At 66.0% G+C, this 57,671-nt stretch carries 39 protein-coding genes and 1 pseudogene (1 of these 40 running past the window's edge); 18 read left to right on the top strand and 22 right to left on the bottom strand.

The genetic code is table 11. The annotated features are described in order from the left end of the window. The first annotated feature begins 444 nt into the window (after nt 1-444). A complete protein-coding gene (locus LR961_RS00005) occupies nt 445-1,620 on the top strand; it encodes a benzoate/H(+) symporter BenE family transporter (protein WP_232146280.1) in 1,176 nt (391 codons plus the stop codon). Nucleotides 1,621-1,686: 66 nt separating this feature from the next. Here LR961_RS00005 and LR961_RS00010 read toward each other — a convergent pair whose 3' ends face one another. Together LR961_RS00010 and LR961_RS00015 are read right to left on the bottom strand one after the other, a co-directional pair. After that, a complete protein-coding gene (locus LR961_RS00010) occupies nt 1,687-3,828 on the bottom strand; it encodes a lytic murein transglycosylase (RefSeq protein WP_232149122.1) in 2,142 nt (713 codons plus the stop codon). Nucleotides 3,829-4,046: 218 nt separating this feature from the next. Continuing rightward, entirely contained in the window at nt 4,047-4,439 is a 393-nt protein-coding gene (locus tag LR961_RS00015; protein WP_232146283.1) for a YchJ family metal-binding protein, read from the bottom strand. Nucleotides 4,440-4,520: 81 nt separating this feature from the next. On the opposite strand from LR961_RS00015, the gene LR961_RS00020 reads away from it, so the two are divergent. The 3 genes from LR961_RS00020 to LR961_RS00030 all read left to right on the top strand — a co-directional run bounded on the left by LR961_RS00020 (nt 4,521) and on the right by LR961_RS00030 (nt 10,123). Beyond that, on the top strand, nt 4,521-5,300 hold the full coding sequence (locus tag LR961_RS00020; protein ID WP_232146285.1) for a TSUP family transporter: 780 nt from the start codon (nt 4,521-4,523) through the stop codon (nt 5,298-5,300). 105 nt (nt 5,301-5,405) lie between these two features. After that, nucleotides 5,406-7,067, top strand: a complete 1,662-nt coding sequence (locus LR961_RS00025; protein WP_232146287.1) for an EAL domain-containing protein — start codon at nt 5,406-5,408, stop codon at nt 7,065-7,067. Nucleotides 7,068-7,246: 179 nt separating this feature from the next. Next, nucleotides 7,247-10,123 carry a TonB-dependent receptor gene (locus LR961_RS00030; protein ID WP_232146289.1) on the top strand — a complete coding sequence of 959 codons (2,877 nt, stop codon included), beginning with the start codon at nt 7,247-7,249 and terminating at the stop codon, nt 10,121-10,123. Nucleotides 10,124-10,532: 409 nt separating this feature from the next. Here LR961_RS00030 and LR961_RS00035 read toward each other — a convergent pair whose 3' ends face one another. From LR961_RS00035 to folE, 5 genes and pseudogenes are all read right to left on the bottom strand, one after another. Continuing rightward, nucleotides 10,533-10,910, bottom strand: coding sequence for an MAPEG family protein (locus tag LR961_RS00035; protein ID WP_232146291.1), 378 nt, complete (start codon nt 10,908-10,910; stop codon nt 10,533-10,535). 407 nt (nt 10,911-11,317) lie between these two features. Continuing rightward, a pseudogene (locus LR961_RS00040) lies at nt 11,318-14,683 on the bottom strand (SbcC/MukB-like Walker B domain-containing protein); the annotation flags it as partial. Nucleotides 14,684-14,753: 70 nt separating this feature from the next. Further along, on the bottom strand, nt 14,754-15,473 hold the full coding sequence (locus LR961_RS00045) for a DUF4194 domain-containing protein (RefSeq protein ID WP_232146294.1): 720 nt from the start codon (nt 15,471-15,473) through the stop codon (nt 14,754-14,756). Then, nucleotides 15,460-16,929: a DUF3375 domain-containing protein gene (locus tag LR961_RS00050; protein ID WP_232146297.1), complete on the bottom strand. Its 1,470-nt coding sequence runs from the start codon at nt 16,927-16,929 to the stop codon at nt 15,460-15,462. The genes LR961_RS00045 and LR961_RS00050 overlap by 14 nt, the downstream gene beginning before the upstream one ends. A 23-nt stretch (nt 16,930-16,952) precedes the next feature. Further along, entirely contained in the window at nt 16,953-17,552 is a 600-nt protein-coding gene (gene folE, locus LR961_RS00055) for a GTP cyclohydrolase I FolE (RefSeq protein ID WP_232146298.1), read from the bottom strand. A 487-nt stretch (nt 17,553-18,039) separates the two neighbouring features. Here folE and LR961_RS00060 point away from each other — a divergent pair, with 487 nt between their 5' ends. Further along, the gene (locus LR961_RS00060; RefSeq protein ID WP_232146300.1) at nt 18,040-20,457 is read left to right on the top strand and encodes a membrane-bound PQQ-dependent dehydrogenase, glucose/quinate/shikimate family; all 2,418 of its coding nucleotides are present in this window, start codon (nt 18,040-18,042) and stop codon (nt 20,455-20,457) included. 231 nt (nt 20,458-20,688) lie between these two features. Here the strand turns inward: LR961_RS00060 and LR961_RS00065 are convergent, their stop codons facing one another. From LR961_RS00065 to recC, 4 genes are all read right to left on the bottom strand, one after another. After that, nucleotides 20,689-21,216 (bottom strand): DUF3828 domain-containing protein, encoded by a 528-nt coding sequence (locus tag LR961_RS00065; RefSeq protein WP_232146302.1) that lies wholly within the window; start codon nt 21,214-21,216, stop codon nt 20,689-20,691. A gap of 110 nt (nt 21,217-21,326) precedes the next feature. Next, nucleotides 21,327-23,315: an exodeoxyribonuclease V subunit alpha gene (gene recD / locus LR961_RS00070; RefSeq protein ID WP_232146311.1), complete on the bottom strand. Its 1,989-nt coding sequence runs from the start codon at nt 23,313-23,315 to the stop codon at nt 21,327-21,329. Beyond that, nucleotides 23,312-26,959: an exodeoxyribonuclease V subunit beta gene (recB, locus tag LR961_RS00075; RefSeq protein WP_232146313.1), complete on the bottom strand. Its 3,648-nt coding sequence runs from the start codon at nt 26,957-26,959 to the stop codon at nt 23,312-23,314. Before recB ends, recD begins: the two co-directional genes overlap by 4 nt. Further along, complete coding sequence (recC, locus tag LR961_RS00080) at nt 26,956-30,309, bottom strand: exodeoxyribonuclease V subunit gamma (RefSeq protein ID WP_232146323.1); 3,354 nt, start codon at nt 30,307-30,309, stop codon at nt 26,956-26,958. The genes recB and recC overlap by 4 nt, the downstream gene beginning before the upstream one ends. 486 nt (nt 30,310-30,795) lie before the next feature. On the opposite strand from recC, the gene LR961_RS00085 reads away from it, so the two are divergent. The 6 genes from LR961_RS00085 to LR961_RS00110 all read left to right on the top strand — a co-directional run bounded on the left by LR961_RS00085 (nt 30,796) and on the right by LR961_RS00110 (nt 35,120). After that, nucleotides 30,796-31,593, top strand: a complete 798-nt coding sequence (locus tag LR961_RS00085) for an ABC transporter ATP-binding protein (RefSeq protein WP_232146325.1) — start codon at nt 30,796-30,798, stop codon at nt 31,591-31,593. Nucleotides 31,594-31,771: 178 nt separating this feature from the next. Further along, nucleotides 31,772-32,521 (top strand): MlaE family lipid ABC transporter permease subunit, encoded by a 750-nt coding sequence (locus LR961_RS00090; protein ID WP_057635999.1) that lies wholly within the window; start codon nt 31,772-31,774, stop codon nt 32,519-32,521. Nucleotides 32,522-32,617: 96 nt separating this feature from the next. Then, nucleotides 32,618-33,139: an outer membrane lipid asymmetry maintenance protein MlaD gene (gene mlaD, locus LR961_RS00095; RefSeq protein ID WP_232146327.1), complete on the top strand. Its 522-nt coding sequence runs from the start codon at nt 32,618-32,620 to the stop codon at nt 33,137-33,139. Continuing rightward, complete coding sequence (locus LR961_RS00100; RefSeq protein ID WP_232146329.1) at nt 33,136-33,807, top strand: ABC transporter substrate-binding protein; 672 nt, start codon at nt 33,136-33,138, stop codon at nt 33,805-33,807. Before mlaD ends, LR961_RS00100 begins: the two co-directional genes overlap by 4 nt. Continuing rightward, nucleotides 33,797-34,105, top strand: coding sequence for an STAS domain-containing protein (locus tag LR961_RS00105; RefSeq protein ID WP_232146331.1), 309 nt, complete (start codon nt 33,797-33,799; stop codon nt 34,103-34,105). The genes LR961_RS00100 and LR961_RS00105 overlap by 11 nt, the downstream gene beginning before the upstream one ends. A 1-nt stretch (nt 34,106) precedes the next feature. Continuing rightward, on the top strand, nt 34,107-35,120 hold the full coding sequence (locus tag LR961_RS00110; RefSeq protein WP_232146333.1) for an MlaA family lipoprotein: 1,014 nt from the start codon (nt 34,107-34,109) through the stop codon (nt 35,118-35,120). A gap of 239 nt (nt 35,121-35,359) precedes the next feature. Here LR961_RS00110 and LR961_RS00115 read toward each other — a convergent pair whose 3' ends face one another. Next, a complete protein-coding gene (locus LR961_RS00115) occupies nt 35,360-35,905 on the bottom strand; it encodes a glutathione peroxidase (RefSeq protein WP_232146335.1) in 546 nt (181 codons plus the stop codon). 145 nt (nt 35,906-36,050) lie between these two features. Next, a complete protein-coding gene (gene rmuC, locus LR961_RS00120) occupies nt 36,051-37,592 on the bottom strand; it encodes a DNA recombination protein RmuC (protein ID WP_232146337.1) in 1,542 nt (513 codons plus the stop codon). Nucleotides 37,593-37,671: 79 nt separating this feature from the next. Between rmuC and LR961_RS00125 the strand changes: the two genes are divergently transcribed. The 4 genes from LR961_RS00125 to LR961_RS00140 all read left to right on the top strand — a co-directional run bounded on the left by LR961_RS00125 (nt 37,672) and on the right by LR961_RS00140 (nt 41,167). Further along, entirely contained in the window at nt 37,672-38,229 is a 558-nt protein-coding gene (locus tag LR961_RS00125; protein WP_232146339.1) for a nucleoside 2-deoxyribosyltransferase domain-containing protein, read from the top strand. 3 nt (nt 38,230-38,232) lie between these two features. Beyond that, on the top strand, nt 38,233-38,853 hold the full coding sequence (gene leuE / locus LR961_RS00130; protein WP_232146341.1) for a leucine efflux protein LeuE: 621 nt from the start codon (nt 38,233-38,235) through the stop codon (nt 38,851-38,853). 368 nt (nt 38,854-39,221) lie between these two features. Next, nucleotides 39,222-39,581, top strand: a complete 360-nt coding sequence (locus tag LR961_RS00135; protein ID WP_232146342.1) for a DUF488 family protein — start codon at nt 39,222-39,224, stop codon at nt 39,579-39,581. A gap of 152 nt (nt 39,582-39,733) precedes the next feature. Then, nucleotides 39,734-41,167 carry an amino acid permease gene (locus tag LR961_RS00140; RefSeq protein WP_232146344.1) on the top strand — a complete coding sequence of 478 codons (1,434 nt, stop codon included), beginning with the start codon at nt 39,734-39,736 and terminating at the stop codon, nt 41,165-41,167. Between the two features lie 251 nt (nt 41,168-41,418). On the opposite strand, the gene LR961_RS00145 is transcribed toward LR961_RS00140, so the two are convergent. Next, the gene (locus LR961_RS00145) at nt 41,419-42,660 is read right to left on the bottom strand and encodes a dipeptidase (protein WP_232146346.1); all 1,242 of its coding nucleotides are present in this window, start codon (nt 42,658-42,660) and stop codon (nt 41,419-41,421) included. 188 nt (nt 42,661-42,848) lie between these two features. Then, nucleotides 42,849-44,018, bottom strand: a complete 1,170-nt coding sequence (locus tag LR961_RS00150; protein ID WP_232146348.1) for a class I SAM-dependent rRNA methyltransferase — start codon at nt 44,016-44,018, stop codon at nt 42,849-42,851. Between the two features lie 281 nt (nt 44,019-44,299). On the opposite strand from LR961_RS00150, the gene LR961_RS00155 reads away from it, so the two are divergent. Both LR961_RS00155 and LR961_RS00160 read left to right on the top strand, forming a co-directional pair. Next, the gene (locus LR961_RS00155) at nt 44,300-45,256 is read left to right on the top strand and encodes a TerC family protein (RefSeq protein ID WP_232149123.1); all 957 of its coding nucleotides are present in this window, start codon (nt 44,300-44,302) and stop codon (nt 45,254-45,256) included. 97 nt (nt 45,257-45,353) lie between these two features. Beyond that, the gene (locus tag LR961_RS00160) at nt 45,354-46,127 is read left to right on the top strand and encodes a rhomboid family intramembrane serine protease (protein ID WP_232146350.1); all 774 of its coding nucleotides are present in this window, start codon (nt 45,354-45,356) and stop codon (nt 46,125-46,127) included. A gap of 216 nt (nt 46,128-46,343) precedes the next feature. On the opposite strand, the gene LR961_RS00165 is transcribed toward LR961_RS00160, so the two are convergent. From LR961_RS00165 to rpmH, 7 genes are all read right to left on the bottom strand, one after another. After that, complete coding sequence (locus tag LR961_RS00165; protein WP_232149124.1) at nt 46,344-47,378, bottom strand: glycerophosphodiester phosphodiesterase family protein; 1,035 nt, start codon at nt 47,376-47,378, stop codon at nt 46,344-46,346. Between the two features lie 298 nt (nt 47,379-47,676). Continuing rightward, complete coding sequence (locus tag LR961_RS00170) at nt 47,677-49,284, bottom strand: ATP-binding cassette domain-containing protein (protein WP_232146358.1); 1,608 nt, start codon at nt 49,282-49,284, stop codon at nt 47,677-47,679. Between the two features lie 386 nt (nt 49,285-49,670). Beyond that, nucleotides 49,671-51,020 (bottom strand): tRNA uridine-5-carboxymethylaminomethyl(34) synthesis GTPase MnmE, encoded by a 1,350-nt coding sequence (mnmE, locus tag LR961_RS00175; protein ID WP_232146360.1) that lies wholly within the window; start codon nt 51,018-51,020, stop codon nt 49,671-49,673. A gap of 3 nt (nt 51,021-51,023) precedes the next feature. After that, nucleotides 51,024-53,699 (bottom strand): tetratricopeptide repeat protein, encoded by a 2,676-nt coding sequence (locus LR961_RS00180; RefSeq protein ID WP_232146362.1) that lies wholly within the window; start codon nt 53,697-53,699, stop codon nt 51,024-51,026. Between the two features lie 81 nt (nt 53,700-53,780). After that, on the bottom strand, nt 53,781-55,496 hold the full coding sequence (gene yidC, locus LR961_RS00185; RefSeq protein WP_232146365.1) for a membrane protein insertase YidC: 1,716 nt from the start codon (nt 55,494-55,496) through the stop codon (nt 53,781-53,783). Then, a complete protein-coding gene (gene rnpA, locus LR961_RS00190) occupies nt 55,496-55,957 on the bottom strand; it encodes a ribonuclease P protein component (RefSeq protein ID WP_232146367.1) in 462 nt (153 codons plus the stop codon). The genes yidC and rnpA overlap by 1 nt, the downstream gene beginning before the upstream one ends. Before the next feature lie 38 nt (nt 55,958-55,995). Further along, nucleotides 55,996-56,136 carry a 50S ribosomal protein L34 gene (gene rpmH, locus LR961_RS00195; RefSeq protein ID WP_006404565.1) on the bottom strand — a complete coding sequence of 47 codons (141 nt, stop codon included), beginning with the start codon at nt 56,134-56,136 and terminating at the stop codon, nt 55,996-55,998. A 253-nt stretch (nt 56,137-56,389) separates the two neighbouring features. Here rpmH and dnaA point away from each other — a divergent pair, with 253 nt between their 5' ends. Beyond that, on the top strand, nt 56,390-57,671 hold the 5' portion of the coding sequence (gene dnaA / locus LR961_RS00200) for a chromosomal replication initiator protein DnaA (RefSeq protein WP_232146369.1). The gene runs 47 nt beyond the window's last position; the window shows 1,282 of its 1,329 coding nt (coding positions 1-1,282); it begins with the start codon at nt 56,390-56,392; its stop codon lies off the right edge, out of view.

Genomic DNA, 57,671 nt, shown 5'->3' on the forward strand with positions numbered 1-57,671 from the left:
GGCCCGAAGGCCTTTCGTTGAAGCGAGCCGCCTACTGTAGCAGGCTTTTCGTTTCCGTCAACACCTCATTTCGAGGCGGTTGACGCTGCTTCGTGGCGGTGGTCACCGAAGTGGCCGGCGCGTTGAAGCGAGGGAGCGAATTCTAGACATCTTTGTGAAAAGCGCAATCACTTTGTGTGCTTCTGCAGCAGATTTCTTGCTGAAGCCAGATTCGGCAAGGTCATGGGGTGGTTTGAGGCGGAATTGGATCCCTGTGTGCCTTCCATTGGGCGGGGGCACGTGTTGATGGGCCTGTTGTGGGTGCTGCTTCGTCCTACATAGATGCTGTCTTGATGCTGCGATTTCGTTCTGCCCTCAACCCAACCCCTCTCCCGTTCCACGGGAGGGGGGCTTCAGAAGCGCTCTGTCGGCCACAATGCGGGTTGATCCGGGGTTGTGCGACTGATGACTGACTCTTCTGCGCGTTCGTTCTTCAAGGACCTTTCGCTGCCGGCGGTGATCGCCGGCTTCATCACGGTGCTGGTGGGCTTTGCCAGTTCGGCGGTGATCGTGTTCCAGGCGGCGCAATCCGTTGGCGCCGATCAGGCCGAGATTGCGTCGTGGATGTGGGCGCTGGGCATCGGCATGGGCGTGACCTGCATCGGCCTGTCGCTGCGCTACCGGATGCCGGTGGTGACGGCATGGTCCACGCCCGGTGCGGCGATGCTGGTGGTGGCCGCAACCACCCTGCCCTTGTCCGACGCCATTGGTGCGTTCGTGCTGGCGGCGGTGTTGGCGGCGATCGCCGGGTTCTCCGGGATATTCGAGAAGGCGATGCGACGCATCCCGGTGTCGCTGGCCTCGGGCATGCTCGCCGGTGTGCTGCTGCGCTTTGGCCTGGATGTCTTTGTGTCGGTGGGGACGCAGCCATTGTTGGTACTGGCGATGTTCGCCACTTATCTATGTGGCCGCCGCCTGCTGCCGCGTTATGCGGTGATCGCGACCTTGGTGGTCGGCGTGGCGATTGCCGGCGGCAAGGGGCTGATGCACATGGACCAGGTGCAGCTGCAGCTGGCTCGACCGGTGTTCACGCTGCCGACGTTGTCGTGGGCGGCGGTGTTCGGCATTGCCCTGCCCCTTTTCATCGTGACCATGGCCTCGCAGAACGTACCGGGCGTGGCGGTGCTGAAGGCCTCCGGTTACGACGCGCCGGTGTCGCCGGTGGTGGGCTGGATCGGTGCGGTCAATGCGGTGCTGGCACCGTTTGGCGGCTATGCCTTGAACCTGGCGGCGATCACCGCGGCAATCTGCATGGGCCGCGATGTGCATGAGGATCCGGCCCGGCGTTACACGGCAGCGGTGAGTGCCGGTGCGTTCTATATCGTGGTCGGCCTGTTCGGCGCGACGGTGGCGGCGGTGTTTGCCGCGTTTCCCAAGGAGCTGGTGGCGGCGCTGGCCGGCATCGCGCTGCTGGGCACGATCGGCAACAGCCTGGCCGTGGCGATGCGCGAAGAAGTGGAGCGGGAGCCGGCGCTGGTGACGTTTCTGGTGACTGCGTCCGGGTTGTCGATGGCCGGCATTGGCTCGGCGTTCTGGGGGTTGGTCGCCGGGGTGGTGACGCTGGTGGTGTTGCGGCGGTGAGGTCACTGAAGTCTGCCGCCCTCACCCCAACCCCTCTCCCGTAAACGGGAGAGGGGCTTAGAACAATCAGAGCGGCTTTACTTCGAAGGTTTGTTTGAGGGTGTGGCGGCCGCGGGGAGCCAGTTCGATCACGTCCGGGCCGACGTTGCCGGCTTCCACACATACGTAGTTGCGCCAACCGGTGCCGATGTCGTCCATCTTCGCAGCCGCCGCTTCGCCGGCATTCCAGACCACGGCGGTGCGGCTGCCGGTGGTGGTGATGTCGATGGCGCGCTTGAAGCCGGGATCGCGCAGGACGTAATGACCACCGGCCTGGGTGTAAATGCGATCGCTGCGGCCCGGATCACGGGGATCACGCAGGTTCCAGTCGCCCTGCTGGACATGGGCGTTCCCGTTGTCGAGCTTGTCCAGGTAGGTCAAGCCATCCAGGCCGGTGACGTCCACCTTCAAGGCATCGCTGACGTTGAAGTAGTTGTGCAGCGCCTGGGTGAAGCTGACCGGCTGGCTGCCGGTGTTCTCGGTAATCAGCTCCTGCTCCAAGGTGCGGCCGATACGCAGCACCATCTGCAGGCGCAGGGTGAGGCTGTCCAGCGGCGGCGGTGCGAGGGTCAGCACCAGCGTGCCGTCGGCTTCCCTGCGTGCGTCGCGCAGCTCCCATGAGACGGTGCGGACGAACCCGTGTGATGGCACGTCGTTGCTCTGGCCCTGGCGCGAGAAGTACGGCCAGCACACCGGGCTGCCACCACGGATGGGCGTTGGCGGTTGCTTGGCGCTGGGCGAAAGCCACATCACGTCCTGCCCGCCCTTGGGTACGAACGACAGCAGTTGGCCACCGAACACGCTGATGGCGGCGGTGGAGAACGGGGTTTCCACCTTCCAGGCGGTGAAGCCGTTGAAATCGCCTGTGCTCAGGCCCTGCACATCCTTCATTGAAACGTTGCTCCGTAGGATCGGTGATTGGACGAGTTGCGTGTGATTGGCCGGCAGGCTGAACGCCGTGGGCGAGGCCGGCTTGGCATCGCGCAGTGCCTGCAGGATGCGGGTGCCGGCGCGGCCATCGGCGTCCTTCCAGCCCAGCCGCTGCTGTTCGACCTGGATGGCGCGGCGGGTGGCGTTGCCGACCATGCCGTCTGCCGTGCCGATGGGGTGGCCGCGCGCGAGCAGCAATGTCTGCAACTGGCGGCGCTCGTCGCGGCCCAGGCCGGGGTCGTCCGTTGGCCACGCCGCGCTGAGGCCGCTGCCGCCGCGCAGGCGATCGGCCAGGGTGGCGATGGCCAGCGCGTAGCTCTCGGCGGCGTTGTAGGAATAGATGGCGTCGTAATTGCGGAACACGAGCAATGCCGGCCCCTTGGCGCCGGCCGGCAGCAGCAGCGCGGCGTTGGCATCGTCGGCGATGGCCTGCGCCCGCAGCGGTGCGCCATCGACCAGGGTGATGCCCAGCGCGCGCCAGTCGGCCAGCGGCTTGCGCTTGGTGCGGCCGGCAAGCGCGGCGTTGAAGCCCGCCGGAATGCGGACTTCCACGCCCCACGGCTGCCCCGTGCGCCAGCCGGACTGCTTGAGGTAATTGGCGGTGGAGGCCAGTGCGTCGGGAATGCTGGCAACCAGGTCACGGCGGCCATCGGCGTCGCCATCCACCGCGATGCGCGCGTAGGTGGACGGCATGAACTGGGTATGGCCGAAGGCGCCGGCCCACGAGCCGGTCAGCCCGGCCGGGTTGAGGTCGCCGCTGTTGATCAGCTTGAGCAGGGCCAGCAGTTCACCCTTGAAGAACGGTTGGCGGCGGCCATTGCACGACAGCGTGGCCAGTGACTGCAGCAACGGACGCTTGCCGAACACGCGGCCGTAATCGCTCTCCACGCCCCACACCGCCACGACGGTTGCCGGGTCAACACCGTATTGGGCGGAGATCTGTTCGAGCAGCGCGCGGTGCTGGGCAAGGCGGCTGCGGCCGTCGTTGACGCGCTGGCTGTCGACCAGTGCGGCCAGGTAATCCCAGATGGGCGTGGTGAATTCCGGTTGGGCGTTGAGCAGCGGCAGCACGCTCAGGTCGGGTGTGACATCGGCGAACAGCTGGTCAAAGCGCTCGGCGGGGATGCCCTGGGCGGTTGCGCTGCTCCGCAAGGCGCTGCCGCAGCTGCCGAAGTCGCTGGTGGCTGCCGCCGCAGACGTGGCCAGGGTGAGTGCGGCCAATGCCGAGGCTGCGCGCATCAAGAGGGGTGCTTTCATCCGCCAGGCTCCTTGCGTGGGGCTTGATGATACGCGTTGGGCCGCGGGGAGCCGGGAAGATCGGGAGCGGCGGATGCTGCGTTGTTTCTCTATCTTCGCCCTGGTGTTTTGCTGGATTGCAGGCGCTGAAAAGCTACCCCTCCCCAACCCTCCCCTTGGCTTTGCCAAAGGGAGGGGGAACTTGCGGCAGGCTTTGGGGGTTACACGGCGTCGATGTAGTACCAGCGGCCGTCGATACGCTGGAAGCGGCTGTGCTCGGCCATCTTCACCGCGCTACCGCCACCGATGCGGTAGCGGGCGATGAACTCCACTTCGGCAGTGTCTTCGCCGGTCACGACGTGGCGTTTCACGCTCAACCCCAGCCAATGGGTGCGCTGGCCTGGCGCCTCTTCCAGGGAGAGCGATTCGGGGCGGGTGTCCGGGTGCCAGCTGGCACGCAGGTAGTCGGCGTCCTTGACCACGTAGGCGCTGTAGCGCGAACGCATCAGGGATTCGGCATCGGGGGCGGCTTCGCCGGCGTGGTAGCGGCCACAACAGCGGCCGTAGGCGAGCTCGCGCCCGCATGGGCATGGAGAAGTGGGGGTGATCTGCATGCGCGTATTTTCCCACGTTGTCGCACCCTGCCCAGACCCGGCAAGGCGCGTATGCTGTCGCGCCCCGCGCCTGGAATCCCCATGCTGGAACTGCTGCCACCCGAACTGCCCTGGCTGGTGGTGATCGCGTTCGTCGCGGGGCTGGTGGATGCGGCGGTCGGCGGCGGTGGCCTGATCCAGCTGCCGGGGTTGTTCACCACGCTGCCGCAGCACACGCCGGCCGCACTATTGGGCACCAACAAGTTCAGCTCGATGTTCGGTACCGCCGCGTCGGCGTGGCGCTATGCGCGTTCGGTGCGATTCCCTTGGCGGCCGGTGCTGCTGGCCTCGGCGGCGGCATTCGTCTGCTCCTTCCTGGGCGCCACCGCGGTGTCGTTGATGTCCAAGGAAGCGGTGCGGCCACTGGTGCTGACGCTGCTGATCGTGATGTTGGGTTACACGCTGGCCAAGAAGGATTTCGGCGCACTGCACCGGCCGCGGGAAATCGGCCGACGCGAGCTGAGCATCGCGCTGGCGATGGGCGGGGTGATCGGTTTCTATGACGGCTTCTTCGGGCCGGGCACCGGCAGCTTCCTGATCTTCCTGTTCGTGCGCTTCTTCGGCCTGGATTTCCTGCGCGCCTCGGCCGCATCCAAGGTGGTGAACCTGGCCACCAACCTCGCCGCGCTGTCGTTCTTCGTGCCCAGCGGCAATGTGCTGCTGGCCTTCGCAGTGCCGATGGCAGTGGCCAACGTGACCGGTGCGGTGGTCGGCACGCGGATGGCGTTGCGCGGTGGGACGCCTTTGATCCGCAAACTTTTCCTGGCGCTGGTGGTGGTGCTGATTGCACGCATGGCCTGGGACACGCTGGCAGCGGGCTAATCCACAAAAGGGCACAGTTGCTGCGAACAGTTGCGCACGCAGCGTTATTTCTTGACGCAAATCACACATCTGCGCACATTTTTGCCATCCAACGGATGGCACGCCATGAAACAGCGTCACCGGATCGCAGCGCTCTTCATGCTGGCCGGCTTATTGCTGGCCAGCCTGCCCGTGTTCTATGCCATGCAGCAGGCGCGCAAGCAGGCCGTGTGGGAGAAATACCAGGCGCTGGACGAGATTGCCTTCGGTCTGGACCGCCGGGTGCGCAGCGCGGCAGTGATGCTGCCGGTCATGCATGAAAAGGCACGGGGCAGCGGCAATCCACCGTGCAGCCCAGCCGGCGTCCTGCACCTGCAGAACATCGCCGCCACGACGCAGATATCCATCGCCGCCTTGTATGTGGAAGAGCACCGCGTGGTGTGTTCTTCCAGTGATCCGTTGTTGCGGCAACTGGTATTGGGCGCGCCCTCGGCCGCACGCGCCGACGGTACCCGCCTGTATGCCAATGTCCGCCTGCCCAGTGAGCCCCATCGCCGCTACGCGGTGCTGGCCAAGGATGGTTACGCGCTGCTGTTGTACCCGGATGGATTGATTGCACCGTTCGTGCGGCCCGACCTGACGCTGGGCCTGTTCAATCCTCGGACCGGCAGATACAGCGCCCGTCACGGCCAGCTGCCCGAGCACTGGACTTCGCCGACCAACGCCACTGCACGCACCGCGCATTTCGTTGATGCGCAGGCCGGCTATCTGGTGGTGCGGCACGTCATGGGGCCGGCCAACACCGGGGTGATCGTGGCCACGCCACTTTCCAACATCGACCAGCGCATGGCCCAGTTCGCACGCTGGTTCATCCCCGCCGGCCTCGTCGCGGGGTTGATCGTGCTGGTCACGGTGCTGCTTTTCACCCGCCACCAGTTCTCAACGCGCAGCCAACTGTTGCGTGCGCTCAACAGGAGCCAGTTCTTCCTGATGTACCAGCCGCTGTTCGACCTGCGGGACGGCACCTGCATCGGGGCAGAGGCACTGCTGCGCTGGCGCTACGACGATGACACGGTGCTGCTGCCGGACCTGTTCATCCCCGTCGCCGAGGACGCCGGCCTGATCCAATCCATCACCCAGCGGGTGCTGCAACTGGTGGAGAAGGACATGACCCCGTTCCTGCGACAGGTGCCGAGCTTCCGGCTTGCGGTGAACCTGGCCGCCAGCGACCTGCAATCGACCCGCACCGCACCGCTGCTGGCGGCGATGCAGCAGTCCATCGGCGTGGGTTGCGGGCAGTTCGTGGTGGAAGCCACCGAACGCGGGCTGCTGGAGGCAACCAGCGCGCTGAGCGTGGTGGACGCGATCCGCAAGCTGGGCATCGAGATCGCCATTGATGATTTCGGCACCGGTTATTCCAGCCTGTCCTACCTGACCACCTATCCCTTCGACATCCTCAAGGTGGACAAGAGCTTCACTTCCACGGCCTGCACCCAGGCGGTCACCAGCCAGGTGGCCGACCACATCCTCGACCTGGCCCGCACCCTGGGCATGCAGACGCTGGTGGAAGGCATCGAGACCCGGGAGCAGGCCGACTTCTTCCGCAGCCGGGGCGTGATTTACGGACAGGGCTACCTGTTGGGCCGGCCGATGTTGCCGGAGGAGTTGTTCCGCTTCGTGGCCGATAACAACCGGCCAGGCCAACACGAGACAGCTCGGGACAACGTGCGGACATCCAGCGTTGTCCAACGGGTCACGGTGACGCATCCGCGCTCCGTCCCCGGTTGAAAATGAATACGTCAACTTCCGAGGTTTGATCGTCGCAAATCGCCTATTCATCAATAACTGCTGCGATCTGGTGCTCATTTGAGCCGATTCTGCTTGCCGCCGCGTAACGGATTGCTTACAAACGCGAGGCACCCGTCTTACAGACGGGCACGTAGTCCGGCATTCATAGGAGCTTCCCGATGACGTCGTTACCGCTACGCACGCACCGCCTCACCCTCGCCGTACAGATCTCCCTGTTGTGCCTGCTGCCCGCCGTCGCCTCCGCCCAGGACGCCACCGGCAGCAGTGCAAGAACCCTGGACACCGTCCAGGTCACCGGCAGCCGCATCAAGAAGGCCGAGCTGGAAACCCAGGTACCGGTCCAGGTACTCACCCGCGAAGCCATCGACCGCACCGGCTACACCTCGGTGGCCGACGTGGTCCAGCACCTCACCGCCAGCGGTGCTTCGCTGAGCACCAAGCTCAACTCCAGCGGCAACTTCGGCTTCCCGCCCGATGGCGGCGGTGTCGGTGCCGGCGCGGCAACGGTGGACCTGCGCCACCTCGGGCCCAAGCGCGTACTGGTGCTGGTGGACGGCATCCGCTGGGTCAATGAATCCTCCGGTTCGGGCGTGGGCTCGTCGGTGGATCTGAACACCATCCCGCTGGCGCTGGTGGAGCGCATCGAAGTACTGGAAGACGGCGCTTCGTCGATCTACGGCTCCGATGCCATCGCCGGCGTGGTCAACATCATCACCAAGAAGGGCGCCGACGGCGGCCACATCGAAGTGCAGTACGGCGACTACAACCTCAAGGGTGGCGACACCACCAGCGTGGACATGAGTTTCGGCAAGAGCGGCGAGCGCGCGCAGTGGATCGTTGGCGCGTCGTGGTTCAAGCAGAAGGAGATCGGTTCGTCCGAATACAAATGGGCACGCGAACCGGTGCCGGGCACCGGCCTGGCCAACGGCAGCTCGGCCACACCGCAGGGCCGGTTGGTGTTCGCCGACCCCAGCGGCAACACCTACAACATCACCTCCAACTCCGGCGTCACCAATCCGGTGTTCGACCCCAGCCAGACCGGCTGTGCCCGCACCGACGATTACCACTGCTTCGGCACGCCGGACCGCTTCAACTTCGCCCCGTACAACCTGCTGCTGACGCCCAACGAGCGCAAATCGGTGTTCGGCCAGGTGCGCTTCGAGTTCACCCCGAGCGTGAGCGGCTGGTTCCGCGGCTTGTACAGCGAACGCGAGTCGGCCAACCAGGCCGCGCCCGAACCGTTCTTCCTGGGCACCGATGCCGGCGTCTACAACGACTGGGCCGAGAAGGACCTGGTGATCTCGGCCAACAATCCGTACAACCCGTTCGGTTTCGACCTGACCACGATGGGCAGCGACCCCAACCTGTTCCTGCTCGGCCGCCGGCCGGTGGAAGGCGGGCCACGCCGCTACGAACAGGAAGTGAAGACCTGGTACGCCGCCGCCGGCCTGGACGGTGCGTTCGAGGTCAACCAGCGCACCTGGAACTGGGACATCAACGCGATGACCAGTGAGAGCAAGGCCACCCAGACCAACACCGGCAGCTACAACATCAAGCACATCAACCAGGCGCTCGGCGACCCGGCTGCCTGTGCGGCCATCGCCGGTTGCGTGCCGCTGAATGTCTTCGGCGGGCCGGGCACCATCACCCCGGACATGCTGGCGTGGATTTCGCCGATCGTGCGTGACCGCAGCAAGAACACGTTGAGCCTGGCCTCGGCCAACATCACCGGCGAACTGTTCGACATGTGGGCCGGGCCGCTGTCCTTCGCCGCCGGTGCCGAATGGCGCCGTTACAAGGGCGAGTACCACCCGGACCCGATCACCGTGGCCGGCGAATACAACGGCGTGCCTTCGGGCGTCACCGTCGGCAGTTACTCGGTCAAGGAGGCCTACGCCGAGTTCGACATCCCGCTGGCGCGCGGCGGCTTCTGGGGCAAGAGCCTGGACATGAGCATTGCCGGCCGTTACTCGGACTACTCCACCTTCGGCGGCACCGGCACCGGCAAGCTCGGCCTGCGCTGGCAACCGGCCGACGAACTGCTGCTGCGCATGTCCTACGCGCAGGGCTTCCGTGCGCCGTCGATCGGTGAGTTGTACGGCACCTTGAGCCGCTTCGACGCGACCCTGGTGGACCCGTGCAATAACGCCGCTTCGACCACGCCCAAGTGCGTGGCCGACGGCGTGCCGCCGGGCTACGAGCAGGCCAATCCGCAGATCTCGGTGGTCACCGCCGGCAACCGCGACCTGCAACCGGAAGAAAGCCGCTCGTTCATGGCCGGCTTCGTGTGGAGCCCGGGCTGGGCGGTGGACAGCAGCTGGGCCAGCAAGCTGGACCTGGGCGTGACCTTCTACCGGCACACCATCGATGAAGCGATCCAGGCACCGGACGCGCAGTCCATCCTGGACCGCTGCATCGACAGCCGTGACCCGACCGCCTGCGCCAGCTACACGCGAAATGATCGCGGCCAGATCATCCGCTTCGAGGACATCCTGGCCAACCTGGGCACCATCAACACCAGCGGCTGGGACTTCACCGCGCACTGGCTGCTGCCGGAAACCGGCTGGGGCCAGCTGGGCTTTGACTGGAAGTCGACCTGGGTGACCCGCTACGAGCTGATCAACGAGTCCGGCCAGGCTGAACCGAAGGGCCCGGGCATCGAAGTCAACGACAGTTCGATTCCGGAATGGAGTTCGACGCTGACCACCAACTGGGATTTCCGCAACTGGAATGCGAGCTGGACGATGCGTTACATCGACCGCCTGCGCGAGAGCTGCGCCGGTGCCAACGGCTTCGACATCTGTACCGACAGCGCCAATGACCAGCATTGGCTGGGCGCCACCACGTACCACGACGCGCAGGTGAGCTGGCGCACCGACGCGTGGATGAAAGGCGTCAAGGTCACGCTGGGCGTCAACAACGTGTTCGACAAGAACCCGCCGATCTGCCTGAGCTGCACGCTCAACGGTTATGACCCGGGTACGTACGATCTGCCGGGCCGTTACAGCTACGCCAAGCTCAGCATGGATTTCTGAGCCGGGTGATGTGGGAATGACAAAGGGAGCCGCAAGGCTCCCTTTGTTGTTGGTGAGTGCGCATTTGGGATTGAAGGTTGGCAAAGCCGCAGGGTGCAGGCCCACAAATGCAGGAGCGGTGTCAGACGCGACGCCGGCAATGTTCCCGTTGCCCGGCTTGTACGCGATTGCAGGCGTCCTCGCGACTGGATGGGCCGTCGGCTTCGCGACCGAGGTCGCTCCTACAAGGACAACATCGTGCCGTTGTGGGAGCGGCAAGAGCCGCAGAACCAACATGGACGCCATCGGCAGCGATGTTCGCCATTGCTGGCACCCGCACGGAAGGATCAGCCCGCGCCGGGTTGCACATCTCCCCACCGTTCGATTGTCGTCGGCTTCGCGGCTGACGCCGCTCCTGCAACAGCAGGGTTCAGCGCAGTACCGCGCCTGCAAGCGCCATCGTCAGCAGCGCCATCACCGGCAGCATCGACAGGCCGAAACCCAGCCCGCGGCTTGCCGGTGCGCTGACATAGGCGCGCCAATAGATGAAGCGACCGATCACGTAGACCGCACCGATGCCTGCCACCCACTCGGCCGGCCAGAAACGCGCGGCGACGAACAGCGACGGCAGCAGCGCGACCATCAGCTCCAGCGAGTTCATCTGCACGCGGTAGGCGCGCTCGAAGATTTCATGGCCGCTGACAGCCGGTGCCTTCACGCCGTAACGGGCGCGCGCGCGGCCGACCTGGTAGATGAAGAACAGGTACTGCACCACGACCAGCATGGCGACGATTTCTACGTAATGCATGGGTGTTCCTCGAAGGCGATGGGCTGACTTTAGCGGAGACGGCCGGTACTTCGCGCCCCTTGGCGAGTCCTCCGTTTCCCGGCTCACGCTCAGATCGCCCAGATCCGCTCCCTCCCTTGCGCCGAAGGCGGAGGGGAGGGCTGGGGAGGGGTCAGGCTTTCAGCGCAACCGATGCCGCGCTGGCCGCCGATCCCTCAAAAGCGCCCTCCCCCGCTTGCGGGAGAACGCTCAAAGCAGCCTTACGACTCGGTGGCCGTCTTCTTCCTTGCAGCGGCTTTCTTCTTCGCCGGCTTCTCAACCACCACGTCGGCTTCCGCCTCAACCGCAACCATCTCCGGCTCGACAACCTCTTCCTGCTTCTCCGCCTGCTCCGCCTGCTCCGCGTCATCCTGCGCGCGAGCCGCTGCACCGCGTGCACGGGCCGGCAGCTTCAGGCGGTTGGCTTCGTCGTCGTATTCGATCAGCAGCACGCCCGAATCATGGCGACCGCTGATCTCGACGAAGCAGGCGCCGCCGATGAACGGCTCCAGCGTCATCACCGACTTCAACGGCGTGGCCACCACCATCTGGAAGCCGAAGTTCTCGAAGATGTTCATCGCCAGCGCGGTGAACTCGTTGTCGGCCTTGTCGAAGGCTTCGTCCAGCACCACGGCGGCGTAGCGCGGCAGTTCGCCGTCCTCGCCACCGAGCTGGTAGCGCAGCGCCGCTGCAAGGCAGGTGGTGGCCAGCTTCTGCCGCTGACCACCGGACTTGCCGGCGCCGCTGCGGTAGATCTCGACCTGCTCGCGGGTTTCGCCGTCCAGTTCGACGCCGAAGAACTCCACGTGCTGGCGTACATCCAGCACCTGTTCGCGCCAACGGCGCAGCTCCGGTTCCTGCGCACCGAGGCGTCGCACCAGATCACGCAGCACGTTGAACTGGGTTTCGGCCAGCGAGCGGTCTTCGGTCTGCTGGTGGGTCAGCACCGCACGCAGTTGCAGCTGGAAATCCTGCACTTCCGGCAGGCGGCGGTCGCTGACGTCGATGGCCAGCACCGTGCCGCGGTTGAACGCCACCTGCTCCAGCGAGGCGTTGACCTCGTCCATGCGCTGCTTGATCGCCTTGTGCGCCTCGGCGGTGTGCCGCTGCAACGCCAGCAGGTTGTTCTTGCTCTGGGTCTGCAGCAGGTCGAAGAAGCGGCCTTCGTGACGCGGCAGGCCATCGCTCTCCAGACGTTGCAGGCGCGCCAGGAAATCATCGGCGCTGCTCAGCGACACGGTGAAGTCGCCAGAGTCCTCCGGCCACTGCTGGCAGTATTTGCGGAAGCAATCCAGCACGTGCTGGGTGAGTTTGGCATCGCGGCTCTGGCTCTGCCCGAGCTCTTCAGACAAGCCACGCTCGATCACGCGGAAGTGGCTTTCCAGCGTGTCCAGGTTGAAACCCGGCAGCACTTCCAGGCGTTCGCCCAGGCCATCACGCTGGGCTTCGGTCAGCGGTGCACTGGCGACGCGGGCGGCGCCGTTGTCGCGTTGCTGCTCCAGCCGCACGCGCTCGCGCGAAAGCTGCGCGCGCTCCAGGCGCACGTCTTCGTAGGTGCGCTTGGCCAGGTCACGCAGGCCGCGAGTCAGCTCGATCTGCTGGCCGACACGCGCCAGCGCGTTGTCGCCTTCGCGCAGGTCCACCAGTTGCTCATCAATGTCGCTCAGGCGCTGCAAGCGCGGCCCGATGTCGATCTCATCCCAGTCGCGCTCGACCAGCACGCGTGCGGCCAGCTGCTTTTCCTGGCCGCTTTCACGCTGCTTGCGCAGCATCGCCACGTCCGACTCGCTGCGCGCGATGCGCTGCGCAAGTTCCTGCCCTTCGCGCTCGAACACGCGGCGCTTGTCGCGGTTGTCGTGGCCCAGCATCCAGCGCTTGCGGTCGTTGACCGCGTGACGGTCATCCTTTTCGTAACGGTCGCCCGGGTGCTTGATCTGGCCTTCGCGGGTCAGTGCACGGTCTTCGTTGCGCAGCTGCCCGGCGTTCTCCACGCAGGTGTAATCGAAGCGGCGGAGCAGTTCGTTGTGCACCCACTCGCCGAAGGCGTGGTCGCGCAGCTGCAGCTTGTGGATCAGCGAACGCTTGTCCGGTTCGCGTGAATGCAGCAGCTCGTTGTCGCGCACGCGGAAGTAGACCAGCTTGGTGCCCAGGTGGGTGCGGTTGGCCCACTCGGCCACCTGGCTGTGATGCTTTTCATCGACCAGCAGTGACTGCGCGAAACCGTGCAACACACGCTCGATCGCACCACGCCAACCGATCTGGTCCTCGCGCACCTGGATCAGCTCACCGACGAAGGGCAGCACCGATTCGGGCAGGCCGGTGTCATCGCACAGGCGCGCACGCATCTGCTGCAACGGCGCCGGAATCGAGCTGGGCGCGGACTTGAGTGAATCCAGCTCCACGCGCAATGCGGCAAAACGCTTTTCGTCCTCGCGGCGCTCGGCCATGCGCTCGGCGATGGCGTCGTCCACGGTGCCGGCGCCGTCACGGCTGCCATCGATCAGGCTGCGCGCCTGCTCGACCTGCTCGGAGAAGGTGGCGGCGGTGTCGGCCAGCGACATGCCCAGCTGTCGGCAGGCGCTTTCCAGCTGCTTGCGACGACGCGCGCGCTCCTCGACTTCGCGTTCGACGCGGGTGCGCTCGCGCTCCAGCTCCTCGATGCGTTCGCCGCCCTGTTCGCGCTGCTGGCGTTCCAGATCGACCAGCTTCTGTTCGTGGTTGTCCAGCGCCTGACGACGCTGGCCTTCCTCGCCCATCAGGCCACGATCGAGCACCTCCACTTCCTTGAGGCGGTCGTTGACCAGCTCCAGGCGCTTGGCTTCGCGGAAGCCGTCGATGCCGATCTGCAGGTCGCGCAGGTTGGCCACGCCTTTGCGCAGCTCGGTCAGATCGTGGTGGTACTCGCGTGCCGGGGTCAGCGTCTCAACCTGGCGGCGCGCGGTGACCACGGCATGGTGGGCGCCATCGAGTTCGGCGAAATCCTCGACCAGGCGGTCGGCCGCTTCGAAGGTGCGCGGCTCTTCCAGCATGAAGCCACGCAGGAATGCGTTGAGGTCACCCAGGTTCTTGGCCGACTGCGTCTTGTGCAGCAGGCGCAGCGCCATGTCGTTGCCGATGCCCAGCAGGTGACGGAAGCGCTCGGCATAACCGGCGAAGCTGTCGAAGTGGGCCACGTCCTCGCCCAGACGCAGACGCAGCTTGCGCAGGTCCAGGTCGAAGCCGTCCAGTTCGGCCAGATCGAAGCGACGCGGCACCACCATGTAGTGCTTGCGCACGTCATTGGCGGACGTGCCGGCACCGTTGATCCAGAACATGCGGATGATCGACACCGCTTCGCCGCGGGCGTTGTGGTATTCCAGCGCCAACGCGGTCCAGGTCGCGCCCTTGCGCAGGTACTGGGTGGCGATTTCGCCGGACTCGCTGTCCTGCTGGTCGGCCCATGCGCCACGCACATAAGAGACCAGCGAGCGGTCGCGGCCGGAACGCTCGGCTTCGCGTGCGGCGGCGTTGAAGTCGACGATGCTCGGGGGGGTCAGCAGCGCGCTCATGCCATCGAGCAGGGTGGACTTGCCCGAGCCGGAACGGCCAACGAACAGGAAGCCACGCTCGGCGATCGGCACTTCGGTCAAACCGGAGAACGTGCCCCAGTTGAGCACCTGCAGGCGGCGCATGCGGAACTGGTTTGCACGGGCGTCGCTGGCCGGGTCATTGAACAACGCGGCGGCGGGAAGCAGGGTGTGGGAAGCGGTGTCCATGCGGTTCATCCTTCAACCGCCGCGCAGGGCGCGACGGCGACAAACAGTTTCGGGTCGACGCGAGGGCGCGTCACTCTTCGGCGTCGTCGGCCACGGCGTCGCCAGCCAGCTCGGCCGCGCTGCCGCCACCGTCGCGCAGCTGACGGTAGGCGTCGGCCAGGGTCTGCACGTCCTCGGCCGAGAACAGCAGCTTCAATGCCGGCGAGATCTCATAGCGGTCCTCGCTGCCACGCAGCTTGGACAGCAGCTGGTTCTCGCGCATCTTGGCGATGGCCGCGGTCACGCGCTTGCCGTAGCCGGCCTGGTCGGTGGAGACGTTCTTCTGGTAGATGCTCATCGCCTCGACCAGTTGCAGCTCTTCCACCACCGCGCGTTCGCCGCGCGTGTCGGCTTCGGCCAGCTGCTGGCGCAGGAACAGCAGCAGCACCGACTCGATGAAGGTCAGCGGCGCGCTGCGCAGCAGGGTTGGCGAATCCAGCTCGGCGGTATCGGCCTGACGGGTGAAGGCGATGCCGCCGTCACGGTCCAGCACCAGCTCCAGGAACAACTCGCACAGCAGGCTGCGCACTGTTTCCTCGTGACGCAGCAACGCGGTCCACTGGGTCGGCTGGCGCTGCGCATCGACGCTGGGGCCGGCCAGCAACTGGCACAGCGCGCGGCGCGCTTCGGCCGGCAGGTTGCCGGTGTCGCCCAGGAACAGCGGGCCGTTGCCCTTGTTGGCGACCGGCGCGGGTACTGCTGCCGGCGCGGCTTCTGCTTCGGTTTCGAGTTCGGTCTCAGACCAGTTCATCGCGTCTTTCCTTGAGGAACCACACCAGCGGCACGCGGGCGCGTCGCACCCTGCCGTCGCCGCCGGTCCATTCCACGGTTTCCAGTTGATCGCGCACCACCACGCCGTGGCGGGTGCCGATGGAGAGATAGCCGATCACGCTGCCCAGGCCCTGCCGCGCCGGCCGCTCGCGCAGCACCTGCGCGATGGACAGCTGCGGGCGGGTGCCAAGCAGCATGAACAGGTTGTCCTTGAGCGTGCGCACATCGATTTCCGACTGCGCGACCAGGTCGCCGACGCTGTCGAGCGAAATTTCCGCCGCGTCGGCCATGAAGATGGAGGTTTCCACCTGATGGCTGCGCGGGTCGTGCAGGCGCCATTGGCCGATCGAACGCAGGCGCGCAGCCGACAGCGGCAGCACGAAGCCGGTGGCGGCGGTCGGCCGCACCTCGTCACGCAGCTGCAGCGCCTGGCCCTGGGCCTGCTTGAGCAGCTGGTTGAGGCGGCGCTGTTCCAGGTAGCCACGGCTCTGCACGAAACCGCGCAGGCTGCGTGCGAAATGCTGCATCACTTCATGCACCTGGCCGCCGCGTTCAAGCAGCGTGCTGGTGAAGTTGCGCAGGAAGTTGCGTTCGTTGCGGTCCAGCTTGCGGGTGAAGCCGCGGTTGAGCACCGAGTCCAGCGCGGTGTCCAACTCGGCACTGCGCTGCGGGTCGTTGAGCAGGTCCCAGAAGCCCTGGAAGCTGCGGCCGGCATCGGATTCACCGATCACGTCCACGCCGTTGAACAGGCGGTCGAGCACATCGCCGCGCGCGCCTTCGTCGTCGATGATGCGTTCGCGGAAACGGCGGTTGAGCTGTTCGAAGTCGTCGCGCACACGGCGGAAATCCTCGGCCAGGTCATCGGCCAGGCGGATCACGTCGCGGGTGCGTTCCAGCGCGCGCTTGCCGTCGAGCGTGGCGACCTTGCCGCTGGCGGCCTGGGCGATTTCCGCGTCGATTCGCTCGCGCTCGGCGCGCAGGGCGGCCAGCCGTGCTTCCGGGTTGGCTTCGGTCTGCTGGGCCAGCTGCGAGAGCTGCTGCATGACCATCGCCAACCGGCTTTCGGTGGCCAGGCTGGCGTTGTGTTCGACCCCGGCGATGAAGCGGATGGCCTGCACCGCCTGCCGCGAGAGCTCGTATTCCTCTTCGTTGGCACCTTCAGGCAGGCGCCGTTCCAGCCAGCCCTGGGACAGCCAGTAGGCGATGTAGGCCTGCGCGGTACGCGGCAGTTCGACATCCAGCTCGTCGGCATTGAGCGCGTCCAGCTGCTGTTGCAGGCGCTCGGCCAGGATCGAGCCCGGCACGCGGCGGTCGGCTTCCAGCAACAGGCCCTGCAACAGCCCGATCAACACGGGCGCGCGGTCGGAGGCCAGCAGTTTCCACAGCGGCTGCTCGCGCAGGCGCTGATAGCCGGCAATACGTTTGGGGTACTTCATCGACAGCGCGCGGGTCCTTGGGCTTAGCGGCGGGCTTGGCCGACTTCGATGAACCGCAGGAACTCGGCGCGGGTGCGCGCGTCGTCATGGAAGCTGCCACGCATGCGCGAGGTCACCATCGACACGCCACGCTTGTGGATACCACGGGTGGTCATGCATTCGTGCGAGCCTTCCACCACCACGCCCACGCCCAGCGGCTGCAGTACGTCCTGGATGACGTCGGCGATCTGTGCGGTCATCTTTTCCTGCACCTGGAAGCGGCGGGCATAGGCCTCGACCACGCGCGCCAGCTTGGAGATGCCGACCACCCGGCCATTGGGCACGTAGCCGACGTGGACGCGGCCCAGGATCGGCGCCATGTGGTGCTCGCAGTGGCTTTCGTACTCGATGTCGCGCAGCACGATCATCTCGTCGTAGCCGGCCACTTCCTCGAAGGTACGTGCCAGGTACTCGCGCGGGTCGTCCTGGTAGCCCTTGAACCAGTCGCCATAGGCTTCGGCCACCCGGCGCGGGGTATCCAGCAGGCCTTCACGGGCGGGATCTTCACCGGCCCAACGCAGCAGGGTGCGCACGGCATCTTCAGCCTGGTCCTGGGTGACGGGCGGGTTCTTGGAGTCGGTCATTACAGACAGCGCTTGGATTACGGGGTGGACATGCTACCAGCCGTGCCCGGAACGAGGCAGCACGGGGGGTTCACGGGGGACGCTCCGGGCGCCAGCCAGGCCGTGAAAGGCACCCCTCCCCAACCCTCCCCTGCGCCATGCGCAAGGGAGGGGGCAGAAGCACTTCGCTGCAACCTGAAAGCGCAGGCAGAACCGCTCCCTCCCTTTGGCGCAGCCAAGGGGAGGGCTGGGGAGGGGTGCCTTTCGCTCCCTTTGCAAACAGACCCCCAGAACCCAGGCGTCACCGTCTGTCCACGGCCACTCAGGCATCATTTCGTTTGTGCGGCGCAGCATATGACCGTACTCACGGATCGATCGGCCCGGTCTGCCGGACGCAGGGGAAACCCTTCTCCGTTCAGCTTTTCCGCCACCGGCCCCGCCAAGGCTGTGCCCGCCAGGACGCAGGACCCCTCTTTCCGGATTCCCCGTCCACGAAGTGAGGCAAGACATGGCCGACCATCCCGGAGCACGCGCTTCGACGTTGCGCACCCTTCCCCGCCTGTTGCTGGCACTGATCCTGCTGCTCACCGGCCTGACCCTGGCCGCTGGCGGCACCCGCCTGATGACCATGGGCGGCTCCTGGTACTACCTGCTGGCCGGCCTGGCCTACCTGCTGCTGGCCGTGCTGGTGCTGCGCCGGCACCGGCTGACCGCCTGGTTCTCGCTGGTGGTGTTCACCGCCACCGTGTTCTGGGCGCTGTTCGACGCGCCGCGGCTGGGCTACTGGGAACTGTTGCCCCGGCTGGTGGTCCCGGCGCTGTTGTTGATGATGACGCTGTGGTCCAGCGCGTCCTATCCGGCTAGCGCCCCCCGCGCACGGCGCTGGCGCAATGGTGGTGCGCTGATCACCTTTGCGGCGCTGCTTGCCACGCTGGTGGCGGCGTTCTTCCCGCACGGTGGCATTTCCAACCCGGTGCCGATTGCCGGCAATCCGGCCGCCGCCAAGCCCAGCGCCGCAAACCCGGACAACTGGGAGTTCTTCGGCCGCAATGGCGCCGGCACCCGCTTCGCCCCCTACGACCAGATCACCCCGGACAACGTCGGCCAGCTTGAAGTGGCCTGGACCTACCGCACCGGCCGCCGCATCAGCGGCGACGCCATCGGCGTGGACGAGAACACCCCGTTGCAGATCGGCAGCACGCTGTACTCCTGCACCCCGGAGAACCTGGTCACCGCCATCGATGGCGACACCGGCACGGCGATCTGGAAGTTCGACCCCAAGGCCCGCACCGCCGAGCACGTCACCTGCCGTGGCGTGGGTTATTACGACATCGACAAGGACAGCCGCCTGGACCCCGCCAGCAAGGCCGCCTACACCGCCCCGCTGTGCCGCCAGCGCATCCTGGTATCCAGCGTCGATGCGCGCCTGTTCGCACTCGATGCCCACAGCGGCAGCCTGTGCCCGGGCTTCGGTACGGACGGCTTCGTCGACCTGAAGCCGCATATGGGCCCGACCGAGGGCAGCAAGCGTTACCACCCGACCTCGATCCCGGTGGTGATGGGCCACCTGGCCGTGATCGGTGGCTGGGTGCGCGACATCATGGATGGCGAGCCATCCGGCGTGGTGCGCGCCTTCAACGTCATCGACGGTTCGCAGGCCTGGGCCTGGGACGTGGGCAAGCCCGACGACCTGGCCCAGCCCGGGCAGGATTTCGAACTGGCCACACCCAACGTGTGGACCATTCCCACCTACGACCACGCCTTGAACCTGGTCTACCTGCCCACCGGCAATGGCCCGCCCGATTACTGGGGCGGCGAACGCAATGCGGTGAAGGAGAAGTTCGGTTCCTCGGTGGTGGCGCTGGATGCCTCCACCGGCCAGCTGCGCTGGAGCCAGCAGCTGGTGCATCACGATGTCTGGGACTACGACGTGCCCTCGCAGCCGGTGCTGTTCGATGTGACCAATGCGCAGGGCCAGAAGGTGCCCGCACTGATCCAGACCACCAAGACCGGCCACATCTTCGTGATGGACCGGCGCACCGGTGCATTCGTCACCGAGGTGGTCGAAACCCCGGTGCCGCAAACCCCGCATGCGCAGGGCGAACGCCTCTCGCCAACCCAGCCGCTGTCGGTAGGCATGCCGGTGATCGGCGCCGAGCCGCTGACCGAAAACGCGATGTGGGGCGTGAGCCCGTTCGACCAGCTGTACTGCCGCATCCAGTTCAGGGATTCCAACTACCAAGGCATGTTCACCCCGCCCAGCGAGCAGCCCTACATCGAATGGCCGAGCCTGCTCGGTGGCATGAACTGGGGCGGCATCTCGATCGACGAATCGCGCAACCTGATGTTCGTCAACGACATGCGCATGGCGTTGCGGATGTCGCTGGTGACCCGCGAGGAAGCGAAGAAGTACAAGATCTCCACCGACGAAGTGCCCGGCTTCATGGGCACCGTGCGGCCGCAGCTGGCTGGCCCCTACGGCGGGGTGAAGATCGACATCCTGCAATCGCCGCTGGGCGTGCCCTGCCCGACCCCGCCATTCGGCACGATGAGCGCGATCGATCTGAACACCAAGCAGCTGGTCTGGCAGGTGCCGCTGGGCACGGTGCGCGACACCGGCCCGCTGGGCATCAAGACCGGCCTGCCGATGCCCGTTGGCATGCCGACGCTGGGCGGCCCCACCGCCACCGCGTCGGGCCTGGTGTTCTTCGCTGGCAGCCAGGACTACTACCTGCGCGCACTGGATGCGACCAGCGGCAAGGAAGTGTGGAAGGCGCGCCTGCCGGTCGGCGCGGTCGCCGCGCCGCTGGTCTACGTGTCACCGAAGACCGGCAAGCAGTACGTGGTGATCTCGGCCGGTGGCGCCAGCCATTCGCCGGACCTGGGTGACTACGTGATTGCTTACGCGCTGCCTGGCGGGAGGTAATTCCTCGCGCGTGATGCCTGCAATGAAGGCCCCGGCAGTGAACCTGCCGGGGCTTTTTTTTCGTGGGTATTTGCTGGAAGAGCGGGAAGCTACCCCTCCCCAACCCTCCCCTTGCCGTTGGCAAAGGGAGGGGGTGGTTCATGCGACCCGGCAGATACCCGGCAATGCTGCTTTTGCCCCCCTTCCTTTGGCGCAGCCAAGGGGAGGGCTGGGGAGGGGTGCTCTGGGCAGTTACGACTTGCCGGCCGCTGACCTGACTTCGGTGGTATCGCTTTCCAGCGCCCGCAGCAGGCTGGGCGCGCGCGCCGTGGCGATGTCCGCAATCCGCCAGCTGTCGCCCTGACGCGCCAGTGTCAGATCCAGCGACAGGGGCTCATCGGCATCAACCAGTACAGCGGTGGCACGCATCTGGTCGTTGCCTTGCGGTGTGAGGGTGAACTCCAGCGCGCGCAGGTCCTGCGCATTGTCCTGGCAATCGCACAGCGGGTCGCTGTCCAGGTACCCCACCTCGCCGTCATGCGCCTGGCTGTTGGCCGCCATCGCGGCCAGCAGCGGCGCTGCGTAGACCTGTTCGTCCGGCAGGATCGCCTCCAAAGGCGCATCCGGGTAATAGCCAGAGTAGATGTGGGCCAGGAACGTACGCGCCGCGCTGGTGTCATTGGCGACGCCGGCCACTGCCGTGGATGTCTCCGTTGTGGCGGGCTGCTGCTGACACGCGGCCAAGGCCAGTACGAATACAAACGTCCATGTGGTTCTCATCCGATGCCTCCGTTGCAATTGGGAGCTTGCGCGGGCGCGAAGAGCTTACCCCTCCCCAACCCTCCCCTGCTGCGCAAGGGAGGGGGTCAAAGGCGGTGCCCTTCAGGCACTCAAGCCAGCAGGCGCTCCGCCAATCCCGACCAGCGGCTGGCATGCCGCGCCAAGGCGGCTTCGATCACCTCGGCGCTGCCGGACAGGTGCAACCCATGCCGGGCGCGGGTGATGCCGGTGTACAGCAGTTCGCGGCTGAGCACTCGGTTGTCACGGCGTGGCAGTTGCAGCCAGACCTGGTCGAACTCCGAGCCCTGCGCCTTGTGCACGGTCATGGCGAACGCGCTCTCGTGCGCGGGCAAGGCCGCCGGGTGGAATGCGCGCGGGGTGAGCGGGTCATCGCCGGGAAACCAGGCGGTCGTGGCACGGCTGCCACCATCGTTCAGGCAGATGCCGATGTCGCCGTTGAACAGACGATGGCGGTAACTGTTCTCGGTGATGATCAACAGCCGCCCGTGGAAATAACCCGGGCCGGCGCTGCCGCGACGTTGCACGCCCGCCAGCCGCTCCTCGATGCGTGCGTTCAACCCGCGCGCACCCTGCGGGCCTTCGCGTACAGCCGTGAGCAGGCGCAGCCGACCGGTCAGCGCCAGCGCTTCGGCTGGGTTGCTGGCAGCGGTCAACGCCTCCCAGTACTGCTGCAACGGGCCACGCCAGGCCGTCAGCGGATCGATGTCGCCTTCATGGAAATGCACGCCGGCCAGCGATCCTTCGCGCAGCAATGCCAGCGCTTGAACCGCATCGCCCTGGCGCATGGCGGTGGCCAGGGGGGCCAGCTGCAAGGCCTCGCTCTGCCGGTAGCCGCGTTGCAGCTGCACGCGCGCGCCGGCGAAGGCGTTGGCGTGTTGCTCGATGGCCGGCGCCGGCACCTCGCCCAGCAGCGGTTGCAGCGCGCGCGCGTCTTCACCGCTGATGCGCTGGCCATCGCCGGCTGCACGCAGGATCGCGCTGAGTACGTCGCCGGCTTCCACCGAGGGCAGCTGATCGGGGTCGCCCAGCAACACCAGGCGCGTGCCATCAGCGATGGCTTCGACCAGCTTGGTCATCAGCGGCAGGTCGATCATCGAGGCTTCGTCCACCACCACCACGTCGTAAGGCAGCGGGTTGTCGGCGTGATGGCGGAAGCGTGGGGAGTCCGGAATCACGCCGAGCAGGCGATGCAGCGTGGTGCCGGTGCTGGGCAGTTGTTCGCACAGGCGCGGTTCGATGCCGATTGCGGGCAGTTGCTGCACGGCATTGCGCAGGCTTTCGGCCATGCGTTCGGCAGCGCGGCCGGTGGGTGCGGCCAGCGCGACGCGCGGCGCCGGCTTGCCTTCGGCGTGGGCCTGGGCGGCCAACAACACCAGCAGCCGGGTGATGGTGGTGGTCTTGCCGGTGCCCGGGCCGCCGGTGACCAGCAGCAGGTTGTGGCGCAAGGCAATGGCGGCGGCGCGGGCTTGGAGGTCCTGCGCCCGACCCTCATCCGCCCTGCGGGCACCTTCTCGCAGGGGGAGAAGGGAGGAATCAAGGTTGGCTGCACGGCTGTTGCCCCCTCTCCCTCCGGGAGAGGGCTGGGGTGAGGGTGCGTCGAACAGATCCGCTTGCTGTACGACGGACGCTCCCTGCCCCGGAAACAACTGCGCAAACACCCCGGCTAACCCGGCAACATCACCGGCTTCAACCGACGTCCGCCCAATCCGCTGCAACCCCGCCGCCAGACGACGCTCGTACTCGCGATAACGGCGCAGGTACAGCAACCCGTTTTCCCAGACCAACGGACCCGGCTGCGATTCCACCTGGTTGTCCACAGCGGTGGATATCCAGCGCGAGGCGGCCAGCTGTGCGCTCCATTCCTCCGGCGAAGGCCAGGACAGCCCAGCGTCCACCAGCCGCTGCGGCTGTGCCGGGTCGAAGCCTGCATGGCCCTGCGATACCGCCAGCGAAGCCAGCGCCGCTGCGGCCAGCACTTCGTCCGGGGTGTCCGCGTCCAGCCTGCGCAGGCTCTGCGCCAAGGCGTGGTCCAGCGGGCGCAGCGCACCGGCCTTGTTCAATGCCGCCAACAGGCTCATGCGTTGCCTCCCAGGCGTGCCAACAGCGCCGCATGGCCTTGCGGACCACCGGCAAACAATTCATCCACCGCGTGCACCAGTTCCGGTGCGAAGTGATGCGCGTACAGGCCGGGCGATGGCGTGCGCTCGGCATCCAGACCACGGCAGAACAGGTAACGAATGCCGCCGAAGTCACGTGCGTAGTCGTAACCGGCACCCAGGCGGAAGCGCAGCCAGCGGTGCAACGCCACGGTGTAGATCAGCGCCTGCAGGTCGTACTCGCTGTGGCGCATGGCCGCGTCCAACTGCGCCGGAGCGTAGTCCGGCAGCCGGTTGGACTTGTAGTCGAGCACGTACCAGCGCCCGTCGCGAACGTAGGTAAGGTCGATCTTGCCGGTCATCAGCCCTTCCAGCTGGCGGCGCAGGCCGAAACCGTGACGTCCGCGCACCACGCCGTGCGCATGCAACACGCGCAGCAGTGCCGGCACCGTGGTCGGCTGCATGGCGAAATGGAACTCGATTTCAGCACGGCGCTCGCCTTCGCCCAGCGAATGCAACGCGCCGCCTTCGGGCAGGGTGACGGTCAGCGTGCGTCCGATCAGTTCGGTCAGCAGCGTCACGCCGTCGGCGATGTCCTCTTCGACGTAGCCATCGGCGCGCAGGGCTTTGGCGATGATCTCGGCCTGCCCTTCCGGTGCGGTGGCGCCGGCTTTCCACTCCTTCCACGCGCCAAAATCGACGTTCTCCAGCGCAGCATGCAGCACGTTGCCGAAGCGGCTGCCGGCAAAGCGCGGGTCGAACACCTCCTGCTGCACCTCCACCGTTTCGCGGTCGGCGGCTTCGGCGTCCAGCACGGCATCGATATCCGGCTGCGCCGGTTCATCGGCTGCGCCGCCTTGCTCTTCGGTGGCTGCGGCGGACGTGTCCTGGCCGCCTTCGGCATGCGCCAGCTGGGTGAAGCTGTACACCCACCAGTCGTGCGGCACCGCGCGCTGCACCGTGCGTACCGGCGGCAGGGCCTGTTCGCGTTCGGCCGGCAGGCGCTGGGGCAGGCGGTCCGGGCCGCCGTCCACGATCTGGATATCGGGGTGCTCGGCCAGCGCCGCCATGTTCTGCAGCATCGGCCCCAGCCGCGAGGACGCCAGCCCTGTCAATGCGCCGCCAGTTATCCACAGCGCATGCTCGGCGCGGGTCAGGCCGACGTAGAGCAGGCGCGCGGTTTCGGCCTCTTCCTCGGCGTTGACCTGCTGGCCGATGGCCTTCCAGTCCGCGTCGTCCTTGTCGATCTTCCAATGCAGCACGCGCTGTTCACCGTCATGCACGGTGCGATGGTTGGACGTATCCGGCGCATTGGTGGCGATGCCGACAAACGGCAGGTAGACCAGCGGGTATTCCAGGCCCTTGCTCTTGTGCAGGGTGATGATCTGCACGCGGCGTGCGTCCGATTCCAGCCGCAGCAGCTGCGCTTCATCGCCTTCGTCGGCGTGCGCTATCTGGCCTTGCAGCCAGTCCAGCAGGCCATGCAGGCCAATGCTGCGGTTGCTGGCTTCCTGCAGTTGTTCGGCCAGTTGCAGATAGTTGGTCAAACGGCGTTCGCCATCGACCAGGCCCAACAGGCGCTCGGCCTGTTCGGCGCCCAGGTCCGAAAGCAACGCAAACACGCCGCCGCGCTGCCAGCGCTCGCGCCATTGCAGCAGGCGCTCCTGGTGCATGCGCTGGCGATCACCTTCGTGCTCCATCGCGGCGATCGTCGCGGCGTCCTCGCCCAGCAGCACGGTGGCCAGCGCCGCACGCAGGCGGCCTTCGTCGGCCGGTTGCAGCAGGGCCAGCAACAGCAGCCGCACTTCGTGCGCCTCGGCGCTGGCGAACAGGCTCTGCTTGCCGGCCGCGACCGCCGGAATGCCCACCGCAGCCAGCGCTTGCTGGATGCGCGCGGCCTCCTTGTGCGAACGCACCAGCACCGCGATGTCGCCGGGCTGCACCGGCTTCTTATCCACAAGCGCGCGGCCTTCGCGCGATGCGCTCAACACCTTGTGGATATCTTCCACGCAGGCCAGCGTGGCGGCATCGCGCGCCGGCTCGGCCTTCAGCGGTTTGCCATCTTCGTCGCTTTCGATCACGCACACGGTCAGTGCCGGCGCCGGTGCGCCATCAAACAGATAGTCATCGTCGCCGCGCTTGCTGCCCGGCAGCACCGGCTCGAACTGGATGCGCTCATCAAGGAAGGCGCTGCTGCCGGCGTTGTCGTACAGCGCCTGGATCGCGCGCAGCACGCCCGGCCGCGATCGGAAATTACGGTCCAGCGCCGGTGCCGCCTCGGCCAATGCCTTGGCCTGCAGATACGTGTGCACATCACCGCCACGGAAGCCGTAGATCGCCTGCTTGGGGTCGCCGATCAGGAACAGCGCAGCGGCGTCATTGCCATCGGCATCGGCGGCAAACACGCGGTGGAAGATGTCCCACTGGCGCGGATCGGTGTCCTGGAACTCATCCACCAGCGCGAAGCGGTACTGCGCGCGCAGGCGTTCGGCCAGCACCGCGCCGTGTTCGCCCTGCAGGGCGTGGGCGACGTTGTCGATCAGGTCGTCGTAGGTCTGCACCCGCCGCAGCTGCTTGAGCTGGGCCAGGCGCTGGCGCACGTCGGCGCGGAGCTGGTGCAGCAGCACGATCGACTGCTGTCGCTGCCAGCGCGTCACCTGCGCATTGGCCTGGATGAGATCGGCAATCAGCGGCTGCAGCGGCGACACCGGCGTGGTCTTGCCCTTGTTGGTCTTGGCGGTGAGCGCCTCCAGCGTGAGCCGCTCCAGCCGTTCGTCCAGCTCGGCCTGCGGATCGGGATGGCGGCTCCACTGCTGCAATTGCTGGAACAGCGGCTCGATCCAATCCGGCTTGTAGCTGGATTTGTTCAGCACGCCGGTTTCCATCGCAGCGCGCAGCTGGCGCAGATACTCCTCGCCATGCTCACCCATGCCGATGGCCAGCCGCTGTGCGGCCGCATCACGGAACGGGCGCGTGTCCTCGATCAGGGTGAGCGGTGGTGCCGGCAGCAACGGCAGCTCGGCGACCAGCGCCGGCAGATCCCTGGCCAGCGCATCAGGACTTTTCCACAGCCCCAGCAGCGCTTCCAGGTGCTCGCCCTGCCCGGCATGCAGACGCCACAGGTCGGCGGCCAGCTCGGTATGCAGCTCGCGGGTGTTGGCCAGCAGTTCCGGCGCGGCAAAGGTGTGGCCACTTTCCAGCGCGTATTCACCCAGCACGCGGGTGCAGAAGCCGTGGATGGTGAAGATCGCGGCCAGGTCGGTTTCCTCGGCCGCCACGCGCAGACGCCGGCCCAGCTGCGCGGCGGTTTCCGCGCCCTGCTGCAGATGGCGGCGCAGGATGCTGTGGGTAAGTGCGGTTTCCGGGCTGTCGGCAGCGTCCGGTTCCACCCCGACCAGCCGCGCGGCCAGGTCCAGCCGCTCGCGGATGCGCTTGCGCAGCTCCTGGGTGGCGGCATCGGTGAAGGTCACCGCCAGGATCTGGCCCATGCGCAGGCCCTGTTCGACCACCAGACGGGTGAACAGCGTGGCCAGGGTGAAGGTCTTGCCGGTGCCGGCGCTGGCTTCGATCAGGCGCAGGCCGTCCAGCGGAAGGTCCAGATAAGGATCGTGTGCCGCCGTACTCATGCGCCTGCTCCCGTTTCCGGCATGTCATCGAAATCGGGCATCAGGCGACCCTCGCGCAACGCCGAAAATATCAACAGGCTGTTGTGGATAAATCTGTGTGCAGTGCTTTCGTTGGCGAACGGATCGGTGCCGCGCAGCACCAGTTGCAGCGCTTCGCCATTGCGTTCGCCCCAGCTGTAATCACCGCCGTACCAGCGCGCCTGCGCGGCTTTTTCGCGGTCATCGGCGTCGCTGTTGTAGATCTCCCAGCCGGTGTAAGGGGCGAACAGAAGCGGCGCCTGCAATCCTTCAGAACGCAGCTGCAGCAAGGATTTCAGGGCTCTCTTTGCCTGTTCCGGAGGCAATGCGGGCAGGTCATGCGGACCATGCCCGGACTGCCCTGCGTCATGGAACTGCAACAGCGGCAAGCCTGCACCGGCGGCGTTGGCCAGCAGCCAATCCAGCCCGCCACGCATCACGTAAGCCACGCCCGCAGCACCGGCATGCAGCCGCACCAGTCCCTGTGGATGAATTTGATCCACACGTCCGTGCAGGCGCACGCCATCGAGCTGTATCTCGTAAAGCTGCGATTGCATTTGCTGACCGTCGTACCACTGCGAAAACGCTTCCGCGCTGGGCCGCACGCGTTCCAGCAAACGCTTGAACTGCTGCCGTCCAAGCGCGCCGGAAGGCAGCAGCGCGCGCGCGCGCAGGCGCTCATACAAGCCCTGTTCGCGGCCTTCGAGCAGCGCGCTCAACACCTGCTGCTGCAACGCCGAGTGTTCGCGCCCACCACCGGGCACCAGCAGCGGTTCGATGTCATCGCTGTCATCGATGTCACCGGCCAGGCGCAGACCCAGCCGCTGCCCCAGGAACTGCCCGGCCGGGTCGCTCAGGAAACGACGCAGCGCATCCAGCGACAGGCTGTCGTCGTTGAGCGCTTCAGGCAGCGGCGCCTGCAGTTGGCCGTTGAACCACGGCGCCAGCTGCCGGCGATCGCCGCCCACCGCACCAGCGGCCGGATACCACTGGCGCCGATAGCTGAAACGGCGCGGCTCGGCAGCGTCACCAAATGCGGCCGGCGCAAACGGTTGCAGCGGGTGCCGCACCACCAGCTGCTTGCGCACGGTGGCCGGTTCATCGTGATACGCCGACGCCGCATCGATCAGTTCGCTGACCAGCACCGACGGCTCGCGCACGCTGCCATCGCGCGCATCGGCACCGAGGTAGCTCAGATAGAACACGTCCTGCGCCGAGGCGAACAGCTGCAGGAACAGGAAGCGGTCGTCCACGCGCAATGAACGGTCGCCGTGGCGGCGGCGCTCGGTACCCAGTTCGGCGGTGAGACGGCTCAAGCCGGCCGCCGGATCGCGGCGCGGGAAGTCGCCATCGTTCAAGCCCAGCACGCAGATCACCCGGAACGGCAGCAGCCGCATCGGCACCATGCGGCCGAAGCTGATGCCACCGGTCAGCAGCGGCGCGCGGGTATCGGCCTCGGACAACACCGAGGCGAAATGCGCGCGCACCACCTCGGCCGGCACCGCCGTATCGAAGCCGGCCTTGTCGGCTTCGTCGGCGAACTCGTTGATGAGCTTGCGCAGCCGGTCCAGCGCGCGCTGCGCCGAGGCCTCGCTGGGGGTTTCCGGCAGCAGCGCAAGCAGCAGGCCGAGCAGGCGTTCGCGCCATTGCGTCGGGGTCAGCGCCTCGGCAAGCGTTTTCTGATGGCGCGCCAACACGCGCAACAGGCGGATCAGCGCATCCAGCGCGGCCAGCGCGCCGCCTTCCAGTTCCGGCCACGGCGCGACGCCACCAATGTCGTCTTCGCCGCCGCTGGCATGGCCAAGCAGCAGGCGATCGAGTGCGAACTGCCACGTATACGCGTCGTCCTGCGGCGCCTGGTGCTGCTGGCGGTGCATCGCATCCAGGCCCCAGCGCACGCCGGCGGCCTGCAACCAGCCGTGCAGGCGCTCGAACGCGGCCGCATCCAGCCCGGCAGCACTGGCCAACGGGGCGCTGGCCAGCAGATCGAGAATTTCGTTGAGGCCGAACCGCGACACCGGCAGGCCCAGCAGCTGCACGAACACCTCGGCCAGCGGCTCGCCCTGCAGCGGGCTGGCATCGGCCAGCGCCCAGGGAATGTGCTCGTCACTGCCACCGCGGCCACCGAACACCGACTCCAGATAAGGAACGTAGGGGTCGATGTCCGGCGCCAGCACCGCGATCTCGCGCGGCTGCAGCGGCGGGTCGAAGCGCGGGTCTTCCAGCAGCGCGCGCAGTTGGTCGTGCAGCACCTGCATTTCGCGCAGGCGCGTGTGGCAGGCATGAACCTGGATGCTGGGGTCGTCCATCCGCATCGCCGGACGCAACGGCGAAGGCAGCGCGCGGCGATGGAACAGATCGGCCTGCAGGCGACGCAGCAGGCTGTCGCCCAACCCGCCTTGTTCCAGGCCGGGGCCGGCATGCGCCTCCGGGTCCACATAGGCGGCAATTTCGCCGGTCGGGTGCACCACTTCGTAGCTGCCCAGCACCGCCATGAAATCGCGCCCGGCCGCACCCCAGGCCTGCAACAGCGGGTTCTCGCCCGCCTCCATGCCAAACGGATCGTCCAGGCCGCTGCGCAGCTTCTCGCTCAGCGTCTGCAGATCGCCCCAGTACGAGCGGGTCGGCGTGGGCATATAGAAGTGCAAGGTGCCGACCCGCGCCTGGGTGGCGATCACCCGCAGCACGTCCGGCGACACGTTGAGCGTGGCGAAGGCGAACAGCCGGCCCGGCAAACCCTGCGGCAACGGCTGGTGCTCGCTCTCAAAGCGCGCCAGGTAATCGTTGATGCGCCGCGCGCGGTACTGATGGCCGCCGGCGATATGCCGCCACAGGATCGCCTGCGGATCATCCGGCTCGGCGCCATCCTCCCAGCGCAGCAGCCAGTCGCGACGCCAGGCCTGGTACTTCTCGAACACCCCGCCCAGCTCGGCGGCCAGCGCCCACGGCCGCAGCGGGTCGTTGCGATCCAGATAGGCGCGCAGCCCGGCCATCTGCGGCCGGCGCATCAACTGCGGATCGGTCAACGCCGCGTACAACCGCCAATGCAGGCCGGTCGCACCCAGGTCATCGCGCTCGCCGGACACATTGGCTTTCAGCGCACGTGCGACGAACTCACCGGGGGTCAGGAATTCAAGGTTGGCAGCGATGCCGTACTCGGCCGCCAGCGTGGACTGCAACCAGCGCCGCATCGCCACCTGCGGGATCAGCACCGTGTCGGCCGCCAGCAACGGCTGGCCCGGTGCGGGTTCGCGCAACGCATGCGCCAGCAGCGAAGCCAGCACATCGAGCGAATTGGAGTGATAGAGACGAAAGTCGGGCGCGGCTGTCATCGCGCCATCTTGCCGTAGCTGCTTCTCCAGCGGTGAGATGAGGCTGTCCACAACCCTCTCGCCAAGCGGGGCATCTGCCGCGAAGCGGACGGTTACGCGTAGCGACAATGGCGGCATGCGCTGACACTGGCTGATCGGCAGCAGCGCATCATCGGCCAGGCCCACCGGCGTTCTGGCAGCACGACCAGGCAATGGTTTGACCACGGCCTGCGTGCACAGCCGCCAAGGCGACACTGTCTGCGGCGGTGGCGTTCCCTCGGGAGCCCTGCTCGGCCCGGTTCGGCACTACCCACGCAGCGGACAGTCGGTCGTCGTCGGGTACACGTGTGCCGGGCCAAGCCCGTTGCGGACAGTGTGTTGCTTGTCGCGGGACTATCCCACCCTCCTCTTGCGCCAGCGGAATGCGACAATACTGCACGGCCCAGTTCGGTTTTATTCAGCCGTAGCTGACGATCCTACAACGTTGGTTTTCCGTTAAAGGCCACCATGCCCTCCACCCGGACTCCTCTGGTGCAGTTGTCGAACGTGCGCATCGATCGCGGCGGACGCACGATCCTGCGCGATGTTTCGATGCAGGTACCACAAGGCAGCATCACCGCTGTGCTCGGTCCGTCCGGCAGCGGCAAGTCGACGCTGCTGGCAGCGTTGACTGGCGAACTGCGCGCGGCCAGTGGCAGCGTGCAGCTGTTTGGCCAGGATGTGCCTCGCGGCCACCGCGCGCTGCTGGAGATGCGCAAGAACGTCGGCGTGCTGCTGCAGGGCAACGGTCTGCTGACCGACCTGAGCGTGGCCGAGAACGTGGCCTTGCCGTTGCGCGCCCACACCCGCCTGCCGGAACCGGTGCTGCATCGCCTGGTGCAGATGAAGTTGCATGCCGTTGGCCTGCTGGCCGCCGCCGATGCCTGGCCGCGTGAGTTGTCCGGCGGCATGGCGCGGCGCGTGGCGCTGGCCCGTGCGTTGGCACTGGACCCACCGTTGATGATCTACGACGAGCCGCTGACCGGGCTGGACCCGATCGCCTCGGGCGTGATCATGAGCCTGATCCAGCGTTTGAATGACAGCCTTGGCCTGACCAGCATCATCGTCAGCCACCACGTGCACGAGACGCTGCCGATCTGCGACCAGGCGGTGGTCATCGCCAATGGCGGCATCGTGTTCTCCGGCAGCCCGGACGCGCTGCAGTCCAGCACCGATCCGCTGGTACGGCAGTTCCTGCACGGCGAACCGGACGGCCCGATCCCGTTCGATGCACCGGTGCGCAACTACGGGCTGGAGCGCGCGTGATGGTGCCGATGCACGAAATGCGTGATTCCTGCTCCCTCTCCCGCATGGCGGGAGAGGGTTGGGGTGAGGGCGCTTCTGCGCTCAAGGCTGCCCCCCTCCGCCCTTCGGGCACCTCCCCCCGCAAGCGGGAGGAGGACAGCGGCTTCTGCACCTCCAACACTTCAGGAGTCGCTCTCTGATGCCCTTCGCCTCCTCGATCCGCTCGCTCGGCCGCGCCGGCCTGTTCTCGCTGACCGTGCTGCGTGGTTCGCTGCCGACCCGCGACTTCCTGGCCGAACTGACCCGCGAGATCTACAAGATCGGCGCCCGCTCGCTGCCGATCATCGCCGTCGGCGGCGCCTTCGTCGGCCTGGTGCTGACCCTGCAGGGCTACCGCACGCTGACCACGTTCGGCGCCTCCGATGCCTTGTCCACGTTGCTGGGCCTGTCGCTGTACCGCGAGCTGGCACCGGTGTTGACCGCGCTGCTGTTCATCGGCCGCGCCGGCAGCTCGATTGCCGCCGAGCTGGGCCTGATGCGCGCCACCGACCAGATCAAGGCGCTGGAGCTGATGGCCATCGACCCGATCGCCAAGGCCGTGGCGCCGCGCTTCTGGGCGGCGGTGCTGACCGTGCCGCTGCTGACCGGCATCTTCTGCTCGCTGGCCATCGCTGGCGGTTACTTCGAAGCGGTGCATGTGCTGGGCCAGGACAACGGTACGTTCTGGTCGGGCCTGCGCGGCAGCGTCGATTTCTGGGATGACTTCGCCGTGGCCCTGCTCAAGTCGGCGATCTTCGGCGGCACCGCTGCGCTGGTTGCCGCGTATGTCGGCTTCCATGCCGAGCCGACCATCGAAGGCACCTCGGTGGCGACCACCCGCGCGGTGGTCAATGCCTCGCTGCTGGTGCTGATGTTCAACTTCGTGCTGTCGGCGCTGCTGTTCCAGTAATGCAACCCACGCCCGCGCCTGCCGCGTGGGAACAGAAACAAGAACGGCTTCGCCCACACGGCGGAGCACCAGATGGATCAGGAGTGAGATAACAACATGGCCATCCGTGGACCCAGACTCGAGTTTTCCGTAGGCGCGTTCCTGCTGCTGGCCCTGGCCTCGCTGCTGGTGCTCGCCGTGGCTTCCACCAACCAGCGCTTCGGCATGGGCGGCGGCGATTACGTGCTCAAGGCACGCTTCAGCCAGATCGGCCAGCTGCGCAAGCAGGCGCCAGTGAAGGTAGGTGGCGTGACCATCGGCCAAGTGGCTGATATTCAGCTGGACCCGGCTAAATACGATTCCATCGTCACCCTGGCGCTGGACAGCAAGTTCAAGGATCTGCCGGCCGATACCTCCGCAGGCATCTTCACCAGCGGCCTGCTCGGTGAGAGCTACATCGGCCTGCAGCCCGGTGGCGATCCGGAACCGCTGAAGTCGGGTGACGAGATCGTCTTCACCCAGCCCGCGGTGGACCTGATCCAGCTGGTCGGCAAGTACATGTTCAGCGGCGGCGGCACTCCCGCCGGTGCCAACGAAACCCCCGGCGCAGACGCGCCTGCAACGGAACCGCAACCATGAAAGTGAAACTGCTCACCGCCGTACTCGCTTCGGCGCTGCTGGCCACCACCCCGTCGCTGGTCCTGGCGCAGGCAGCGCGCCCGGCGGCCACCGCCGCACAGCCCTCGCCTGCCGGCCGCGCCGTACTCGATGCCAGCAGCCGCATCCTGTCCACGCTGGAATCCCGCCGCGCCGAGTTCCGCGGCAATCCGGCGGCATTGCGCGGCTTCATCGATGGCGAACTGAGCCGCACCTTCGATCGCGACTACGCCGCGCGCCTGGTGCTCGGCATCCACGGTCGCGGTGCTTCCGACGCCGACGTGAAGCTGTTCGCCGATGCGATGGCCGACAACCTGATGTCGCGTTACGGCTCCGCCCTGCTCGAGATCCAGGGCAAGCCCAGCTTCCGCTACAAGGGCGAAGCCCCGCTGCCGGGCAACCGCGGCGTCAAGGTCAGCACCGAGCTGGTGCGGTCCGGCAGCGAAACCACCCCGGTGGAGTACCTGATGCGCAACGTCGGCGGCCAGTGGAAGATCTTCGACGTGATGATCGAAGGCATCTCCTACGTGCAGACCTTCAAGAATCAGTTCGACGCCCCGCTGCGCCAGAAGTCGATCAAGCAGGTGGCCACCGAACTGCGCAACGGCAGCATGCAGGCTGCCCCGGGCCCGGCTCCCCGTGGCAAGTAACGCCAGCTTCCGCATTGCCGGCGACACGCTGCACCTGGCCGGCGTGCTCGACCGCGCAGCGGTAACCGCGTTGTGGCCGCAACTGGCGCGTGAGCTGGGCCCGCTGCGCCAGCTGGACCTGCAAACGGTCGAACGCGTCGACAGCGCCGGCTTGGCGTTTCTGGGCGAGCTGGCCGCTCACCTGCGTGCCCAGGGCGGTGGCCAGATCATCGGCTCTCCAGCCGGACTGGCGGAACTGGGCGCGGCCTACCGGCTGTCACCCACCCTTGATTTCAATGCGTCTTCAGCAGGAAGCTGACATGAGCCTTATCCGTTCCCTCCCCCTTCTGGTTGCGCTCGCGCTGTTGTCAGCGTGTGCCGGCAAGCCGGCCCGTGATTCGGCCCCGCCGACCGCAACGGTGGTGGCACCGTCCAGCACCGATGCAACGCTGGACGTTTCTGTCACCGCAGCTGATGCCAAGCCGACAAGCACAGCCGCCAGCGACACCGCGCAGGCCGATACCGATGACAACGTCGTCGCCCAGGACGGCAGCACCGGGACCCCCACGCCCACCACTGCCGAAGACGATTTCGCCGCGCTTTATGGCGGCCCGGTGGCGGCGAACAATGGCGACACCGGCAACGATGCGCCGCCGTCCTACGATCCGTGGGAGAAGTACAACCGCGGCGTGCACCGCTTCAACAACGCCGTCGATCGCGCCGTCGCCCGGCCACTGGCCACCGCGTACACCAACGTGGTGCCGCAGTTCGCACGTACCGGCGTGACCAACTTCTTCAGCAACCTGCGCTCGCCGTTGACCATGGTCAACCAGCTGCTGCAGGGCCATGCCGACGATGCCTGGGACACGCTGGGCCGTTTCCTGATGAACTCCACCTTCGGTATCGGTGGCCTGTTCGACCCAGCCAGCAAGGCGATGGTGCCCAAGCGCAGCGAGGATTTCGGCCAGACGCTGGGCGCCTGGGGCTGGCGTCAGTCGCGTTACGTGGAGCTGCCGTTCTTCGGCCCGCGCACGGTGCGTGACGTGTTCGGCCTGGCGGGCGACATTCCGCTCTCGCCGGTGCGCCAGATCGAAATGGACAAGGTCCGCATCGGCCTGCAGGGCCTGCAGCTGGTGGACATGCGCGCGCAGCTGCTGTCGATTGATTCACTGCGTGACGGCGCGGTGGACGAGTACTCGCTGACCCGCGATGCCTGGCTGCAGCGTCGCAGCTACCAGATCCAGAAGGACCTGCGTCGCGACCGCAAGCATGACGATGACGAGCAGCAGACCATTCCGGTCGACGCGATGCCGATGCCTGATTTCGGCGGCTGATCGTCTTTATTGCGTCAAACAAAAAAGCCCGGAGATATCCGGGCTTTTTCTGTGTCTGCTTTCTGTCCGCGCCTGCCGTCGCACTCCCGGCTTCAGCCGCCCGGCCCCTGTGCAACTGCGGTCCTTTCCGTAGTCAGGCGCGCTGTCAGCTTTGCGGCTGAAGCCGCTCCCACGGCGAGGTGGCGCCACGAAGTCAGCGCACCGCAGGGCTGGGATTCCCATCCCAGCCTATGCACGGCTTACGCCGCCAGCGCCTTGTCGATCGCCGCACGCAGGCCAGCGTCATCGGCGCTGGTATCCGGCGAGAAGCGGCCGATCACGGTGCCGTCCTTGCCGATCAGGAACTTCTCGAAGTTCCACAGCACGCCCGGCGCCGGGTTCGGTTCGATGTTGAAGCCAATGAGCTTTTCGCGCATCGGGCCTTCACCGGTAGCCACCGGCTGGGCGGCGGTGAGCTGCTGGTACAGCGGGTGGATGTCGGCGCCAACGACGCTGATCTTGGAGAACAGCGGGAAGCTGACATCGAAGTTCAGCGAGCAGAACTGCTTGATCTCTTCCTCGCTGCCCGGCTCCTGGCCGTTGAAGTTGTTGGCCGGGAAGCCCAGCACTTCAAGACCGGTATCCTTCTTTTCGCGGTACAGCTTTTCCAGGCCTTCGTACTGCGGGGTGAGGCCGCACTTGGAGGCGACGTTGACCACCAGCAGCACCTTGCCACGGTAGTCGCCCAGCGAAGCCGGTGCGCCGTCGATGGTGGTCAGCGCGGTGTCGTACACGGAAGCGGTCATTGCGGATTCCTGCTGGGGGATTGGGACGGCAAGCATAGCTGGCGCGTGCGTCGCTGGCACAGCTGTCTGGTAATGCCGGGCCATGCCCGGCAGGGGCGTTACCTACCCGACCCACGCCGGGCATGGCTCGGCGCTACTCCGCGTCTCAGGCCTCCTCGGTCACCGCATCTTCGCCTTCGTCATCGCCGCCGAGATCGCCCAGCAACGCCTGCGAGGCATCGGCCGACAACGTTTCCACGCCGCGCAGCTTGCGCTCGATGGTGCGGGTCTTGCGGCTGGCATCGCCCAGGCTCTTGCCGACGGTGTTGATCTGCTTCTCGGCCTTTTCCAGGATGCCAGCGAACTTGCCGAACTCACCCTTGACCGCACCCAGCAGACTCCACACTTCGGAGGAGCGCTGTTCGATGGCCAGTGTGCGGAAGCCCATCTGCAGGCTGTTGAGCAACGCGGTGAAAGTGGTCGGGCCGGCGATCACCACGCGGTGCTCGCGCTGCAACGCATCCACCAGCCCGGGGCGACGGATGGTCTCGGCGTACAGGCCCTCGGTGGGCAGGAACATCACCGCGAAATCGGTGGTGTGCGGCGGCACGATGTACTTCTCGCTGATCGATTTTGCCTGCACGCGGATGGCACGTTCGAGCTGGTTGCCACAACCGCGCACCGCCTCCTGGTCGCCGGCTTCCTGCGCATCGAGCAGGCGCTCGTAGTCCTCGCGCGGGAACTTGGAATCGATCGGCAGCCATACCGGCGTTTCATCATTGCCACGACCGGGCAGGCGCACCGCGAAGTCGACCATCTCGCCGCCGTCCGGGCGCACCTTTACTCCGCGTGCGTACTGCTCGGCGGTGAGGGTTTGTTCGAGGATGTTGTCCAGCTGCACTTCGCCCCAGCCACCGCGGTTCTTGACGTTGCTCAGCACGCGCTTGAGATCGCCCACGCCGGTGGCCAGCTGCTGCATTTCGCCCAAGCCGCGCTGCACCTGCTCCAGCCGTTCGGAAACCAGCTTGAACGAGGAATCCAGGCGCGTGTTGAGCGTGCTCTGCAACTTCTCGTCCACGGTCTGCCGCATCAGTTCGAGCTTGGCCGCGTTGTCGCCCTGCAGGTCCTTCAGGCGTGCTTCCAGCGTTTGCCGCATTTCGGTGATGCCGGTTTCGTTGCGCTGGGTGAGTTCAAGCAGGCGCTGGCCAAGCATGTCGCCGAAGCGCTGCTGCACCTGCGCGCCTTCCTCGCGGCCCTTGCGGGTTTCTTCCAGCAGGGCCTGCTGCAGGCTGGCCAGCTGGCGGGCGAAGGCTTCCATCCGCACCTGCTGCTGTTGGCCGAAGGCATCGAGCTGGTCACGGATTTCCTGCAGGCGCGTACCCAGTAGTTGCGCCAGTTGCTGCTGAACGTTGCTGTTTTCCTCGCGGCCCTTGCGGGCGTCGTCGGTGAGGCTGTCGCGCAGCAGGTCCAGGCGCTGGTCGGTGCGTGTGGACAAGTCGGTGAGGTTGCGGCCAAAGCCGTCCATGCGTGCGTCCTGCTGGCGGGTCATCGCCTCCAGGTGCTCGCGCAGTTCGCCACGGCCGTTGCGCTGTTCTTCGCGCAATGCGTTTTCCAACGCGGTGTTGTCGGCACGACGGAACAGCAGCACCAGCTGCAGCACGATGACGGCGACCAGCAGGCCGCCCAGGATCAGGGTTTCAGTTTGCATGGGGGAAGTTTAGCCCCCCGCGTCTCAACGGCTGCGTCGCATCTGCGATCATGTGCGACCCCACGCTGCGTCCATTCCCATGAAGTTGCTGCCCTCCCTGTTGCTGGGCCTGAGCTACCTGTTGCCGCTGTCGGCACTGGCTGCCAGCTCGCAGACCATCACCTCGCCCGATGCCCTGCCCGCCAACGACACGCGCCCGAAGGTATTCCTGGCCGGCAGCATCGAGATGGGCAAGGCCGGTGACTGGCAGCAGCAGGTGCAGCAGGCGCTGTCCGAGGAAGGCGTGCTGATGCTCAACCCGCGCCGTGCCGACTGGAATCCCGCCTGGCGGGCCGAGGCCGACGAGCCCGAGTTCCGCCGCCAGGTGGAATGGGAACTGGCCGCGCTGGAGCAGGCCGACATCGTGCTGATGTACTTCACGCCGGGGACGCAGAGCCCGATCACGCTGCTGGAATTCGGCCTGTACGCACGCTCGGGCAAATTGCTGGTGGCTGCGCCGCAGGGCTTCTGGCGCAAGGGCAACCTGGACATCACCGGCGACCGTTACGGCGTACCCCGCTACGACGACCTGCCGGCACTGATCAACGCGGTGAAGCAGCGGATAGCGGACCAGCGCGCGCTGCAGGCCGGGAAGTAAGCCATGCCGTGGATGGGCATCAACGACCTGAGCACCTTCGTGGTGGCGGTCATCCTGTTCCTGATGTTGCCTGGCCCGGGCACCTTCACCCTGCTCACCGCCACCGCACGCGGCGGCATCCGCGCCGGTTACGCAACGCTGGCCGGGCTGATGCTGGGCGACCAGATCCTGATCGCCATCGCCGCCACCGGCGTGGCCGCATTGTTGCAGACGCACCCGATGCTGTTTGCCGGACTGCGCTACGTGGGCGCGGCCTATCTGATCTGGGTGGGCATCCAGCTGCTGCGCGAGCCGGCCGCCGCTGAGGGTGCCGCACCGGTGATGCACGGCCGCCGCTGGTTCCGCCAGGCACTGCTGGTGGGCGTGCTCAACCCCAAGGCGATCCTGTTCTACATGGCGTTCTTTCCGCTGTTCATCGACCCGGTCACCCAGCGGGGTGCGCTGACCCTGGCCACGATGGCGGTGTTGATCGCGGTGCTGAGCATCGGCTGGTGTTCGGTGTTGATCTTCGGCGGCCAGTTCATCGCGCGACGGTTGGCGGGCTATCCACGCGTTGGCGTGTGGCTGCGCAGGGCCGTGGGCGTGTGCCTGGTGGTGTTCGGGGTGCGGTTGGGGATGGAGTAAGCGCGGGGATTGGGCTTTTGGCTTTTGGCTTTCGGCTTCGGCTTTGGGCTTTGGGCTTAGCTTGGCCTTCAGCGCTTGGCTCTTCCCTTCTCCCGTTCGCGGGAGAAGGTGCCCGCAGGGCGGATGAGGGGAAGCGCGCGGCGCGCGTTTAAACTGATTGTTGAAGCACCTGCATCGAGCAAGCGTCCCCACTTCGATCCGCCCTCACCCCACCTCCGCGCCCCGGCCCTTGCGCTGGCGCAAGGGCGTTCAATGAGCAGCGATCCAGTGGTTCGCAAGCTGCCCTCTCACCCCGCAGGCGTGAGAGGGGCTAAAAAAACGTCTCCCCGCTGTACGATCCTCCTCGTTCGCTTTTGCGGAGAGCTGCAATGGACATCCACTGCAAGCGCGCCTACGAAACCGCCAGTGCCGGCGACGGCCAGCGCTTCCTGGTCGACCGGCTGTGGCCCCGTGGGGTCAGCCGCGAGGCGTTGCAGGCCACCTGGCTGAAAGAGGTCGCGCCGAGCACCGGGCTGCGCCAGTGGTTCGACCACAGTGCCGAGCGCTGGCCCGAGTTCCAGCAACGCTACTGGCATGAGCTGGCCACTTATCCACAACATCTCAAACCGCTGCGCGATGCCCTGGATGCCGGGCCGATAACGCTGGTCTACGGCGCCCGCGACACGCACCACAACCAGGCCATCGCGCTGCGCGCCTATCTGCTGGCCCATCCCCGCCATTCACATTGAACCGCCACTGCAGCTTTTGTGCCGGTTCCGGCACCGCTGCCAGCGGCTGCCGCCAAAGCCTCGGAAAACAACGGTATTTCTGGCTTTGCTGCACTGCATTGCGCCAAACTCGGCCCCTTTCCTGAACCACCACGAACCGCGAGGTCGTCCGCATGCAATCCTGGCTCCGGCGCAAATCCATCGACCAGCTCACCGAACATGAGGAAGGCCGCCGGCTGATCCCGTCGCTGAGCTGGCCCCATCTGGTCGCCCTGGGCATCGGCGCCATCGTCGGCACCGGCATCTACACGCTGATCGGCGTGGGCGCGGACAAGGCCGGCCCGGCAGTGCTGCTGTCCTTCATCATCGCCGGTGCGGTCTGCGCCTGCGCGGCGCTGGCCTATGCCGAGCTGTCGACGATGATGCCGGCCGCCGGCAGCGCCTATACCTACAGCTACAGCGCACTGGGCGAGACCGTCGCCTGGGTGGTGGGCTGGAGCCTGATCCTGGAGTACTCGCTGGTGGTCAGCACCGTGGCGGTGGGCTGGTCGGGCTACTTCGTCGGCTTCCTGGAGTGGCTGCACACCACGATGGGCTGGAACGTGATGCTGCCGCAGGCGCTGGCCGCCGGCCCGCACGTGGAAGGCGGCTTCATCAACGTGCCGGCGATCGTCATCACCTTCCTGGTGGCGGGCATGTTGATGGTTGGCACCAAGGAAAGCGCCACGCTCAATGCGGTGCTGGTGGTGTTGAAGCTGATCGCGCTGGCGGTGTTCGTGGCCGTGGCGCTGCCGATGTTCAACGCCGACAACCTGCAGCCGTTCATGCCGTATGGCTTCTCGAAGTCGCTCGACGCCGACGGCGTGGAACGCGGTGTGATGGCGGCAGCGGCGATCATCTTCTTCGCCTTCTACGGCTTCGACGCGATTTCCACGGCCGCCGAGGAAACCAAGAACCCCAAGCGTGACCTGTCCATCGGCATCATCGGTTCGATGGTTGGCTGCACCATCATCTACCTGCTGGTGGCGCTGGCTGCGGTCGGTGCGATGAGCTACACGGTGTTCGGCAAGAGTGCCGAGCCGCTGGCGCTGATCATGCGCGAACTGGGTCACGGTACCGCCGCATTGGTGATCGGCATCGTCGCCATCATCGCCCTGCCGACCGTGCTGCTGGCGTTCTTCTATGGCCAGAGCCGCATCTTCTTCGTGATGTCGCGTGACGGCCTGTTGCCGCGTGGCCTGTCCAAGGTCAACCAGCGCACCGGCACCCCGGTGACCATCACCCTGTTCACGGCGGTGCTGGTTGCCGCGCTGGCCGGTGTGGCGCGCCTGGACGAGATTGCCGCGCTGGCCAATGCCGGCACGCTGGCCGCGTTCACCGCCGTGGGCCTGTGCCTGCTGGTGCTGCGCAAGCGCGAGCCGAACCGCCCGCGCACCTTCCGCACGCCGCTGGCGTGGGTGGTGGGTCCGCTGGCCATCGGTGGCTGCCTGTATCTGTTCTTCAGCCTGCCGACCACCACGCAGAAGTGGTTCCTGATCTGGAACGCGGTGGGCCTGGTGGTGTACGTGCTGTACGGCCGCCGCAACGCGTTGCTGGGCAAGAAGTAATCCACAGCCTTTCTGTGGATAAACAATCCACAGCTGGATTGTGGATAACACTCAAAGCGGGCTTCGGCCCGCTTTTTGTTTTTTGAAGATGGCTTGAGAAGCACCCCTCCCCAACCCTCCCCTGCTGCGCAAGGGAGGGGGTAGAAGCGACTTTGCCGCCGTCTGTCAGGCCTCGTGATCTTTTCCCTCCCTTTGGCCGCAGGCCAAGGGGAGGGTTGGGGAGGGGTCGCTTCCCGCTCCCGCCTACAACCTCACTGCCCGCGCTGCTTGGCCGCGTAGTCCTGCGCCTGACGCATCACCCGCAATACGTTGCCACTCCAGATGTTGGCGATCTGCGCATCGCTCAAACCACGGCGCTGCATCCACGCGGTGATCTTGGGCAGGTCGGCCGCATCTTCCATGCCGGTCACGCCGCCGCCGCCGTCCCAATCCATGCCGATGCCGACATGATCCGGGCCGACCACGTCGAGCATGTGGCCGAAGTGCTGGAAGAAATCATCCAGCGTGGCCTTGCGACGCGGGAACTGCTTGTCCAGTTCGGCCATGGCCTTGGCCAGTTCCACACCCTTGGCCATGGTCATGTTTTCCCAGCCGCCCAAGCGCTTCTCCAGCGCTTCCTCGGCCTGCTTGCGCTCGGCGCTCTTGGTTTCATCGACCAGGTAGCCGCCATAGGCATTGGCCTGGATCACCCCACCCTTGGCCGCCAGCTGACGCAGGCGCGCATCATCAAGATTGCGCGGGTGGTTGAAGATCGCCTTGGCCGAGCTGTGCGAAAGGATGAAGGGCACCGGCATCATTTCGATGAGGTTGTCGAACACCGCATCGGAGGCGTGCGACTGGTCGATGACGATGCCCAGCTTCACCGCATCATTGACCAGCGCCTTGCCGGTCGGGCTCAGGCCCTCCCATTCGGCGCCCTTCGGGTCGGTGGCCGAGTCGGCGAATTCGTTGTTGGCGAAATGCACGGTGGAAAGCAGGCGCAGGCCAGCGCTGTAGTAGAAGCTGAGCAAGGAGGGGTCGGCCACCAGCGGGCTGCCGTTCTCCATGCTGATGTAGACCACACGCTTGCCGGCAGCCTTGATGCGTGCGGCATCGTCGGCGGTCAGCGCCAGCTGGAATTTGTCAGGGTTGGCGGCCAGCATTTCGTGGATCTGCATCATCCGCTGCAGGCCGTGGTCGCGCTCAGCACGATGGGCCGCGACCGTGCGGTCGCCCTGGTCGGTATAGATGGCGAAAAAACCACCATCAAGCGCGCCTTCCACCATGCGCGGGTAGTCCACCTGCGACAGCGCGTTGTGATCGTGACGCTGCAGGATGTTGAAGTCCGCGCGGGCGAAGTTGGCCGGCGTATCCAGGTGCGAATCCAGGGTCAGCAGCTTATGCTGCAACTCACTGGCCTTGGCCAGTTCGGCCTGGCTGAATTCCACCGCCGAAGCCGCCAGCGGCCAGCACAGGGACAGCGATACCAACAGGGACAGCGGACGCAGCGTCATGAGGCCTCACCTTTACGGAAAGGCCCGACCTTAGCGCCGCAGGGGAAGCGGCGGCCAGTGACGGAAGGCAGGGATTGGGGATTGGTCAGTACCGTAGTGCCGAGCCATGCTCGGCAGCGGCATTACCGGCAGGGCCGGAGCGGAGCATGGCTCCGCTCCGGCAATTTCTGATCCCCGATCCGGGCGCGTCAGTCCAGCACGCGGCAGAACACCGCCTTGAGGTAACGCGATTCCTGCACGTGTGCCATGAACGGATGGTCCGGGCCGGCGCCGGCCACCTTCAGGATCTGGATGGTGCGGCCGGAGAAGTACGAGGCGCGGCGCAGCATGTCCAGGAATTCCTGCTCGCCGACCAGGCCGGTGCAGGAGAACGTGGCGAAAAGGCCACCGGGCTTGACCACGCCCAGCGCCAGCTTGTTCATGTCCAGGTACTTCTTCAGCGCCGGGATCACCTGGTCGCGGTCGCGGGTCATCTTGGCCGGATCCAGGATCACCACGTCGAACTGGTCGCCGCGGTTGGCCGCGTCACGCAGCCACGGGAAGATATCGGCCTGCACGAACTTGGGCTTGGCGTTGTTCAAACGCGCATTGCCCTTGGCGATCTGGATCACGTCCTGGTCGATGTCCACGCCCAGCACCTCGCTGGCACCGCGCGCGGCGGCGTACACCGCGAAACCACCGGTGTTGCAGCACAGGTCCAGCACGGTCTTGCCTTCCACCTGCTGGCTCAGCCACTCACGGTTCTCGCGCTGGTCGGCGAAGAAACCGGTCTTGTGCGCGCCGGCCGGGTCGGCACGGAACTTGATGCCGTATTCGGTGATCACCGACGGCTCGGTGGTAGTGTTGCCGTGGAAATCGAAGCTCTCCTGCTTCTGCACGTGTTCGTCGGCGAAGCTGTGGAAGCGGCAGCCCGGGAACTGTTCGCGCAGTGCGTCGTAGATCCATTCGCGGTGGCGGAACATGCCTGCGGCGAAGAATTCGACCACGATCAGGTCGGCATAACGGTCCACGACCAGGCCGGACAGACCGTCGCCTTCGCTGTGGACAACGCGCCAGGCGTCGGAGATGGCATCGAGCTTGAGCACGTCACGACGCAGCGACACCGCATCGGCGATCTTGCGGGCGAACCAGGCCTGATCCACCGCCACGTCCGGATGGGTTTCCAGAATGCGCACTGCGATCCGCGAATGACCGTTGTAGAAACCACGACCAATCCACTCGCCATCCACGCCGACCACGTCGACGATGGTGCCCGACTTGGGCTTGACGGTCGGCTTTTCGACCAGTTTCTGGAAAATCCACGGGTGGCTGGAGCGCCACGCGTTCTTCAGGCGTACGACGGGAAGTGGGGTATTCATGCCGCTATTGTAGCCGCGCGCGCCATCGGCCCTTCACCGCATTCATTGACGGCCGAAGCCGTACGCGTCAGTATTCGGCCCCAGAAGGGGAGTAGCTCCCAGACGTTGTCGCCGTCAATTCGAGCCGCAAGGCTCCGGTGCAACGGCAGTTCCGACCGCCGGGACTGTGAGCAAGACCTTCGCCGCATTGGCGAAGCTCTGTCCCCGGTCTCCCCTGATTCCGTGTCCAGCTCTTGGCCCATGTGGCCCCAAGAACCCTCACATGACCGGAATTCTCCATGATCCAGACAATCGGTAATCCCTGGCTTTGGGGCGGCTTCATTGCCGTCGTCATCGCCGCCCTGCTCATCGACCTGGTGCTGATGCGCCACGGTGGCCCGCACAAGGTGACCTTCAAGGAGGCCCTGCTGTGGTCGATCGGCTGGGTGGTGCTTGCCCTGGCCTTCAACGCCGGCCTCTGGTACTACCTGAACGAAACTGCCGGTACCGCCGTGGCCAATGAGATCGGCCTGCAGTTCCTGACCGGTTACCTGATCGAGAAGGCCCTGGCGGTCGACAACATCTTCGTGTTCCTGCTGATCATGGGCTACTTCGCGGTGCCCGAGACGCAGCGCCAACGCGTGCTGATCATCGGCATCCTTGGTGCCATCGTGCTGCGTACGATCATGATCTTCGCCGGCACGGTACTGGTGAACCAGTTCCATTGGCTGCTCTATGTGTTCGGCGCGTTCCTGCTGTTCACCGGCTGGAAGATGTGGTTCGCCGCCGGCCAGGAACCCAGCCTGGATGACAACCCGGCGCTGAAGTTCATGCGCAAGCACCTGCGTATCACCCACGAGTACAACGGCAACCGCCTGGTCGCCGAGAAGGATGGCGTGCGCTGGTTCACCCCTATGTTCGTGGTGCTGATCCTGATCGCGGTCACCGACGTGATCTTCGCGGTGGACTCGATCCCGGCCATCTTCGCCATCACCACCGACCCGTTCATCGTGCTGACCTCGAACGTGTTCGCGGTGCTGGGCCTGCGCGCGATGTTCTTCCTGCTGGCCGGTATGGCTGACCGCTTCCACCTGCTGCCGTACGGCCTGGCGGTGATCCTGGCCTTCATCGGTACCAAGATGCTGCTGATCGACCTGTACAAGATCCCGGTGCCGGTGTCGCTGGGCGTGGTTGCCGCGATCCTGGTCACCACCATGATCCTGAGCCTGAAGATCCCGCCGAAGCACAAGCACGGCTGATGAAAGCGGCCACCGGCGGGATTGTCCCGCTGGTGGCACGCCAGTTCCCGAACGCGGCCCCCTTGCAATCGTGGGGGGTGCCGCAATTCCTGATGTCATGGATACGCAGATCGCGCCTGACACCGGCAACCCGCCGGCCCGCAATGACCGCAGCCGCGTGCTGCGCGCCTTCAACCTGAGCCTGGGTTTCGTGCTGCTGCTGGTGGCGATGTTCGCCTTGCAGAGCAGCGGCTGGGACTGGCGGCCGTGGTCGGTGGCGCCGTTGGAAAGCCATGGCCTGCTTGGCCTGCTGGGCGCACCGTTGCTGCATGGTTCGATCGAACACCTGGGCGCCAATGCGGTGGCCCTGCTCATTCTCGGCACCCTGGCCGGCAGCGTTTATCCACAGGCAACTCTGCGCGCGCTGCCCTTGCTGTGGATAGGTTCCGGCCTGGGCGCGTGGCTGCTGGGTGACATCGGCAGCCATCACCTCGGCGCCAGCGGCCTGACCCACGGTCTGATGTTCCTGGTGTTCGTGCTGGGCCTGCTGCGGCGTGACCGCGCTGCCATCGCCGCCAGCATGATCGGCTTCCTGTTCTACGGCAGCATGCTCATCACCATCCTGCCGCACGAGCCGGGCGTGTCCTGGCAGTCGCATATGGGCGGCGCGGCAGCCGGCGTGATCGCCGCACTGATGTTCCGCCGCGTCGACCCGATGGCGCCACGCAAGCGCTACAGCTGGGAAGAAGAAGAGGAAGAAGTGCTGGCCGAGGCCGACGAGCTGGAGCCACCTTCCCCCGGCCAGGTGCCGGTGCTGTGGCAGCCGCGCGAAGGCCGCGACTACGACGTGGTGGTGCCGTTCCGGCGGCGCGATTCCAACGATCGGACTTGACTGCGGCGCTGGCTGCGAAGGCGGGTTTGGGCCAGATGCTGAAAGCGCTTACCCCTCCCCAACCCTCCCCTTTGCTTCGCAAAAGAGAGGGAGCCAAGAGCGGCATTGCAGCGACCTGGCAGGTCACGTGACCGCCCCCTCCCTTTGCCGAAGGCAAGGGGAGGGTTGGGGAGGGGTAGAGCCCTGCCGCAATCAGCTTCGCGGCCCCAACCGCTGCTACGGCGCGCCGTCCACGGCCTGGCGCCCCAGCGCCGGGTCATCGGTAAACAACGCATCAATCCCTGCCTGTAGATACGTCCGCATCTCGGCGACCGACGCCTCCGGATTGCGCGCGCTCTCCGCCCCTTGGCGCACTGCCGGCGGCAGGAACGGGTTTTCCGGGCGGAAGGTGTAAACCACCACCTGCAAGCCAGCCGCATGCGCATCGCCAACCAGTGCGGTGGGCTTGCCGAGGCCGCCCTGCGCATTCCATGGAATCACCATCCGCCGTTCCGGGCCGATCGCATCGGCATAAGCAGCGATATCAGCCAGGCCTGCCGGCGTCATCATCTGTGCATAAGTCAGTGAACCACCGGCCAGTTCCACGTCGGCCGGCTTCTGCGCCGGATCACCCAACAACTGCAGCAGGCGGATGTTGGAATCGGTGCCCAGCTTGCCATGCAGCGCGCGCAGGTTCGCGGTCTCGAACGACTGCACTAGGATCGGCGCCACCTTGGTATAGGCGTTGCCTTGCAATGCTGCCAGCAGCTTGTCTTCCATCGGCAGGCCGATGCCGCGGAAATAGCTGCCGTGCTTGATCTCCGGTGCCAGGCCGATGCCACGGTTGGCACGCCCCGCCTGCTGCACCAGGAAGGTGATGATCTCCTCCAGCGTGGCGATGCGGAACTGGCCGTCGAACGCGGTGCCACGCACCTGCGGCAAGCGCTCGCGTGCGTGGAGCGTCTTCAGCTCGGCCAGGGTGAAGTCTTCGGTGAACCAGCCTTCCACCTGTTCGCCGTCGATCACCTTGCGGGTGCGACGGTCAGCGAATTCCTCGCGTGTGGCGACATCGGTGGTCGAACCGATTTCGTTCTCATGGCGGGCCACCATCACTCCGTCCCGGGTCATCACCAGATCCGGTTCGATGTAGTCGGCACCGTCGGCGATGGCCTGTGCATAAGCGGCCAGGGTGTGTTCGGGCAGCAGCGCGCTGGCGCCACGGTGCGCGTACACCGATACCTGTGGATAACGCGTGGCGGCCTGGGTTTCCATTGCCCCGCAGGATGCCACGACCACGCCCATCAGCAACCAACCACACCACCTGGACACCCGCATCACTCCATCGCGCGTCGTCGCGCTGTCCCGTCAAAAGAGGGCGGCATTGTGAGGCCCTGATGTGACGTGCGTAAGTATTGCGATCGGTCGTCGCAGGAGCGGCCTTGGCCGCGAAGCGGATGCAGCCCACCGTGCAGGGAACATCTGCGATTGCAGGGTGTTCCATGGCTGTAACACTTTCAGCTTCGCGGCCAGGGCCGCTCCTACGCCAGCGAGCCATCTCGCTGTGTCACGCCTACTGCCAACGCCAGCCTTCGGCCGTGGCCTGCAAGCGTGCGGTGATGCCCACGGCCTGCAGGAACGCTTCATCGTGCGACACCACCACCAGCGTGCCGCTGTACTGCTGCAACACCGACTCCAGCGCCGCCAGCGCCTCCAGATCCAGATGGTTGCCCGGTTCGTCGAGCAGCAACAGCTGCGCCGGCGGATCGGCATAGAGTGCGCAGGCCAGCGCGGCCTTCAATCGTTGACCACCGCTGAGCTGCGCCGATGGCAGCTGCGCCTGCACGGCATCCAGCCCCAGCAACGACAGGCGGCTGCGCAGCTCGCCTTCTTCCATCGACCGATTGTGTGCACGCAGTCCCTCCACTGCACTGAGATCGGCGGGCAGCAGTTCCAGTTGCTGATCCAGCAGCGCCGCCGGCACCTGTACCTGCACATCACCGGACAGCGGTGCCAGCTGCCGGGCCAACACCTTCAGCAGCGTGGATTTACCCGCGCCATTGATGCCGCTGACCGCCACGCGCTCGCCACGGCGCAGCGCGATATCGAGCAGTTGCAGGGGCGCTGCGACATGCGGCAAGTGCACCTGCTGCAGCTGGGCAACCCATTCCGGTGCAGCTTTCTGCGGCGGCGGCGGTAGCAGCACCGGTGCTGCCTGCTCCATCTGTGCCTGCGCCTGGCGAACCGCGTCGTGCAGAACGTCGTGCCGCTGCTCAAGTTGTTGCCTGGCCTTGCCCAGGCTGGCCTCGGCCCGCTGCCGCTGCAATCCCAGCAGGATCGGCGCCTGGTTGGCATGCGCTGCCTCGCGCCTGCCGCGTGCGCTGCGCTGTTCCAGCCGCTGTTGTTGTTCGCGCAGGGCGTGTTCGCCCTTGCGGCGCTCGTGTCGACGCTGCTGCAGCAAGGCCTCGGCTGCGGCTCTTTCCATCGCACGCACCTGTGCATAACTGCTGTAGTTGCCACCGTGGCTGCGCAGGCCCTGCGGCGACAGCTCGACGATGCGTTCCACCTGTTCCAACAGCAGCCGGTCATGACTGACCAGCAGCACACCTTGCCCGCGTTTCTGCAATTGCTGCGCAAGCCATTGCCTGCCGGCGAGATCGAGATGATTGCTGGGTTCGTCGAGGATCAGCCACTGGGCCGGTTGCAGCAACGCACCGACCAAGGCCACGCGCATGCGCTGTCCGCCGCTCAAGTTGTCCACAGGCGTATCAACAGCCACGCCATGCAGGCCGGCGTCGGCCAATGCCTGTTGCAGCTCTTCGCGCAGCGTCCATTGCTCGCCTACCGCGTCGAAATCGGCTTGTTGCGAGCTGCCGTTTTCAATCCGTCGCAATGCATCCACCACGTTATCCACAGCGGCAAGTGCGGCGACACGTTGCCCGTTGGATGCAGCAACCTGCTGGGCGAGGTAATGCACGCGACCGATACGCCGGCACTGCCCGGCACTGGGCTCACGCAGACCGGCGAGCAGTTGCGCGAGCACGGACTTGCCCACGCCATTGCGCCCGACCAGACCGGTTGGACGGGCATCGAACTGTGCGTTGAGGTTGGAGAAAAGGCAGCGCCCATCGGGCGTGTGCCAAGCGACGCCATCGAGCGTCACAGAGAGGGGAGTTGTCATGCGTGGTTCCATCGATGCCCGAAGCACCCGGCCGCCAGCGGCAGCAGGGACTGGAAGGGACCGTCATCAAGACGGTGGCATCAATGGCGCATTGGACTGGCTCCGCAGGCGGGGGAATCCCGTAACGGGGCATAGCCTACTGCGGGAAAGCTGAATATGTCGCTTGGGATGGGCTCAGCGACGTTGGCTTCGAGGCCCCTCTCCCCTTGCGGGAGAGGGGTGGACGCAGTGAACCATCGCTCAGCACGACTTATCCACTGCGGAAAGCTCAGGCGTTTCCGCTGAGTTCTTGTGCAGGCAGCTGCGCTGCGCCTCCCCCTCTCCCCACCCCCTCTCCCGCAAGGGGAGAGGGGCTTTAGAGCGGCACATCACACTCAGCGACCGCCTCATTTCCCGATACAAAAACTCGAAAAGATCTTCCCCAGCAGGTCATCGGCGGTCATCCGGCCGGTGATTTCACCCAGTGCGTCGTGGGCCAGGCGCAGCTCTTCGGCGGCCAGCTCAAGCTGATCGTAGTGCAGCTGCGCATCGGCGACTTCCAGGTGCTCGGCGGCGCTGATGATGGCTTCGACATGGCGCAGGCGCGCGGAGAATTCTCCCTGCATGCCCTCGCCCGCGCTGTCGCTGGCTATCTCGCGCAGACGCGCGTGCAGTTGCTCCAGCCCTTCACCGTTGGCTGCCGACAGCGCGATGCTGTCGGCGCCCAGATCCTGCGGCCACTGCGGCAGCAGATCGCATTTGTTGAATATCCACAGCTGGCGCGCGGCTTGTGCCGCGGCATCGCCGATGGCCTGCCGCCCTGCCTCCGGATCGCGCGCATCCAGCACCACGATGGCCAGGTCGGCGCGCTGCATCTCGGCGCGGGCGCGGCGCATGCCTTCGCGCTCGATGGCATCGCCGCCTTCGCGTAGGCCGGCCGTGTCCACCAGCTCCAGCTCCAGGCCATCGATGCGAATGGTTTCGCGCAGCGTGTCGCGGGTGGTGCCGGCGATGTCGGTGACGATGGCGCGTTCACTGCCGGCCAATGCATTGAGCAGCGAACTCTTGCCCGCATTGGGCGGGCCGATCAGCACCGCGTGCAGGCCATCGCGCAGCTTGCGGCCACGCTCGGCATCAACGCGCAGTTGCTCCAGCAGCGCGCGCGCCTGTTCAATGCCGGCACGCACTTGCGCGCCGCCCAGTGTATCGAGCGGTTCGTCGGCGAAATCGATGGCCGCTTCGACATGGATGCGCAAGCGCACGAGTTGCTCGCCCACCTCTTCCACGCGGCGCGAGAACACGCCATCCAGCGAACGCCGCGCGGCGCGTGCGGCGCGCACGTCGCCCGCCGCGATCAGGTCGGCGATGGCTTCGGCCTGGGCCAGGTCGAGCTTGCCGTTGAGGAAGGCGCGCTCACTGAACTCACCGGCACGCGCCTGGCGCGCACCCAGCTCGATGCAGCGGGCAAGCAGCTGTCGCAATACGACCGGGCTGCCGTGGCCCTGCAGTTCCACCACGTCCTCGCCGGTGAAGCTGCGCGGACTGGGGAAGTACAGCGCGATGCCGTCGTCGATCACTTCACCGCTCGCATCGCGGAATTTCGCGTAGTGCGCATGACGTGGCTGCAACGCTGGACAGCCCAGTTCCATGGCGATGCGTAGCGACTGCGGCCCGGATACACGCAGCATGCCGACGCCACCGGCAGCGGGGCCGCTGGCAATGGCAGCGATGGTCTGGCCTGTGGACAAGTGGTTCATGGCTTATAGCTTCTGCAATTGCGAGCGTGCCTGCGCCGCACCACTGCCCTGCGGTTGCAGTTCCAGGTAGGTGCTGTAGGCCTGCTTCGCCTTGGCCGTGTCACCGGCATTGAAGTACGCATCGCCCAGGTTGAGGTAGGCCACCGCGCGAGAGGGATCGATCTTCAGGGTGTTCTCCAGCCAGCGCGCCGCTTCGCTGTAACGCTGCTGCCGGTAGTAGACGAAGCCCAGGTTGTTGGCCGCCTGCGCAAAGTCCGGGCGCAGCTTCAGCGCCTCGGTGAACTGCGCGACGGCTTCTTCGTAGCGCTTCTCGCGATACAGCTGCAAGCCGCGATCATTGGCCTGCTGCGCGCGTTGGCGGTCGGAGGTCGGCACCGCCGCCGGCACCACCAGCGTGCTCTTGCCACCTTGCAGGTCGGCCACGGTCACCGGCGCCTCGCCCTTCGGCTTGGCCTCCTGTACCGCTTCAACACGATGATTGAGCGCAATCGCGTCGGCCGAAAGCTGATCCGTATCGGCGTTGAGGAATTCCTGGCTGTCCGGCACCTGGAACACGAATTCACCGCCCTGCGAACCGGGCAGGCTGCCGAACGCTGGCGTCTGTCGTGACACCGCCGACACCGCCGGTGCCACATAGGCGGCCAGTTCGGTGCCGGTGATCAGGCCATCACCATTAAGGTCACCCTTGCCGCCCAGCGCCTGCAGCAGCACCCAGGTGAACACCGAATGCCCGTTCGGGCCGCTGTCGGCCACCTGCTGGTCAGCGCCACCGGCGGTCAGCATCTGGCGTGCGCTGCGCCGTGCGTTCTCACGTAGAAACGCCGATGACGATGCGCCGGCGCGGGTCAAACCCAGGCCGCTGTAACAGGCATCCATCACGAACATCACGTGCTTGGCCTGCATGCTCTCGGCGATGTTCTGGATGTCGGTCATCGCGATCGCATCGGTGGCGAACTCGTTGGGGTCCGAATCCACCGGGATGATGTAGCCCAGGTCGCGCCCGGAGGCGAGCTGGCGCGTGGCGCCGTGGCCGGCGAAGAACACGAACACGCGGTCGTTCTTGCCGGTGCGCTCATCGGCCAGGCGGTCGTGGAACGCGGCCAGGATGTTGTTGCGCGTGGCCTGCTGGTTCTTCAGCACGATCACCTGCGAGGATGGGAAGCCGAACTGCCCGGTCAGGGTATCGGCGATGGCCTGCGCGTCATGGCTGGCGTATTCGAGCCTGGGCCACTTGGCGTAGTCATCGATGCCGATGACGATCGCCCAGGATTTCTCGTAGCCGGTGGTCACCGTGGCATCGCTGGCTGCGCCCTTGCGCGCACGGCTGACGCTGAAGTCACGGCCGTTCCAGCCGGCGAACTGGTAACCGTCGGCGATCAGCCGGTCCAGGATCTGCGGCAGTGCCTTCACCGCGCGGTCGTGGATGTCATGGAACAGGATGATGCCCTTCTGCTCCTTCTGCACCTGCTCGACCACGCGCTGCACGATCGACTCCGGCACCGGGTCGGCCCAGTCCATCGAATCGATGTTCCACATGATCGACTTCAGCCCGGCTTCGTTCAGCAGCTGCAGGCCTTCGGCATTGCGTGCGCCATACGGGAAGCGGAACAGCGGCGCGCGGCGGCTATCCACACCCTTGAGCAGCGTGTCGGTGGCCAGCACCTGCTCGCGCAGCGCATCGCCGCTGGTGCGCGACAACTGCGCGTGGGTAAGGCTGTGATTGCCCACCGCATAACCCTGCTCCATCAGGTTGCGGCTGATGCCGGCCATCGGCCCGAGCTTGACCTGGCCATCGGCCTGCACCGCGCCGATGTTGCGGCCCACTTCGAAGAACACGCCCGGCACGTCATAACGCTTGAGGATGGCCACCACTTCATCGGTGTAGGCCTTGTGCGGGCCATCGTCGAAGGTCAGCACGACGGTCTTGGCCGGCAGGTCGCGGCCGAAGATCTCGCGCTCGCTGTCCTTCATCGACATCGGGTACGGCTCGATCACGCCGTAATCACGCAGGATTGCTTCGCGGCTGTACTGCGTGTGCAGGTGCGCGATGTAGTCGTCCCACTTCTCGCGCTTCAACTCGATGGCGCGGGTGCGCTCGAAGCGGCTGAAGATCCGGGTGATTTCCTGGTTGTAGTTGCGCTCGATCTCGTCCAGCGCCTCCAGGTCCTCACCGATGCGCTGGTGCAGCTTCACCGCCGGCAGGGACGAGTCCGCACCGACGCGCTCGTGCAGGTCACGCAGGGTTTCGCGGAACGCCAGGCGGTCGGCGTCATACAACTCCGGTGCCGATTCGATGTAATCCAGCACCGCGCCCAGCGTGGCGAAACGTTGTGGGCTGGCATCGCGCAACAGACTGTCGAACTGCGCGGCAATGGCTTGGCGCTGCTCCAGCCCATCGTGGAACAGCTGCTGGCCGATGCGGCTGGAGGTGTTGCGATCGTCCGTCGATTGCTGCGCCTCATCGGCCAGCAACACGATGATGCGGCGGTGTCCATCGAGCTGCTTCTGCAACGCTGCCAGCAACGGTGCGGCGGCCGGGTCGGCGACCGCAGCTGCCTGCGCGCTCGGCTGGCTCACCGCCGGCTGGCCCGGCGCGTCCTGTTTGCCGCATCCCCCGATCAGCAGCGTCAACAGCAGCGAGGGCAACAACAAACGCGGCGACAGCGACACACGGGGCATGGCGGGCTCGGATTCCGATTCGGGTGCGGGCGATTCTAACGCCGCATGCGAAAAGCCCGCCTTGCGGCGGGCTTTCTGCGATTACTTGGCTTCGACCTTGGCAACCGACGCATCTTCGCCGTGCTTCTTGATCATCCACCACTGCTGGGCCAGGCTCAGGCCGCCGTTGACCACCCAGTACAGCACCAGGCCGGACGGCATGAAGGCCATCATCACGCCGAACACCAGCGGCATGAACTGCATCATCTTCTGCTGCATCGGGTCCATGCCCACCGCAGGCGTCAGCTTCTGCGTGAACCACATCACCGCCATGTTGATCACCGGCAGGATGAAGTACGGGTCACGCGCGGTCAGGTCCTGGATCCAGCCCATCCACGGCGCCTGGCGCAGTTCCACCGATTCCACCAGCACCCAGTACAGGGCGAAGAAGATCGGCATCTGGATCAGCAGCGGCAGGCAGCCGCCCAGCGGATTGATCTTTTCCTTCTTGTACAGCTCCATCATCGCGGTCTGGAACTTCTGCTTGTCGTCGCCGTAGCGCTCCTTGAGCTGCGCGATGCGCGGCTGGAACTTGCGCATCTTGGCCTGCGACTTGAACTGCGCATTGGCCAACGGGAACAACACCATCTTCAGCAGGATCACCAGGCCGATGATCGACCAGCCCCAGTTGCCGACCAGCTTGTGCACCTGGTTCATCACCCAGAACAGGCCCTGGCCGATGACCGCCATCAACGAGAAGCGGCTGTAATCGACCACGCGGTCCAGGCCCTTCACGTCTTCCTTGGCGATCTGGTTGACCAGCTTCGGGCCCACCCACAGGCGTGCCTGGGTGCTGACCTTCTGGCCCGGGGCCACGGTGAAGCCCGGGCCGCTGGCTTCGATCACGTTGCGCGGACCGTTCTGCGCCAGGGTGTACAGCGCGGCCTGGTCGGCCTGCGGAATCCACGCGGTGAAGAAGTGATGCTGCAGCATCGCCGCCCAGCCACCGGTGATGGTGCGGTTGAGGGTGCCGTCTTCCAGATAGTCGGCGAACGCGCGGCGCTCATAACCCTCTTCCGGGCTGTACCAGGTCGCGCCGTTGAAGCTGAAGGAGTCCGGGTTGGTCATGCCCTTGCTGATCACCGGCGGCACGCGATCCAGCTTGCGGAACACGTAGCCCTGCCACGGGGTGGTGCCGGCGTTGACCACTTCGTCCTTCACGCTGATGGCGTAATCGCCACGCTTGAACACAAAGGTACGGTGGATGCTGACGCCATCCGGGCCATTCCACACGAACGGCACCTGCACCTCATTCTGGCCATCAGCCAGCACGACCTCGGTCACGCCCTGCGCCGGCTGGAAGCCGTTGGCGCCGGGAACCGGCGAGTTGGACTGGCTGGCCCAACCGGCGGTGGCGCTGTACGGATGCGCCTTGTCTTCGGTCAGCAGCTGCACCGGCGGGCTGCCGGCGGCCTTGGTCTGCGGGAACTGAAGCAGATCGGCATCCAGCACGCTGCGGCCGTCGATCACCGTCTTCAGCACGTCGGTGGTGACCGTCACGCGCGGTGCGGCGCCGGTAGCAGCGGCTTCAACGCCCGCCACTGCAGTGGCGGCGGGGACCTGGCCGGGCACGCTGGCCTGCGGCACCTTGCCTGCGTTCGGCGGCGCCAGATCGGCGTCATTGGCACTGGGCACGGCCGGCTGGGTTGCGGCAACGGTGGCCGGGTCCGGCGCGTTCTTCTCGCGACCCCATTCCATCCACAGCAGCACGGCCACCATCAGCCAGGCAAAAATCAGGAATACACGGGTCTGGTTCATCAGCAGGCAGGCTCGGCTCGGCCGGAAGAAGCTTCCGGCGCTTTCAAAGAAGGAAGAGGTTCAGCGCCCTCACGCGGCGGCATTGTGCCGTTCGCGTTCGCGGCGGGCAATGCGCCGGCACGGCGCAACAGGCGTTCAAACGCCTCTCGAATCTGTTGATTGCTGGCGGTCTTGGCCGCCGAACGGGCAACTATCACGTAGTCGCCACCGGCCAGGCACGGCCGAAGATGGCGTGTGGCATCGCGCAACACACGCTTGATACGGTTACGGCCGACCGCCCGCGTGTCCACCTTCCGTGACACAGCCAATCCCAGCCGGGCGGGAGAATCCGCTTTCAGCCAGTGGAGTGTCATCAGAGGGTCGGACACACGGCGGGCGCCGTTGAAGACCGATGTATATTCGGCACGCGTACGAACCCGCGCAGAGCGAGGAAATCGCTTGCGCGGGAAGGCACTGCTCACGATCGGATTTGCATTTGCCGCAGTGAGCGGCAAAGCAATCAAGCGCTGAGGACTTTGCGGCCCTTGGCGCGGCGACGCGACAGAATCTTGCGGCCGTCAGCGGTCTTCATACGTGCGCGAAAGCCGTGATCGCGCTTGCGCTTGAGGTTGCTGGGTTGGAACGTGCGCTTGGTGGCCATGGGGGCACCTGTATGAATGGGACGGAAAGAACCGGAAATTCTATATAGGCCGAGCCGCTTCGTCAACCATCAGTGACGCATCGATTTCACGGACCGGTGCATAGCTTGTGGATGAGGCTGTGAATAAATCCGGGACAAGCATTCCCGGTTCCTGCCTGCGGTGGTAGTCTGGGCTATCCACTTTCCCCCTTTCCGGCCTGTGGCCCGGCGACTTCCCGCGCCCGGCTGACAAGGCCTTAGATGACTATTTCTGATGGATGCCTGGTCCCTTTGCCTTGAACGTCTGGAGGCGGAATTTCCGCCCGAAGATGTCCACACCTGGTTGAAGCCGTTACAGGCCGACCAGCGCGCAGACAGTCTCGTGCTGTATGCGCCCAACGCCTTCATCGTCGAGCAGGTGCGCGAACGCTATCTGCCGCGTATTGGTGAATTGCTGAACCATTTCGCCGGTTTTGGCGAGGTGATGCTGGAAATCGGCTCGCGTCCGCGCGCGCCGGAACCGGTCGTCCCGGCCCCGCTGGCCGCGGTTTCGCACCCGGCCGCGCCGGTGGTGCCGTTCAACGGCAACCTTGACTCGCATTACACCTTCGCCAATTTCGTCGAAGGCCGCAGCAACCAGCTGGGCCTGGCCGCCGCATTCCAGGCGGCGCAGAAACCTGGCGATCGCGCACACAATCCGCTGCTGCTGTACGGCGGCACCGGTCTGGGTAAAACCCACCTGATGCTGGCCGCCGGCAACGCGATGCGCCAGGCCAATCCGGCCGCCAAGGTGTTGTATCTGCGTTCGGAACAGTTCTTCAGCGCCATGATCCGGGCGTTGCAGGAAAAGACCATGGACCAGTTCAAGCGCCAGTTCCAGCAGGTGGACGCGCTGCTGATCGACGACATCCAGTTCTTCGCCGGCAAAGACCGCACCCAGGAAGAGTTTTTCCACACATTCAACGCGTTGTTTGATGGCAAGCAGCAGATCATCCTGACCTGCGACCGCTATCCGCGTGAGGTGGAAGGCCTGGAGGCACGCTTGAAGTCGCGCCTGGCCTGGGGTCTGTCGGTGGCCATCGAGCCGCCGGATTTTGAAACCCGTGCCGCTATCGTGCTGGCAAAAGCCCGCGAACGTGGTGCTGAAATCCCCGATGATGTCGCGTTCCTGATCGCCAAGAAGATGCGTTCGAACGTGCGTGATCTGGAAGGTGCGCTCAATACGCTGACTGCCCGTGCCAACTTCACCGGCCGCGCCATCACCACCGAGTTCGCCCAGGAAACCCTGCGCGACCTGCTGCGTGCCCAGCAACAGGCCATCAGCATCCCCAACATCCAGAAAATCGTGGCCGACTACTACGGGCTGCAGATCAAGGATCTGCTGTCCAAGCGTCGTACCCGTTCGCTGGCCCGTCCGCGCCAGGTCGCCATGGCGCTGACCAAGGAGCTGACCGAGCACAGCCTGCCGGAAATCGGTGATGCCTTTGCCGGTCGTGACCACACCACCGTGCTGCATGCCTGCCGCCAGATCCGGACGTTGATGGAAACCGACGGCA

This window comes from Stenotrophomonas sp. SY1 (assembly GCF_021202945.1).
GTDB lineage: Bacteria > Pseudomonadota > Gammaproteobacteria > Xanthomonadales > Xanthomonadaceae > Stenotrophomonas.

Excerpts from the sequence above, each read along its gene's own strand:
- LR961_RS00005 (WP_232146280.1), top strand. The coding sequence starts at position 445 with ATGACTGACTCTTCTGCGCGTTCGTTCTTCAAGGACCTTTCGCTGCCG.
- LR961_RS00010 (WP_232149122.1), bottom strand. The coding sequence starts at position 3,828 with ATGCGCGCAGCCTCGGCATTGGCCGCACTCACCCTGGCCACGTCTGCG.
- LR961_RS00015 (WP_232146283.1), bottom strand. The coding sequence starts at position 4,439 with ATGCAGATCACCCCCACTTCTCCATGCCCATGCGGGCGCGAGCTCGCC.
- LR961_RS00020 (WP_232146285.1), top strand. The coding sequence starts at position 4,521 with ATGCTGGAACTGCTGCCACCCGAACTGCCCTGGCTGGTGGTGATCGCG.
- LR961_RS00025 (WP_232146287.1), top strand. The coding sequence starts at position 5,406 with ATGAAACAGCGTCACCGGATCGCAGCGCTCTTCATGCTGGCCGGCTTA.
- LR961_RS00030 (WP_232146289.1), top strand. The coding sequence starts at position 7,247 with ATGACGTCGTTACCGCTACGCACGCACCGCCTCACCCTCGCCGTACAG.
- LR961_RS00035 (WP_232146291.1), bottom strand. The coding sequence starts at position 10,910 with ATGCATTACGTAGAAATCGTCGCCATGCTGGTCGTGGTGCAGTACCTG.
- LR961_RS00045 (WP_232146294.1), bottom strand. The coding sequence starts at position 15,473 with ATGAACTGGTCTGAGACCGAACTCGAAACCGAAGCAGAAGCCGCGCCG.
- LR961_RS00050 (WP_232146297.1), bottom strand. The coding sequence starts at position 16,929 with ATGAAGTACCCCAAACGTATTGCCGGCTATCAGCGCCTGCGCGAGCAG.
- folE (WP_232146298.1), bottom strand. The coding sequence starts at position 17,552 with ATGACCGACTCCAAGAACCCGCCCGTCACCCAGGACCAGGCTGAAGAT.
- LR961_RS00060 (WP_232146300.1), top strand. The coding sequence starts at position 18,040 with ATGGCCGACCATCCCGGAGCACGCGCTTCGACGTTGCGCACCCTTCCC.
- LR961_RS00065 (WP_232146302.1), bottom strand. The coding sequence starts at position 21,216 with ATGAGAACCACATGGACGTTTGTATTCGTACTGGCCTTGGCCGCGTGT.
- recD (WP_232146311.1), bottom strand. The coding sequence starts at position 23,315 with ATGAGCCTGTTGGCGGCATTGAACAAGGCCGGTGCGCTGCGCCCGCTG.
- recB (WP_232146313.1), bottom strand. The coding sequence starts at position 26,959 with ATGAGTACGGCGGCACACGATCCTTATCTGGACCTTCCGCTGGACGGC.
- recC (WP_232146323.1), bottom strand. The coding sequence starts at position 30,309 with ATGACAGCCGCGCCCGACTTTCGTCTCTATCACTCCAATTCGCTCGAT.
- LR961_RS00085 (WP_232146325.1), top strand. The coding sequence starts at position 30,796 with ATGCCCTCCACCCGGACTCCTCTGGTGCAGTTGTCGAACGTGCGCATC.
- LR961_RS00090 (WP_057635999.1), top strand. The coding sequence starts at position 31,772 with ATGCCCTTCGCCTCCTCGATCCGCTCGCTCGGCCGCGCCGGCCTGTTC.
- mlaD (WP_232146327.1), top strand. The coding sequence starts at position 32,618 with ATGGCCATCCGTGGACCCAGACTCGAGTTTTCCGTAGGCGCGTTCCTG.
- LR961_RS00100 (WP_232146329.1), top strand. The coding sequence starts at position 33,136 with ATGAAAGTGAAACTGCTCACCGCCGTACTCGCTTCGGCGCTGCTGGCC.
- LR961_RS00110 (WP_232146333.1), top strand. The coding sequence starts at position 34,107 with ATGAGCCTTATCCGTTCCCTCCCCCTTCTGGTTGCGCTCGCGCTGTTG.
- LR961_RS00115 (WP_232146335.1), bottom strand. The coding sequence starts at position 35,905 with ATGACCGCTTCCGTGTACGACACCGCGCTGACCACCATCGACGGCGCA.
- rmuC (WP_232146337.1), bottom strand. The coding sequence starts at position 37,592 with ATGCAAACTGAAACCCTGATCCTGGGCGGCCTGCTGGTCGCCGTCATC.
- LR961_RS00125 (WP_232146339.1), top strand. The coding sequence starts at position 37,672 with ATGAAGTTGCTGCCCTCCCTGTTGCTGGGCCTGAGCTACCTGTTGCCG.
- leuE (WP_232146341.1), top strand. The coding sequence starts at position 38,233 with ATGCCGTGGATGGGCATCAACGACCTGAGCACCTTCGTGGTGGCGGTC.
- LR961_RS00135 (WP_232146342.1), top strand. The coding sequence starts at position 39,222 with ATGGACATCCACTGCAAGCGCGCCTACGAAACCGCCAGTGCCGGCGAC.
- LR961_RS00140 (WP_232146344.1), top strand. The coding sequence starts at position 39,734 with ATGCAATCCTGGCTCCGGCGCAAATCCATCGACCAGCTCACCGAACAT.
- LR961_RS00145 (WP_232146346.1), bottom strand. The coding sequence starts at position 42,660 with ATGACGCTGCGTCCGCTGTCCCTGTTGGTATCGCTGTCCCTGTGCTGG.
- LR961_RS00150 (WP_232146348.1), bottom strand. The coding sequence starts at position 44,018 with ATGAATACCCCACTTCCCGTCGTACGCCTGAAGAACGCGTGGCGCTCC.
- LR961_RS00160 (WP_232146350.1), top strand. The coding sequence starts at position 45,354 with ATGGATACGCAGATCGCGCCTGACACCGGCAACCCGCCGGCCCGCAAT.
- LR961_RS00165 (WP_232149124.1), bottom strand. The coding sequence starts at position 47,378 with ATGGAAACCCAGGCCGCCACGCGTTATCCACAGGTATCGGTGTACGCG.
- LR961_RS00170 (WP_232146358.1), bottom strand. The coding sequence starts at position 49,284 with ATGACAACTCCCCTCTCTGTGACGCTCGATGGCGTCGCTTGGCACACG.
- mnmE (WP_232146360.1), bottom strand. The coding sequence starts at position 51,020 with ATGAACCACTTGTCCACAGGCCAGACCATCGCTGCCATTGCCAGCGGC.
- LR961_RS00180 (WP_232146362.1), bottom strand. The coding sequence starts at position 53,699 with ATGCCCCGTGTGTCGCTGTCGCCGCGTTTGTTGTTGCCCTCGCTGCTG.
- yidC (WP_232146365.1), bottom strand. The coding sequence starts at position 55,496 with ATGAACCAGACCCGTGTATTCCTGATTTTTGCCTGGCTGATGGTGGCC.
- rpmH (WP_006404565.1), bottom strand. The coding sequence starts at position 56,136 with ATGGCCACCAAGCGCACGTTCCAACCCAGCAACCTCAAGCGCAAGCGC.